Below are 57,671 nucleotides of genomic sequence, written 5' to 3' on the forward strand. Positions count from 1 at the left end.
GTCGAGGTCGACATCCGCGGTAAATGGGTGCCGGCCCTGGCCTGCAAATTGCCGTTCGTGCGTAACGGCAAAGCGGTCGAACACTCGTAAACTCGAAGCTTCGCGCGAGCCGCCGGCCCCTGGGGCGACGGCCGCCCGCGCGAGGCGCGCAACACCATTCATCTACCCGCATTCCCTCAGGAGTTCCCATGAGTCTGCCCACCGATCGCAAGTACACCGAGTCCCATGAATGGGTCAAAGCCGAAGGCGACGTGTTCGTCGTCGGCATCACCGATACCGCCCAGGACCAATTGGGCGACCTGGTTTTCGTTGGCGACGTGAAGGTCGGCGCCAAGTTGAACGCCGGTGAAACGGCTGGCGTGGTCGAATCGGTCAAGGCCGCTTCGGACATCTACGCTCCCGTGGCCGGCGAGATCGTCGCGTTCAACGAAGAGCTGGAAAACAACCCCAACCTGATCAACGAATCGGCCTTCACCGCCTGGATCTTCAAGATCAAGCCGGTCAACGCCGCCGACGCCGACAAGCTGCTCGACGCCGCCGGTTACGAGGCCGTCGCCAACGGCTAAGCCGCTGGTCCGGACCGGGCGCGCAAGCACAAGCTCCGCGCCCGGTCCGCAAGATGCAATACCGTCCGTTCTCCGACGACACCCGCTATCCCGAGATCTCTCCATGTCGCGCGCCCTAGACACCCATACCGACTTCATCCCCCGCCACATCGGCCCTTCCGACGCCGACCAGGCCGCCATGCTCGCCGTCATCGGCAGCGCCAGCCTGGACGCCTTGATCGAAGAAGTCGTGCCGCCCAAGATCCGCAGCCAGGCCCCGCTGGCGCTGCCCGCTTCGCGCAGCGAAACCGACGTGCTGGCCGAACTGAAGCAGATCGCCGGCCGCAACAAGGTCTATCGCAACTACATCGGCCAGGGGTACTACGGTACGCAGACGCCCAACGTGGTGTTGCGCAACATTCTTGAGAATCCCGCCTGGTACACGGCCTACACGCCTTACCAGCCCGAGATCTCCCAGGGCCGCCTCGAAGCGCTGCTGAACTACCAGACCATGGTCGCCGACCTGACCGGGCTGGACATCTCCAACGCCTCGCTGCTGGACGAAAGCACCGCCGCCGCCGAAGCGATGACGCTGGCGCGCCGCAGCGCCAAGTCGAAGAGCCCGGTGTTCTTCATTTCGCGCCACGTGCATCCCCAGACCATCGAAGTCGTGCGCACGCGCGCCGAAGGCCTGGACATTGAAATCACCATCGGCGACGAGGCCGAGGGCCTGCCCGAGTGCTTCGGCGTGCTGCTGCAATACCCGCACAGCACCGGCTCCGTCGCCGACTACCGCAAGCTGGCCGAGGCCGCGCACGCGCAAGGCGCCATCGTGGCCGTCGCGACCGACCTGCTGGCGCTGGCCCTGCTGGCCGCGCCGGGTGAATGGGGCGCGGACATCGCCATCGGTTCGGCCCAGCGCTTCGGCGTGCCGTTCGGCTTTGGCGGCCCGCATGCCGGCTTCATGGCCTGCAAGGACGCCTTCAAGCGCAACATGGCTGGCCGCCTGGTCGGCGTGTCCAAGGACGCGCAGGGCAACCCGGCCATGCGCCTGGCGCTGCAGACGCGCGAACAGCACATCCGCCGCGAAAAGGCCACCTCCAACATCTGCACCGCGCAAGTGCTGCTGGCCGTGATGGCCGGCATGTACGCCGTGTGGCACGGTCCGGCCGGCATCCGCCGCATCGCCGAGCGCGTGCAGCGCAGCACCGCCATCCTGCGCGCCGAACTGGTGAAGCTGGGCGTGAAGGTCGTCAACGACACCTTCTTCGATACGCTGCTGCTGGAAACCGGCGCGGCCACCCCGGCCATCCTGACCGCGGCCGATTGCGCGCAAGTCAACCTGCGCCGCGTCGACGGCGCCCGCCTGGCGGTTTCGCTGGACGAGACCGTCACCGTCGCCGACCTGCAGGCGCTGGTCAACGTCTTCGCCGCCGGCCTGGAGCGCGACGACGTCGAACTCGACATCGACGCCCTGGACGCGGCCGCCGCCAGCGGCATTCCCGCCGGCGTGGCGCGCGAAAGCGCGATCCTGACGCATCCGGTGTTCTCCAGCGTGCAGTCCGAAACCGACATGCTGCGCTATCTGCGCAAGCTGGCCGACAAGGACCTGGCGCTGGACCGCACCATGATTCCGCTGGGCTCGTGCACCATGAAGCTCAACGCCACCGCCGAGATGATCCCCATCACCTGGCCCGAGTTCGCGCTGATCCACCCGTTCGCGCCGGCTTCGCAAAGCCAGGGCTACAACGAATTGATCGACCGCCTGTCGGCCGCGCTGTGCGAGATCACCGGCTACGACAACATCAGCCTGCAGCCCAACTCGGGCGCGCAGGGCGAGTACGCGGGCCTGCTGGCCATCCGCGGCTACCATCAGGCCAACGGCCAGCATCAGCGCAACATCTGCCTGATCCCGTCTTCGGCGCACGGCACCAACCCGGCCTCGGCGCAACTGGCCGGCATGGACGTGGTGGTGGTGGCGTCGGACGCCAACGGCAACGTCGACCTGGCCGACCTGCGCGCCAAGATCGAACAAGTCGGCGACAAGCTGGCTGCCCTGATGATCACGTATCCGTCGACCCACGGCGTGTTCGAGGAAGCCGTCACCGAGATCTGCGATCTGGTGCATCAGGCCGGCGGCCAGGTCTACCTGGACGGCGCCAACATGAACGCAATGGTGGGCGTGGCCCAGCCGGGCAAGTTCGGTTCGGACGTGTCCCACCTGAACCTGCACAAGACCTTCTGCATCCCGCACGGCGGCGGCGGCCCGGGCGTGGGCCCGGTGGCGGTGCGCGCGCACCTGGCGCCGTACTTGCCTGGCGTGGTGAACGAGCAGGGCAAGCTGCCCGGCGACGCCAAGGTCGGCCCGGTGTCGGCCGCGCCGTTCGGCTCGGCCGGCATCCTGCCGATTCCGTTCGTGTACATCTCGCTGATGGGCGCCGACGGCCTGCGCCGCGCCACCGAAGTCGCCATCCTGAACGCCAACTACATCGCCACCCGTCTGCGCGACCACTATCCGGTCCTGTACGCGGGCCGCAATGGCCGCGTGGCGCACGAGTGCATCCTCGACGTGCGTCCGCTCAAGGAAACCAGCGGCATCAGCGCCGAGGACATCGCCAAGCGCCTGATGGACTACGGCTTCCATGCGCCCACCATGAGCTTCCCGGTGGCCGGCACGCTGATGGTCGAGCCGACCGAATCGGAAGGCGTCGCCGAACTGGACCGCTTCATCGACGCGATGATCTCGATCCGCGAGGAAATCGCCCAGGTCGAGCGCGGCGAGCGCGATGCCGAGGACAACGTCCTGAAGAACGCGCCGCATACCGCGCAGATGCTGCTGGCCGAGGAATGGCTGCACGCCTACCCGCGTCAGCAGGCCGCCTACCCGGTGGCTACGCTGCGCGAAGCCAAGTACTGGCCGCCGGTTGCCCGTGTGGACAACGCCTACGGCGACCGCAACCTGGTGTGCGCCTGCCTGCCGATCGAAGCCTACGCCTAAGCGCGGGCCAAGAGGCCCGGCGCAAGCCGGGTCCCAAGGCAAAAAAAATCCCCCATCCGAAAGATGGGGGATTTTTTTGTCCTGCGTCAGCCGCCGCTTACTTCGCCGGCGCGGCCTTGCTGGCCACCGAGAAGTCTTCCGCGATGCTGAAGAACGTGTTGAGCATGATCTGCAGGTTTTCCTTGCCGATGCCGCCCTCCGAGTTCATGTCCATCTGCAGCACGGCCCGGTTCTTGTCGTCCAGGTAGGCGCGGGTCCAGCGGTATTCCTGGTTCCAGGCGTTGATGGCCTTGAGCGAGACCGGCTTCTTGCTGCTGTAGGTCGCGGTCACGACGAGGTCATGGCACTTCTCGGTGAAGTCATTGCACAGGAAGTCGACACGCAGCTCGCTGGCGCCGGTGTTGCCCGGGTCCAGCGTCAGCACGGGACCTTCATCGCCGTCCTGCTTGCGGGGGCTGTAGGACATGTCGTCCAGCATGGCCGTCACGGTGTCCAGATCGAAGTCCTGCATGTAGCCGGCCGCGGACGCGGTGTCGGAGGGCGCGGCAAGTTCCGTGCCTTCGGCCGGTTCGCCTTCCTCTTCCATGCCGTCCATGTCGTCGTCCATGCCGGTCGCGCCCAGCAGGCCCGCGAACAGTTCGTCGGCGGGGATCTTCTGGCCGTTCAGGTCGCCCATGCCGTCGGCGAAGTGGAACTTGCCGATGATGTTGTCGCCGTCGTTCTTGCCGACGTTGAGCATTTCAGCCATGCCGGACATCGAGCGCATCTGGTCGTCGGCTTCCTCGCCGGCCTTCTCCGCGGTCAAGCCTTGCTTCTTGACGGCGTACTGCACGATCAGGTCGCGCACCATGGGCTTGGAGATGACCAGCGTCGCATCGATCTGCTTGATGGCCTTGACCATGATCTCCTGCGGCGTCAGGTCCTTGACGTTGGGCGGATTGGTCAGGTCCAGCGCGAAGGTCAGCTTGCTTTCGCCCTTGTCGGTCTTCCAGCTGATCGGGTCGATGCTGAACGTGGGGTTGCCGTTGAGCAGCTTGCCGGCGTTTTCCAGGACGGCGTCGAACTGCTCGTCCTTCAGGCCTTCGTCGCTGGCGCCCAGCATGTACTGGCGCACGATCTGGTTGTAGGTGTCCGACAGCTGCTTGATGGCGGCGCCGTCCAGCTTGGCGAGCTTGATCACGGCCTGGCCGTTGCCCAGCGCCACGTCGTTGAACGTGATGTTGCCGGTCTGGTAGGTGGCTTCGACGTTGACGTTCTTGTCGTCTTCGGCCAGCTTGACGCCATAGCCCAGGTTGTCCAGCGAGACCTTGACGTCGTCGCCGGGACGGGTCACGTCGATGCGCTTGAGCTTGACGCTGGAGTCGCCAATGGACAGGCCGAACTTGCCCATGCGGCTGTTGACGTCCATCGTCAGGCCAGACACCAGCATCTTGATGGGATCGTCCGATTTTTCGCCATCCACCGACAGCGTTTCCATCAGGGCGTGCGCCGTGACGGCTTGCTGCGCGCGGTCGAAGGTGCCGTTGATTGCCATGCCGCTGAAGTTGACGGCGTTGCCTTCGTGCGTGATCTGCACGGGAGCGATATTGGCCGTCGAGGTGGCGAAGCCGCCGAAATTGACCATCGTGTCCGCGCTCAGGGGCACCACGCCCTTGGTCAGCTCGAACAGTTCCTTGATGTTGTCGGTCTTGGCGAGCTCGGCGTGCGTGAATGCCAGCTTGGGCGCGATGGCGCCGCGCGCCAGGGCGCTCTTGGGGAAGGGGCCGTGTTCGATGGACGCGTCGAACTCGATCATGCCTTTGGGCAGGTCTTCGGCGACCTTGTCGCCCTTGACCAGCGACACGCCGTAACGCGCCTGCGTCGAGAAGAGGCCGCGCTCGTACTTCAGCTGATCGATGCGCAGACCGAACAGAGGCGTGATCTTGGCCAGCTTTTCGTTGGCTTCTGCCAGATGGCGCTGCGAGCTTTCCTCGATGCGCTTGCCGGTGTACCACGTGGCCCCGACCCAGCTTCCCGCTCCCACTATGACCACGCCCAGGGTGATCGCTACGCTCTTTTTCATCGTTCTGCTTGTATCGTTGATTATCGAGTCATATCCGGTGACACGCGGCTGCTTCTAGCCGCCGGACCCTGTTGTTGGCGTCCGCCATCGGAATACACGTATTCATCGGCTTGTAAGGCCCGCGGCGAGTATACCGAGGCCGATGGTCATGTGACCACGCCCAGGGTTACAGAAGATTTCAAAATGAAAGCCGGCGCGTTCGCGCCGGCTTTTCAGGACTAAATACCGTGATCGGAGATTACATCGGGTCCAGGGGATAGATCGGACGGCGCACGTGCTTGAACTCAAGCTGGCCATAGTCCGAGGTGGTAACCCCCACGCCGGTGCACTCGATGACCTGTGTCGCCATGTCGGAGAAGCCCGCGCGCCAGTGGACCCGGCTCTTGAGCACGACGTACCGCTTTTGCGGCGGATCGATGCCGGCCGACAGCAGGCAATTGATGTCGAAGGGCTCCTGGTGGCGGGACACCACCACGATTTCCACGCGGCCCGTGTCGATCACGACCGTCAGGCCGGTGTCGTTGCGCACGCCGCGGTACATGGGGCCGCGGTTCAGGTAGACGCCGTCGAACACCAGCTTGACACGTCCGGTGACTTCCAGCGGTTCGCTGGGCTCCTTGATGGCCGGCATGGCCATCTTGCCGCCGAGCTTGAGCGTGATGGTTTGCCCCACGCCCGCGGCGGCCGCCTGCTGCGCCGCCTCCGGGTCGCAGATGGCGTAGAAAACCACGTTCTCCAGTTCCTGGCGCAGCACCTCGGCCAGCACGGCGGTGGTGTCCATGGTGCCGCCGGAACCGGTATTGTCGTAGTGGTCCAGCAGCACGACCGGACCTTGTTCGATGGTCTTGGCGCGGGCAATGGTGGGCGCCAGCGGCTCCGGGTGGAACACCCAGTCGGCGCGGCCGTTCCAGGCCTGGTCCAGCAGCTCGTCGCGGTGGCGCTGCGCCTCGGCCAGGTTGCCGTCGGTACAGACCACGGCGCTCAGGCCGGCTTCGCGGATGTCGGCGTGCGGGAAGCCCACGAAGACCGAGGCGGCCAGCACGCCGGCGGCTTCCAGTTCCTTGCAGCGTTGCTGCAGCGGCTTGTTGGGCGCGGCGTGAGTGCCCTGGCACATGATGTGGGGCAGCATGGGCTTGTTGGCCCAGGACATGACGGGCTTGATCTCGCCCTTCAGGGTGCGCGCGATCACGTTCGCGGCGCGCAGGCCCGCGGCGCGGATGTCCACGTGCGGATAGGTATGGAAGCCGCTGATGACCGTGGCGTTCTTGACGATGTCGTCATAGACGTTGGCATGCATGTCCAGCGTCACCGCCACGGGCGTATGCGGATCGATCTCGCGCAGGCGGCGCAGCAGGTCGCCCTCGGCATCCTCCACGCCTTCGGCGACCATGGCGCCGTGCAGGTCGAGCAGGATGGCGTCGTAGCCGCCGCGCTGGACTTCGTCCAGGACCAGCTTGCACAGCCGTTCGTGGGTTTCGGCGCTGGCAGGGCCGCTGGGCCAGGACTCGGCCGCCACGGGCACGACGATTTCGGCGCCTTCGCGGCGCGCCACTTCGATATAGCCGCCCAGGCCGCTGTCGGTGTTTTCGTAGGCCTTGATGGCGCGTTCGCCGGCCAGGACTTCGGGATTGCCGCGGAAGAAGCGTTCAAGCGGAGTAGGCACGGGTGAAAACGTATTCGTCTCGTGCTTGATCATTGCCAAAAGCCAACGCATGGGAATTCCTGTGGGTTTGCTGTTGAGGATCGTTCAGGCCGCGCGGGGAGGCTGGGGCCAGGGGTGTTGCTCGGGCCGCATGGTTTCCCAGGCGCGCGCGATGCGCAGCACGCCCAGGTCGTCGAAGCGCGCGCCGGCGATCTGCAGGCCGATGGGCAGGCCCGCCTTGGTGTAGCCGCAATTGACGGACGCCGCCGGCTGCTCGCTCATGTTGTAGGGCAGCGTGAAGCCGATGTGGTGCATGGTGGTCGCGACTTCGTTGGTCGGAGACGGCCATTCGGCGTTGTAGGCGACCACCGGGGCCACGGGCGAGAGCACGTAATCGTAGGGCGCGCAGGCCGCGACCGTCTTGGCGCGCACGTTCATGGTCTCGTAGTAGCTGCGGAACACGTCTTCGCCGGACTGGCCGCCGCCACTTTCCGCCCAGGTGCGGATGAAGGGCAGGATCTTGTCGCGACGCTCTTGCGGCAGGGCCGCCAGGTCGATGGCCGAGCGGGTGCGCCAGAAGCGGTCCACGCCTTCCAGCATGGCGGGCGTCATCCAGGGCTGCATCGGCGTCACGATGGCGCCGGCGGCCTCGAAGGCGCGGGCAGCGGCCTCGATGGCGGCGCGGATTTCGGGATCCAGGGGCAGGCCGCAGCCCGCGTCCATCAGCAGGCCGATGCGCACGCCGCGCAGGTCGCGTTCCAGGTCCAGCCAGTCGAAATCCTGGTAGGGCAGGCTCATGTGGTCGCGCGCGTCGGGCTGCGACAGCACGCCCATCATGAGCGCCGAGTCGGCGACCGTGCGCGTCATGGGGCCGGCGCAGCGGCCCATGAACGGCGGATCGATGGGAATGCGGCCCAGGCTGGGCTTGAGCGTGGCGATGCCGCACCAGGCCGCGGGCAGGCGCACGGAGCCGCCGATGTCGGTGCCGATGTGCAGCGGGCCGTAGCCGGCCGCCGCCGCGGCGCCCGCGCCGGCGCTGGAGCCGCCGGGGTTCTTGGACAGGTCCCAGGGGTTGCGGGTCAGCTCATGGAAGCTGGACAGTCCCGAGGACAGCATGCCGAAGTCGGGCATGGTGGTCTTGCCCAGCAGCACCGCGCCGGCCTCGCGCATGCGCGCGGCCGGCGGCGCATCGGCGGCGGCAGGCTTCAATTCCGTCGCTGCCGTGCCCAGCGGCACCGGCACGCCGCGCGTGGCGATGTTTTCCTTGATGGTGGCGGGTACGCCGTCCAGCGTGTGCCCGCCGGTCGCCAGCGGTTCGCCCTTCATCCAGCGGGCCTCGGAGGCGCGGGCCTGCGCCAGCGCGCCGTCCGCATCCAGCGCGTAGGTGGCCTTGAGCTGCGGTTCCCAGCGGGCGATATGGTCCAGCACCGAGCGGGTGACCTCGACGGGCGAGAGCGTCTTGTCGCGGTAGGCCTGGAGCAGCTCCACGGCGGACAGTTCATGCGGTTGTGGCATTTCGGTTCCAGTGTGTGTACAGGCTGCGCGCGTCTCAGGGCGCGGCGGCGTGGCCCGGGCCGGCGGCGACCGGCCGGAAGTTGCGGAAGTCCCAGTCGCGTCCGGGGGCGGCGTCGATCAGGGCCCGGGTGTATTCGTGGCGCGGTTCGGTCAGCACGGTTTCGGCGGAGCCGGTCTCGACGACCTTGCCCCGCTGCATGACCATGATGGTGTCGCAGATCTGCGCGGCCACGCGCAGGTCGTGGGTGATGAACAGCACGCCCACGCCGGTGCGCTGGCGCACCTGCTCCAGCAGTTCCAGCACCTGCGCCTGCACCGACACGTCCAGGGCGGACACGGCTTCGTCGGCCACCAGGACCTCGGGGTCCATGACCAGGGCGCGCGCGATGCAGATGCGCTGGCGCTGGCCGCCGGAGAACTGGTGCGGGTAGCGGTTCATCGCGTCCGGGCTCAGGCCCACGACGCTCAGCGTTTCGCCGGCGCGCTTCAATGCCTGCTCGCGGGCCACGCCGAAGTTCAAGAGGCCCTCGATGATGGATTCGCCGACGGTGCGGCGCGGATTCAGCGAGCGGTACGGATCCTGGAACACGATCTGGATGCGGCGGCGCACCGGGCGCAGCGCCGAGCCGGACAGGGTGCTGAGGTCTTCGCCGCCCATCATCATGTGGCCCGCGGTGGGTTCGATCAGGCGCACGATGCAGCGCGCCACGGTCGACTTGCCGGAGCCGGACTCGCCCACGATGCCCAGGATCTCGCCCTTGCGCAGCGTCAGGTTGACGTCGGCGGCCGCGATCACGTTGCGCGCCGCCTGGCGCGAGAACAGCGAGCTCTTGGTGCCGTAGGTGCGGCCCAGGCCCTTGACGTGCAGCACCGGCATACCGGAGGGCGCCTCGCGGCGCGACGGCACCAGGCTGGGCACGGACGACACCAGGCGACGCGTATAGGACTGCTTGGGCTCGGCCAGGATCTCGTTGCGCGTGCCGCTTTCGATCAGGTCGCCGCGGTTCATCACCACGATGCGGTCGGAGATCTCGGCCACCACGCCGAAGTCGTGCGTGATGAACAGCACCGCGGTCTGATGCTTGACCTGCAGTTCCTTGATGAGCGCCAGGATCTGCTTCTGCGTGGTGACGTCCAGCGCCGTGGTCGGCTCGTCCGCGATCAGCAGCTTGGGCTCCAGGATCAGCGCCATGGCGATGACGATGCGCTGGCGCTGGCCGCCTGACAACTGGTGCGGATAGGCCTCGAAGATGCGTTCGACGTCGGGCAGGTGCACCGACTGGAACATGTCCAGCACCTTGGCGCGGCGTTCCGCTGCCGACATCTGCTTGCGGTGCAGGCGCAGCACTTCGTCGACCTGCTTGCCCACGGTATGCACGGGGTTCAGCGCGGTCATGGGCTCCTGGAACACCATGGCCATGCGGGTGGCGCGCATCTCGCGCAGGCGGCGCTGCGTGGCGCTGACCACGTCTTCGCCTTCCACGCGGATGGAGCCGGCGCTGACGCCCAGCACGCCGGGAGGCAGCAGGCCCATGACGGCCAGCGAGGTGACGGACTTGCCCGAGCCGGACTCGCCGACCACGCATACCGTTTCGCCGGCGTGCACGTCCAGGCTCAGGTTGCGCACGACGCGGTTGCCCGCGCCGGCAACTTCCACCGAGAGGTTGCGGATGGCCAGGATCGCGGTCGAGGTATCGCCCGCGGGGGGAGTGGGGGAATAGGTCATCGGCATCAGATCCTGCGCACCATTTTCGGGTCCAGCGCGTCGCGCAGGGCGTCGCCCAGGATGTTCACGCTGAGCACGGTCAGCGACAGGAACAGGCCGGGGAACAGGATCAGGCCGGGCAGCATGCGGAAGTACATGCGCCCTTCGGACATGATGTTGCCCCAGGAGGCGATCTCGGGCGGGATGCCCGCGCCCAGGAAACTCAGGATGGCTTCGGTGAGCATGGCGGACGCGAACACATACGTACCCTGCACCGTCAGCGGCGCGATGGTGCTGGGCACCATGTGACGCCACAGCAGCAGCGGCAGCGGCGTGCCCAGGGCCAGAGCGGCTTCGACGTAGGGTTCGCCGCGCACGGTCAGGATCTGGCCGCGCACCAGCCGTACCACGCGCGGGATTTCCGGGATGGTGATGGCGACCAGCACGGTGGTGATGCTGGCGCCGGTGACCGACACCAGGGCGATCGCCAGCAGGATGCCGGGAATCGCCATGATGGCGTCCATGGTGCGCATGATCAGCCCGTCCAGCGAGCGGAACCAGCCGGCGATCACGCCGATGACCAGCCCGATGGCGACACTGACGACCGCCGCGCCCAGGCCCGCGATCAGCGAGATGCGGGCGCCATAGGCCACGCGCGACCAGACGTCGCGGCCGAAGGCGTCGGTGCCCAGCAGGTAGTCGGAGAAGGGTGGTTTGAGGCGCGCGCCAGGGTTGATGGAAGTGGGATCGACCGTGCCCAGCAGCGGCGCGAACAGCGCGATGGCGACGACGGCCACCAGCACGATCAGCGCCAGCATCACGGGCCAGCTTTTGAGCCCCTGGCGGATCTGGCGCCAGGCGGTGGCCTGGGGCGTGCCGCCTCCGGGGAGATCGGCCGCTTGCGCGGCGTCGGTTGGCGTTTGCATGGTGTTAGTACCTGATCCGAGGGTCGAACACCGTGTAGGCGCAATCGACAACAAGATTGATGAACACGTAGACGAACGCGAAGAAGAGCGTCAGGCCCTGGATCACGGGATAATCGCGCGCCAGCACGGCTTCCACCACCAGCCGGCCCAGGCCGGGGATGTTGAACACCGATTCGGTCACGACCACGCCGCTGATCAGCAGCGCGATACCCAGGCCCACCACCGTGGCGATGGGCACGGCGGCGTTGCGCAGGGCGTGGCCCAGCAGCACGCCGGTTTCGCCCAGGCCCTTGGAGCGCGCCGTGCGGATGAAGTCCTCGCCCATGACCTCGATGACGCTGGTGCGCGTGATGCGCGCAATCAGCGCCACGTACACGGTGGACAGGGCCAGCGACGGCAGGATGAGGCGGTGCAGATAAGGCCAGAAGCCTTTGGCCAGCGGCGCGTAGCCCTGCACGTTGAACCAGCCCAGCTTGATGGCGAAGAGCCAGATCAGCAGGTAGCCCGTGACGAAGACCGGCACCGAGAACCCCAGCACCGAGAAGCCCATCACGGCGCGGTCCAGCAGCTTGCCTTGCCGCCATGCGGCCAGCACGCCCAGCGGAATGGCGACGAGCAGGGTGAAGACCAGGGTCAGCACCGCCAGGCTGAGCGACGGTTCCAGGCGCTGGCCGATCAGCTTGGTGACCGGCACGCCCGACATGAGCGAGGTGCCCAGGTCGCCTTGCAGGAGCTTGCCGCCCCAGATGAAGAACTGCTTGATGACCGGCTGGTCCAGGCCCATCGTCTGGCGTATCTGGACGATGCGCTCGGGCGTGGCGCCATCGCCCGCCATGATGATGGCCGGATCTCCCGGGCTGAAACGCAATATCGCGAAGACCACCACCGCGACCATCACCAGAACGGGGATGGTCGCGAGGAGCCGGCGTGAGACAAATGCCAGCATGTATTTCCCCCTGAACTACTTGCCCATCAAGGGGCTTTCTTGACGTTCCAGAACGCGAACACCGGCGCGTGCACCAGGCCCGAGAGCTTGGTCGAGTAGACGGTGGGCACGGACATCTGGCCCAGCGGCACGTACAGGCCTTCATCGATGCCGATGCGCTGCACTTCCTCGGCGATCTTCTTTTGCTCCGCGGGGTCGGAGGTCAGCGCCATTTTGGTGCGCAACTCTTCGATCTGCGGGAAGTCGGGCCAGCCGAACCAGGCGTTGTCGCCGTTGGCCGCGGCCGGGGCGGAACGGACCGGATCCATCACGTCCGTGGCGTACCAGTTGGTGTTGTGGATGTTCCAGCCGCCTTCCACGGGCGCAGCCTTCGAGGCGCGGCGCGTTGCGACGCTCTGCCAGTCCATCGCGGCCAGGTTGACGTTGAAGCCGGCCTTGCGCAGCGCCTGGGCCATCACCACCGGCTGGGCCGACAGGGTGCCGACGTCGGTCGCGTGCATGACCAGGATGGGCGTATTGTCGTAGCCCGCTTCCTTCAGCAGCGCCTTGGCTTTCTCGATGTTGGACGGCACCACCATGTCCTTGCCGATGTCGCTTTCCAGCGGCGTGCCGCAGCCCCACAGCGAGGCGCAGGTCTTCCAGTACTTGGGATTGCCGACCAGCGCCTTCATCACGTCTTCCTGGCCGATGGCGTACATCGCGGCCTGGCGCACCTTCTTATTGTTGAAGGGCGGGTACTTGAAGTTGAAGCGGTACATCGTGAAGTAGCCGACCGGGCTGAGTGACTCTTCCTTCAGGTCCTTGTTGCCTTCGATCATCGGCAGCAGGTCATAGGGGAACTGCTCGACGAAGTCGATCTCGCCGCCCAGCAGCGCGTTGGCGGTGGTCAGCGCATCCGGCATGACGTCCCACTCGACCTTGTCGACGTTGACGACCTTGCCGCCGGCCAGGCCGCTCGCGGGCTCCTTGCGCGGCACGTAGTCGGCGTTCTTGGCGTAGATGGTCTTCACGCCCGGCTTGAATTCGACGATCTTGAACGGACCCGAGCCGGTCATGTCGGTGATGGGCTGGCCGATGGCCTGTTCGGCGATGCGCTTGGGCATCATGAACGGCGCGGTGCCGGTGGGCTTGGACAGGGCGCGCAGCGCCAGGTCCGTGGGTTCCTTCATGACGATGCGGAAGTTCTTGTCGTCGATGACTTCGATCTTGTCGGTGAACTTCAGCAGCGTGCGGCCCATGCCGTCGCCGGCGGCCCAGCGCTTGATCGAGGCGACGCAGTCCTCCGACGTCACCGGCTTGCCGTCATGCCACTTCTGGCCGTCGCGCAAGGTCATGGTGTAGGTCTTGCCGTCGGGCGAGACTTCCCACTTTTCCAGCATCTGCGGCTGGATCTTGTTGTCGGCATCGGTGGCCAGCAGGGTGTCGTAAATCATGTAGCCGTGCCACGTCGTGATGTACGCGGTGGTGGCATGCGGGTCGGTCAGGCGCAGAGGCGAGTGCATCACCGACTTGATGACGGTCTCGGCGTAGGCGCCGTGAGCCATCATCATGGTGGCGCCGGCCAGCGCGGCCGCTCGGACGTACTTCAGCATGAATGTTCCCCTTGATGCGTAGTGAGCGGCGCCATTGCGCCGCTGCGTCGTTGGTCCGCCGCGCGGTGGCGGCGTGCGAGCTTCAGGCGGTAGCGGAGCTGCCCGAAAAGACAGGTCCGCAAGGCGCCATTCTGATGCCGGGACGCAGCCGTGTCCATGGTTGTTTTGCCGCATCCATCAGCATGGAGCCCGGGGCCGCGCACACCAGGATCTTGTGCGCAATGCCGGTGAAATCCGCGCGGAAGTGGGCGGAGCTCTTGACCACCAGGATCGCGGCGCGCTGCGGTTCCACGCCGGCGAAGCGGAACATCTCCTGGTCGGCCATCTGCACCTTGTTCGACGCGACGATGATGCGCACGCCGCCTATGCGCAGACAGGCGCTGGGGCCCAGGTCCATATGGAAGCCGCGATAGAAGGCGCCGTGCGTATCGAAGCGTCCATCCGACGTTTTTTCGACGAGGAACTCACTGTCCAGCGGTTCATCGTCGGGAATACCCGAGTGTCCACCCAATGCAATGCGTACCTTGTTTCCGGCGCCCGCGCGATGGGCCGCCAGCGCGGCCGCGGGGTCGACGATCAGGCCGATGGCGGTATCGCGCGCATCGTGCCGGATCAGGGCGCGCAAGACGCCGGTGGTGTCCGAGCTGCCGCCCGCGCCGGGGTTGTCCTGCGCGTCGGCGATGACCACGGGCTTATGCGCGTCGCGCGCCAGGCGCATGGCTTCCTGCACGGCTTCGTCGGGCGTGTAGAGCCTGCCGCCGAAGTCGCGTTCCGCGTTGAGCACGGCGCGCGCCATTTCGTCGGCGGCGGCGTCGGCTTCAGCTTGCGTTGCGCCGTAGGCCCACACCGTGGGGGCGCACTCGGGGAAGTCGGCCGCGGGAAAACCCGTGGCGAACGACAGGCTGAGCGCGCCGCGCGTTTCGATGTCGCCCACCATCTGGTACAGGCTGCGCGAGGGCTCGATATCGGTGGATTGCCAGCACAGCGAAATCAGATAGGGCAGCGCACGCAGGGCCACGCAGGGCCGCGGCGCGCCCGCCAGCCGCGCGGCCAGCAGTTCGGCTGCGCGTTGCCCGGTTTCGGCCATGTCGATATGGGGATAGGTGCGGTAGCAGACCAGCGCGTCGGCGTGGCGCACCATGGCGCGGGTGACGTTGGCGTGCAGGTCCAGGCTGGCCACGACGGGCACGTCCGGCCCCACCAGCTCGCGCACGCGACGCAGCAGTTCGCCTTCGCCGTCATCCAGGTGTTCCGTGACCATGGCGCCATGCAAATCCAGATAGACGCCGTCCAGCGGCAGCGCCAGCGACAGGCCCTGCAGGATCATTGCGCTGATGCGTTCGAACGCATCCTTGGTGACCGGCCCCGAGGGGCTGGCCGCCGCCCAGGTAGTGGGCAGCAAGGTATGTCTTCCCATGGCTTCAATAAAGCCCGCCACCGGTATGTTGGCGCCCGCCACCGCCTGGAACATCGCGGGCCCGCTGACCAGCTTGGGCCAGCCGCCGCCCTTCTCGGCAAAATCCTCCCACGCCGCGCGCGAAGGCGCGAACGTATTGGTTTCATGCTGAAAGCCGCCTATCCCGATGCGCATCAGGATTCCCCTTGTTGTTTTGATATGAGGAAGACGCGGCTACGCCGCGCCCGAGTCAGTTCTAAAGTGGCGCGTCCGCACCACCAGCCACACATAAAACAGGCACAACGAAAACAGACACAACGAAAACAGGCACGACGAAAACAGGCACAACGCCACAATCAGGCAAGGCCTTCCCCAAGCAGGGTCGCGCGGATCCGGCTCTGCCGGTCCGCAGCGACGCCCCCCTGGGGGGGAAGCGCGCAGCGCTTCGGGGGGGGACCCTCACTTAGCCACAGGCATCGTGAATTCCGCGCCCTTGGCGATGCTGTCGGGCCAGCGCTGCATCACGCTCTTGTAGCGCGAATAGAAGCGGATGCCTTCTTCGCCGTAGGCGTGGTGGTCGCCGAACAGCGAGCGCTTCCAGCCGCCGAAGGAGTGCCAGGCCATGGGCACCGGGATCGGCACGTTGATGCCGACCATGCCGACCTTGATCTGGCGCGCGAAGGCGCGCGCCACGCCGCCGTCGGACGTGAAGCAGGCCACGCCGTTGCCGAACTCATGGGCGTTGATCAGTTCCACCGCCGAGGCGAAGTCGGGCACGCGCACCACGCACAGCACAGGCCCGAAGATTTCCTCGCGGTAGATGTTCATGGCGGGCTTGACGTTGTCGAACAGCGTGCCGCCCAGGAAGAAGCCTTTTTCGTTGCCGGGCACTTTCAGGCCGCGGCCGTCGACCACCAGCGTGGCGCCCGCGGCGATGCCGTCCTCGATGTAGCCCACGACCTTGCCGCGATGCTGCGAGGTGACGAGCGGTCCCATTTCGGCGTCGCCCTGCATGCCGTCCTTGACCACCAGCGCCTTGACGCGTGGCGTCAGGCGTTCAACCACCTGGTCGGCGACGTCGCCCACCGCCACGGCCACCGAGATGGCCATGCAGCGTTCGCCGGCCGAGCCGTAGGCCGCGCCCATCAGCGCGTCGGTGACCTGGTCCAGGTCGGCGTCGGGCATGACCACCATGTGGTTCTTGGCGCCACCCAGCGCCTGCACGCGCTTGCCGCGGCGGGTGCCTTCGGCATAGATGTATTCGGCGATCGGCGTCGACCCGACGAAGGAGAGGGCCTCGACGTCCGGGTGCGCGATCAGCGCGTCGACCGCCTGCTTGTCGCCGTGCACGACGTTGAACACGCCTTCGGGCAGGCCGGCTTCGGCCAGCAGTTCGGCCAGGCGCAGCGAGGCCGAAGGGTCGCGCTCGGAAGGCTTGAGCACGAAGGTGTTGCCGCAGGCGATGGCCACCGGGAACATCCAGCACGGCACCATCATGGGGAAGTTGAACGGCGTGATGCCGGCCACCACGCCCAGGGCCTGGCGCATGCTCCAGTTGTCGATGCCGCCGCCGATCTGGTCGGAGTACTGGCCTTTCATCAGCTGCGGAATGCCGCAGGCGAATTCGACGATTTCGATGCCGCGCGTGACCTCGCCCTTGGCGTCGGAGAAGACCTTGCCGTGTTCGCGCGTGATCAGTTCGGCCAGTTCGTCCTGATGCTTGTCCAGCAGCGCCTTGAAGTTGAACAGGATGCGCGCGCGCTTGAGCGCAGGCGTTTCGGACCAGGCCGGAAAGGCAGCGCGGGCGGCGGCCACGGCCAGCGCCACTTCTTCATTCGATGCCAGCGGAATGGAGGAGGTGATTTCGCCGGTGGCGGGGTTGAAGCCGTCCGCGTAGCGGTTGCTGCGGCCGTCGTAGTGCTGGCCGTTGATGAAATGCGGGATCTTCTTCATGGGAACGCTCGAATCTGGGGCGTTGAAAAATGCCGGAGGGCGGCCAGCGGCCGCCCAGGCGAAAAACCGCCCCTCGCGGGGCGGTCGATGATCAGGCGACTTCCTTCAGGATGCGGCCGATCTGTTCGAAGATCTGGCCGATCTGAGCTTCTTCAATGATGAGCGGGGGCGAGATCGCGATGATGTCGCCGGTATAGCGCACCATCAGCCCGCTGTCGAAGCACTTCTGGAACACTTCGGCGGCGCGCGCGCCGGGAGCGCCCGCGCGTGGCGCCAGCTCGATGCCGCAGACCAGGCCCAGGTTGCGCACGTCGATGACGTGCGGCGCGCCCTTCAGGCCGTGGGCGGCTTCCTGGAAGGCGCCGGACAGCTTGCGGGCGCGGCCGAACAGGTCTTCGCGGCGGTAGATGTCCAGGGTGGCCAGGATGGCGGCGGCCGCCAGCGGGTGCGCCGAATAGGTGTAGCCGTGGAAGAACTCGATGCCGCCGGCGGGGCCGTTGACGATGGCGTCATGCACCTCGCGCTTGACCGCGACCGCGCCGGCCGGCACGGCGGCGTTGCTCACGCCCTTGGCCATGGCGATGATGTCCGGCGTGACGCCGAAGAACTCGGATGCCGTGGCGGCGCCCAGGCGGCCGTAGGCGGTAATGACTTCGTCGAAAATCAGCAGGATGCCGTGCTTGGAGGTGATTTCGCGCAGCTTTTCCAGATAGCCCTTGGGCGGGATCAGCACGCCGGTCGAGCCCGCCATGGGTTCGACGATGACCGCGGCGATGGTGGACGGATCGTGCAGGGCGACGATGCGCTCCAGTTCGTCGGCCAGGTGCGCGCCCCAGGCCGGCTGGCCCTTGGAATAGGCGTTCTGCTCGATGTTGTGGGTGTGCGGCAGATGGTCCACGGCGGGCAGCAGCGCGCCGGAGAAGGTCTTGCGGTTGGTCGAGATGCCGCCGACCGAGATGCCGCCGAAGCCCACGCCGTGGTAGCCGCGCTCGCGGCCGATCAGGCGGGTGCGCTGGCCTTCGCCGCGGGCCCGGTGATAGGCCAGGGCGATCTTCAGGCAGGTGTCGACGGATTCGGAACCGGAGTTCGTGAAGAAAACCCGGTCCAGGCCCTGGGGCATCATGCTGGCGACGGCGGTCGCGGCTTCAAAGGCCAGCGGGTGGCCCAGCTGGAAGCCCGGCGCGTAGTCCATCACGCCCGCCTGGCGGGAGATCGCGGCGACGATTTCCTCGCGGCCGTGGCCGGCGTTGACGCACCACAGGCCGGCGGTGCCGTCCAGGATCTGGCGGCCGTCGGTCGAGGTGTAGTACATGCCCTTGGCGGTCGCCAGCATGCGCGGATGGGCCTTGAACTGCTTGTTGGCAGTGAAGGGCATCCAGAGGTGGGACAGGTCGGGCAGTTTGTCGGGGGCGTTCATGGCGGCTCCAGGGGACGGACAAGCGCTGGACTTGGGCGACGGTTGTGCAGCCAGCGGGATTGAAATGATTCTGGTGCGTCCGCAGGGGAATGAAAATATACGATCCGCGCAAATGCGGCTAACTGTATAGTTATCAGCGACACAACTGTACAGCTAATGCCGTGATCGATTTTCAGCCCAACCGCGCCCGCGGCCGCGGACAGGCGCCGACCCTGGTCGAGCAACTGGTCGCCGCCATCCTGCGCGCCATCGAAGAACAGACCCTGCGTCCGGGTATGTCCCTACCCTCGGTGCGCGAGTTCGCGCGCCTGTACGAGGTCAGCACCTTCACGGTGGCCAGCGCGTACAGCCGGCTGGTATCGCTGGGCTGGCTGGCGGCGCGGCCGGGCGCGGGCTATCGGGTCGCGACGCCGGACGCTCCCGCGCGCCCAAGCCAGCCGCCGTCCTGGGAGCCGCCGCGCCTGAACGCCGGCTGGCTGCTGTCGGATATCTTCGCGGACCATTCCATCCCCATCAAATCGGGTTGCGGCTGGTTGCCGGGCGAATGGCTGAACGAAGAAGGGCTGCACATGGCCCTGCGCCACATGGGGCGGGTGCCGGCCATGCGTATCGCGAACTACGGGCATCCCTACGGCTATGCGCCGCTGCGCGAGACCATCGCGGCCAGCCTGAGCGCGCAGGGCATGGAGGTCGAGGCCTCGCAGGTCGTGCTGACCCAGGGCGTGACGCACGGGCTGGACATGGTGATACGAACCTTGCTGCGGCCGGGCGACACCGTGGTGGTGGAGCAGCCCGCCTATGCCAACCTGCTGCAGATGCTGCGCCTGGCAGGCCTGCGCGCGGTGCCCGTGCCCCGCACGCCGGACGGGCTGGACTGCGAGGCGCTGGAAGCGGTGGTGGCCCGCCATCGGCCGCGCGCCCTGGTCGTCAATACCGCCTTGCAGAATCCCTCGGGCGCCAGTATCAGCATGGCCAACGCCTTCCGCATCCTGCAGGCGGCCGAGCGGCACGGGTTGTGGGTGGTGGAAGACGACATCTCGCGCGAACTTGCGCCCGGCGTGACGCCCATGCTGGCCGCCCTGGACGGGGCGCGGCGCGTGGTCTACCTGGGCGGGTACTCCAAGGTCATCAGTCCGTCGGTGCGGGTGGGCTATGTGGTGGCGCACCGCGATCTGGCGCGCGACATCGCGCGCACCAAGATGGCGGTGGGCCTGACCTCGCCGGAGATCATGGAGCGCATCGTGCACCAGGTCATCCGCGAAGGCCGCTACCGTGCCCACATCGCCCGCACCCGCGAGCGCCTGGCAGAGGCCCATGCCGGCGTGGCCGAGCTGATGGCGCAGCATGGTTTCGAGATCTATGGAAGGCCGCAAGGCGGCCTGTTCCTGTGGGCCAAGGTGGCCGGCCAGTGGCGCGAGCGCGGCGCCAATGGCCTGGCGGAACTGGCCTTGAAGGATGGCATCTGGCTGGCGCCAGGATCCTACTTCGAGGCGGACGAGGCCGATACGCCCTGGGTGCGCTTCAACGTGGCCTATTCGGCGGCGCCCGCCCTCTGGCGCTTCATGCGCAATGCCGGGGCGGCAGCTTGAGTCATTGCCGCTCGTAGGTCACGAAATCGTATTCGTAGCCATTTTCGGCCGGCTGCGCTTCGCGCGCCGTTTCCTTCCATTGGAAGGCGGGCAGCAGGGGGAAGAAGGCGTCGCCTTCGACCTCGGCGCGGACTTCGGTGGCCAGCACGCGCCGGGCCAGCGGCAGGGCCTGCGCGTAGATTTGCGCGCCGCCGATCACATAGGCCGCGTCGATGTCGCCGCAGGCCTGGATTGCCGCTGCAAGCGACGGCACCACGATGGCGCCTTCGGCGCTGAAATCGGGGTTGCGGCTGATCACGATGTTGCTGCGGCCGGGCAGCGGCCGTCCCAGCGAGTCCCAGGTCTTGCGGCCCATGATGATGGGGTGGCCCAGGGTGCTGCGCTTGAAATGCGCCAGATCGCCCGGCAGTTTCCAGGGCAGGGCATTGTCGCGTCCGATGGCGCGATTGGTGGAATAGGCGACGATGAGGGTAAGGCTGGCGGGCATGCGGGGTCGGGACGGTAGGGGTTCGGCCGGTTGGCTACGGCAAGCGTAGCAAATTTGCGCGGCGGGCTGCGCCGCGCCGGCCGCTCAGTCGACCGCGTGTTCCAGGAATTCGGTGGCCGGCATGGGTTTGCCCAGCAGGAAGCCCTGCAGCGAATCGCAGCCCAGGCCGGTCAGGAACTTCTGCTGCGCAGGCGTTTCCACGCCCTCGGCGACGATGCGCAGGTTGAGCTGCTGGCCCAGCGCGACGATGGCCGACACGATGGCGGCATCCTCGTTGTCGTTTTCCAGCTGATTGACGAAACCGCGGTCGATCTTCAGTTCGGTGGCCGGCAGCCGCTTGAGATAAAGCAGGCTGGAATAGCCGGTGCCGAAGTCGTCGATCGAAATCGTCACGCCCAGGCTGGACAGGCGCTTGAGCACCGCCAGGCTGGCCTCGGCGTCGCGCATGGCGGTGGATTCGGTCACTTCCAGGGTCAGGCAGGCGGGCGGCACGCCATGGCGTTCGAGGGCCGAGCGTACCGTTTCCACCAGGCTGGCGTGGGCGAATTGCAGGGCCGAAATGTTGACCGCAACAGTCCAGTGGCCCTGGCCGGCGTTGATCCATTCCCGCATCTGGCGGCAGGCCTCGTTGATCACCCATTCGCCGATGGACAGGATCAGGCCGGTCTTTTCCGCCGTGGGGATGAACTGGTCCGGCCCGACCAGGCCGCGCGTCGGATGGTTCCAGCGCAGCAGGGCCTCGGCGCCAATGATGGGGCCGGCCGGCGCTTCGTACTTGGGTTGGTAATGCAGGACGAGCTGGTTGCGCTCCTGCGCCAGGCGCAGGTCGTGCAGCAGTTCGATCTGTTCGTGCGCGTCCGCGTTCATGGACGGCTCGAAGAAGCTGTAGCCGGTGCCGCCCAGGCGTTTGGCGTGGTACATCGCCGCGTCGGCGTTGGTCAGCAGGGCGTGGGTGTCCTGGCCGTCGTTGGGGTAGATGGCGATGCCCACGCTGGAGGTCACCATCACCTCATGCCCGTAGACCGTGACCGGTCGGGCGATGGCGTCGATCAGGCGGTCGGCCACGTTGGCGGCATCGGTGGGTTCGACCACTTCGCTCAAGACGATGAACTCGTCCCCGCCCAGGCGCGCCACGGTGTCCTGGGTGCGCAGGGTTTGGCGGATGCGCTGTGCGAGGTCGATCAGCAGGGCGTCGCCGGTGTGGTGTCCGTAGGCGTCGTTGACCGCCTTGAAACCGTCCAGATCGAAGAACAGCACGGCGAAGTAACCCTTGCGCCGGGTGGCGCTTTCGATCGCCTGCTCCAGCCGGTCTTCCAGCAGGATGCGGTTGGGAAGTTTGGTCAGGGTGTCGTGCAGCGCCAGCTGCACCAGTTCCTCATTGGCTTCGGCCAGCGAGGATGCCAGCGCCGAGGTGCGGGCCTCCAGCCGGTTGTCCAGCACCGCGACCAGCAGGGCGATGGCCAGCACGCTCAGGGTCACCGCGGTGACGGCGATGGCCAGCCAGCCCGCAGAGATGCCGCTGTTGGCCGCCATGCAGATGCTGCCGGCGGGGAACCCGGCGGCGGCCATGCCGGTGTAGTGCATGCCGACGATGGCGATGCCCATGATCACCGCTGCCAGCGGCCGCGACCAGGCCACGCGGGGCCCGCCATGGCGCAGGCGGTAGGTGATCCATAGCGCCGCGCCGGACGCGGCCACGGCAATCACGATGGATAGCGCGAACCACTTGGGGTCGTAGACGATGCCGGGTTCCATGAGCATGGCAGCCATGCCGAGGTAGTGCATCGCCGCGATGCCGGCGCCCATGAGCAGGGCGCCGATCAACAGCCGCCGCCGCGGCAGCTCGTCCTTGCTTACGGTCCACAGGGCGAAGGCGGAGCAGCCGATGGCGATGACCAGCGACAAGACGGTCAGGGGCAAGTCGTAGCCCATGGCGATGGGCAGGCTGAAGGCCAGCATGCCGACGAAATGCATGGACCAGATGCCCACGCCCATCGCGAAAGCGCCGCCCGCCAGCCAGTAGCGCGCGCTGGGCAACCCGTTCGAGGCCCTGACGCGGTTAGCCATGCCCAACGCCGTGTACGACGCCAGGATGGCGACTCCTAGGGATACGAGGACGAGCGAAGGGTTATAAGTTCCGACGAGCATTTGTGGGGTCCTGTCCTTGGCGCATGCTGCCGCCGCGCGGGCTTCATATCAAATCAATTGGTAGTCTATGGTTGCATGTCGGTCGCAAGACAGAATTCCGCGGTCGACGCTGGTGACGCTCGTGCTCTCTCTTGGGGAAGGGGGGCGGCTGAGCAACGCCGGCGGACGGCGCTGCCGGGCGGATTGCCCGGTTTCGCGGCGAGCGGCTGGCACGGCGCGGCAGGTGCCGGTTGGAAGCAATGGCGCGCACGCATTTCTGGACGCGCGTCCATGGCTAAGGGATGGGTTATACCGAAAACGCGCTTTCAGATGCTCACCAATCTTCACCTGCGGCCGTGGGAGCCCAGGCCGCGGCGGTCTATACCGCCATGGCGGCGGTGAGGGGGGCGTGATGGGTGTAGCCCGACAGCGAGAAGTCGCTCGGCTCCACCTTTTCCAGCCATTCGGGCTCGTAGCGCCCGGTGGCGGCGAAATCCGGAATGCGGTCCGACAGCACCAGCCTGGGCGCCTCGTAGGGTTCGCGCGTGAGCTGCTCGCGCAGCATCGGCAGGTGGTTTTCGTAGATGTGCGCGTCGCCGATGAAATACGTGAACCAGCGCGGCGTGTAGCCGGTCAGCCGGCCGACCAGATGCAGCAGGGCCGCGCCTTCGGTGAGGTTGAACGGCGTGCCCAGGCCGACATCGTTGGAGCGGATGTACAGGCAGAGCGATATTTCGCGGGTCGTCGCGTTCGGCAGGAATTGATAGAGCAGGTGGCAGGGCGGCAGCGCCATTTCCTCGATCTGCGCCCAGTTCCAGCCATGGAACAGGATGCGGCGGTCGCCGGGGCGCTCATGGATGGTGTCCAGGCATTGCCGCAACTGGTCCACCGCCTTGTAGAGCAGCACCTTCGGCACGCCGCCTTCCTCAAGCTCGCCCACCTGGGCGTAGCCGCGCGACAGGGCGTCGGCGATCTGCGCCGAGCGGCTGGCGTCCAGCATCTTGTAGGCCGGCCACTGGCGCCATTGCACGCCGTAGACCGGGCCCAGGTCATCGGGTCCTTCGCGGTACGGGTTGGCCAGCCATTGGCTGTTCTCGTTGGCGTTCTGGTCCCAGACCTTGCAGCCAAGCTCGCGGAATTCCGCCGCGTTGCGCGAGGCGCGCAGGAAACCCACCATTTCGCCGATGGCGGATTTGAACGCGAGCTTCTTCGTGGTCACCGCGGGAAAGCCCTTCTGAAGGTCGAAGCGCAAAGATGCGCCCGGCATGCTCAGGGTACGTATGCCCGTGCGGTTTTCCTGCCACGCGCCGGTGTCCAGGATGGATTGAACGAGGTCCAGGTATTGTTTCATGGCGGTCCTTGCGCACGCTCGCCCGGCGGGTGACGCAGACAGCCGCCGCGAACGGATCGCGGCGGCTCTTATAAGTTACGGATAGACGGATTACACCACGCGGGCGCGTTTCAGGCGGCCGCGGGCGTTTCCTGCGTATCGACGATCTCGACCGAGAAGGTGAGTGCCGCGGTCTTTTCCAACATGGCAGAGGCCGAGCAGTATTTCTCGTGCGACAACTGCACCGCGCGCTCGACAGCGGCGCGCGGCAGGTTGCGGCCGGTAACGGTGAAGGCGAAATGGATGCGGGTGAAGACCTTGGGGTCGGCATCGGCGCGGTCGGCCTGGAGCTTGACGCTGCAGCCGCTGACGGCGTGGCGTCCGCGCTTCAGGATCAGCACGACGTCGTAGGCGGTGCAGCCGCCGGTGCCGGCCAGCAGCATTTCCATGGGCCGGGGGGCGAGGTTGTGTCCGCCGCCGTCCACGGCGCCGTCCATGACGGCCACGTGTCCGCTGCCGGTGCTGGCGGTAAAGAGCATGCCGTTCGGGCCGCCCCAGTCGATCGTGCATTCCATGTTGTCGTGTCCTTGAGCTTGAGCGCTGTCAATGGCTGATGATACCTGTTGCGTACAATTCCGGGCATGAGAGCCCCGCCCCGCATCAGGGGTGTGCGCGCCAGCCTTGCCCGAGGAGTTGCCCCATGTCCACCGCTCTGTCCCGCCCCAGCCCTGTTTCCTTTCTGCGCCGCATCAGCCCCATCGATGCCCTGTTGGCCGAGGCCGATCGCGCGCTGCGGGTGCTGTCCGGCAGCGCCACGGCCGGCCGCCCCTATCCGGCCACGGCCGAAGAGGCGCCCCAAGCCCTCTCGGCCCAGGAAAAGCGCCACGCGGCTGGGTTGATGCGCGTGAATCACGTGGGCGAGGTCTGCGCCCAGGCCCTATACCGGGGGCAGGCATCGGTATGCCGCGAACCCGCACCCCGGGCACTGTTGCTGAATGCGGCCTCCGAGGAAGTGGATCACCTGGCCTGGTGCAATCAGCGGCTGACCGAACTGGGCAGCCGCCCCAGCCTGCTGAATCCGGTCTGGTATGCGGGCTCGTTTGCGCTTGGCGTGCTGGCCAGCTACGCCGGCGTGCCGCGCAACCTGGGTTTCATGGCGGAAACCGAGAAGCAGGTCGAAGCGCATCTGGAAGAACATCTGCGCACCTTGCCGGTGCAGGACGAGCGCTCGCGCCAGATCGTCCAGAAGATGAAAGAGGACGAGGCGCAGCATCGCGCCAGCGCGGAAGCGGCGGGCGGCGTGCCTTTGCCGGCGCCCGTGAAAGCGGCGATGCGAGCCATGTCCAAGGTCATGACGAGCACGGCCTACTGGGTCTGAAACGCCTGGCAAGCGAAATGTTGCAATGCGCAAAAATAGCTGCAGATTGGTGCTGAGCGCACCCTTTTGGTGCGAAATCCAGAGCGGGATTACCCGGTAAGGGCTAGGGTAAGCCCCGGTCGGGTTTACCCATTCGGCAAAAACCCGGTTTTTGAAACAGTCGTTGATTGACGCGGGTCTCCAGGGTGGGAGGCGGCGGTTTGCGGCAAAAACGCAACGCAAAAAATCTCTTGTGCGGCAGGCTAAAAAAATTCTTGCATCGCACAAAAAACCTCGGTACTATTCAGTCATCGGATGTTGAAACGCAGTCGGCGCGGTGCAAAACCCCGAAAGCGTAGCGAGCGGAAGGCCAGCTCCCAACATGCCACGGTTGTCTCCTCCACCCTCCTCCTTTGGTGGATTTAGCCCGAGATCTCACGATCTCGGGCTTTTTTTTCGATATTTTAAATGTGTCCCCATTTAAGCCCGGTGGGGCGCAATCGGCGGCCTTTCGCGGCCCTTGCGCCATAGGGCGTTCTTCGCGTTTTCCCTTGGATATTTCGCGTGCGCACGGGCGGAAAGTTCTACAATCGTTTCATGAAACCCCTATTTCCGCGCCCGCGCGGTTTTGCCGTGCCGGCCTCGCCAGATGGCCGTCCCAGCCATGGAATGGCGGTATCGCGCAAGGCGTTACGTTCTGTGCCGGTGAATTGCACTTCCTTATCCCTCCCATATATGGGCGTTACACCTGCCTCCGATAATGGCGGGCCTGTCTCGATAGACCAACCAGAGGTGACTCGGTGACCTGGCTGTACATTTGCGTGGTCGCATTCATGGTGGGGGGACTCATCGTGGCGTCGGAGCGTTGGCATGGCGCCTTCACCGGCGACAGCGACCTCAACAAGCCCCAAGCCAACCATTCCCGCGCCACGCCTCGCGTCGGCGGGCTGGCCGTGCTGGCGGGCACGCTGGCGGGACTCTTGGTCCTCGGACCCAGCAACATGACGCTGACCTGGCTGTGGCCCGCGCTGTTTGTCGCGGCGCTGCCCGTATTCGTGGCCGGCCTGCTCGAAGACATCACCAAGGACATCGGCGCCAGCAAGCGCCTGCTGGCAGCGTTTCTGTCGGCGGCGATCGCCTGGTGGCTGCTGGGCGGCGTCAGCCGCGTCGGCATGGCGCCTGTGGATTACGTGCTGTCTTTCTGGCCCGTGTCGCTGCTGTTCACCATGTTCGCGGTGGGTGGCTGTACGCATGCGCTGAATATCGTTGATGGCATGAACGGCCTGGCCGGCATGGTGGCCACGTTGATGGCGGTATCGATCAGCCTGGTGGCGCTGCAAGTGGGCGACGTGCCGATTTTCCTGGTGGCGGCAGCCCTGGCCTCGGCCACGCTGGGTTTCCTGGTCTGGAACTTTCCGTTCGGGCGCGTGTTCCTGGGCGATGGCGGCGCGTACTTCCTCGGCTTCATGCTGGCCGAGCTGGCCGTGCTGCTGGTGGTGCGCAATCCGTCGGTATCGCCGTTCTACGCCCTGGCGGTGCTGTTCTACCCCGTCTTCGAAACCGGGTTTTCGATCTGGCGCCGGCGCTTCAAGCGCGGCGTGCCGGTGGATCAGCCGGATGCCCTGCACTTGCACCAGCTGGTGTTCCGTCGCTTGGTCCGGGTTACGTTCAGCCGGGGCCGGCGGCATGCGGTGCCGGCGCTGTGCAACGCGCTGGCCTCGCCTTACATGTGGGTGCTGGCCCTGATCGGCCTGGTGCCCGCCACTATCTGGTGGGACAACGCCTGGGCGTTGTGCGCCAGCCTGGCGGTGTTCGCCGCCGTCTATATCTGGCTGTATTCGCGGCTCGTGTCCTGGCGCCGGCCGGGTTGGCTGCTGCTGCCTTCCGTTTTGCGGACTTCCGATTAGTTTAGGGCGCCCCGGCGATTGCCGCCGGGGGCTCGGTAATCTTCTTTTAATTACCCGACCATATTTTGAAATGCCGTAATCGTTCTACGGTGAAGGGAGAGTTATGTTGCGAATTCAGGATGTGAAACTCGCTGTTGTCGGCCTGGGCTATGTCGGCCTGCCCCTGGCGGTGGAGTTCGGCAAGAAGCGTTCGGTCATCGGCTTTGATATCAATACGCGCCGCATCGACGCGCTCAAGGCCGGCCACGACCACACGCTGGAAGTCAGCGACGAAGAGCTGAAGGAAGCAACCCAGCTGAGCTACACGGCCGATCGCGCCGTGCTGGGCCAGGCCAACGTGTTCATCGTGACGGTGCCGACCCCCATCGACGAGTACAAGCAGCCGGACCTGACTCCGCTGGTCAAGGCCAGCGAAACCATCGGCGCCGTGCTCAAGCGTGGCGACATCGTCATCTACGAATCCACCGTTTATCCTGGCGCCACGGAAGAAGACTGCGTGCCGGTGCTGGAGCGCGTGTCGGGCCTGAAGTTCAACGTGGACTTCTACGCCGGCTACAGCCCCGAGCGCATCAACCCGGGCGACAAGGATCACCGCGTCAGCACGATCAAGAAGGTCACGTCCGGCTCCACGCCTGAAGTGGCCGAGCTGGTTGACCAGCTGTACAAGCAGATCATCACCGCAGGCACGCACAAGGCGTCCAGCATCCGCGTGGCCGAAGCCGCCAAGGTGATCGAGAACACGCAGCGCGACGTGAACATCGCGCTGATCAATGAACTGGCCCTGATCTTCAACAAGATGGGCATCGACACCGAAGCCGTGTTGCAGGCAGCCGGCACCAAGTGGAACTTCCTGCCGTTCCGTCCGGGCCTGGTGGGCGGCCACTGCATCGGCGTGGATCCGTACTACCTGACCCACAAGGCGCAATCCATCGGCTACCACCCCGAGATCATCCTGGCGGGCCGCCGCCTGAACGACTCGATGGGCAGCTACGTGGTGTCGCAGCTGGTCAAGGCCATGACCAAGCGCCGCATCCACGTGCAGGGCGCCCGCGTGCTGGTCATGGGCCTGGCGTTCAAGGAAAACTGCCCCGACCTGCGCAACACGCGCATCGTGGACATCGTGAAGGAGCTGGGCGACTACAACGTCGACGTCGATGTGTACGACCCGTGGGTCGATCCCGAGGAGGCCATGCACGAATATGGCCTGACCCCGGTGGCCAAGCCCGAGGAAGGCAAGTACGACGCCGTGATCCTGGGCGTGGCGCACCATCAATTCAAGGCGATGGGCGCGGAAGGCATCCGCAAGCTCGGCAAGCCGCAGCACATCCTGTACGACCTGAAGTACGTGCTCTCGCCTTCCGAATCCGACCTGCGACTGTAAGGATTGCCCATGACCACACGCTTTGAGACCACCAAGAAGGAACTGTCGGCCGCGCCGCGCAAATGGCTGGTGACCGGCTGCGCCGGCTTCATCGGTTCAAACTTGCTGGAAACCCTGCTGAAGCTGGGCCAGACCGTGACCGGCCTGGACAACTTCGCGACGGGTTTTCAGCACAACCTGGACGAAGTGCGCAATTCCGTCACGCCCGAGCAGTGGGCCCGATTCACCTTCATCGAAGGCGATATCCGCGACCTGGAAGCCTGCCGCCGCGCGATGCAAGGCGTGGAGCTGGTGCTGCACCAGGCCGCGCTGGGCTCCGTGCCGCGCTCGCTGAAGGATCCGATCACCTCCAACGAGGTGAACATCGGCGGCTTCCTGAATATGCTGGTGGCGGCGCGCGACGCGGAGGTCAAATCCTTCGTCTACGCAGCCTCCAGTTCGACCTACGGCGACCATCCGGCGTTGCCCAAGGTCGAGGAGAACATCGGCAAGCCCCTGTCGCCCTACGCGGTCACCAAGTACGTCAACGAGCTTTATGCCGACGTGTTTGCGCGCTGCTATGGCTTCGAAACGGTGGGTCTGCGCTACTTCAACGTATTCGGCAAGCGTCAGAACCCCAATGGCGCTTACGCGGCCGTGATCCCCAAGTGGACGGCCGCGATGATCCAGAACGAGGACGTCACCATCAACGGCGACGGCGAGACCAGCCGCGATTTCTGCTTCGTGGAAAATGCCGTGCAGGCCAACATCCTCGCGGCCGTGGCCGCGCCGGAAGGCCGCAACCAGGTCTACAACGTTGCAGTCAGCGGCCGCAGCACCCTGAATCAGCTCTTCGGTTTCCTGGTGAAGACGCTGGGCACTCAGGGCGTGGACTATGGCAAGCAGCCGGTGTACGCCGATTTCCGCGCGGGCGACGTGCGCCACTCGCAGGCGGATGTCAGCAAGGCTGGCCGGCTGCTGGGCTACGAGCCGACGCACACCGTGCTGCAAGGCCTGGAAGTGGCCATGCCTTGGTACACGCAATTCCTGCGTTGATTTGAAAGCACTCGTCAGAAAACTCGGCAGCATCCACCCGGACCACCAGCGCATCTTCAAGGGCGCCTTCCGGGTGGCGGTGTTCCTGCTGCTGGGCAAGGCCGCCGGCGCCATCAAGGAGATGGCGGTGGCGTACCGCTACGGCGTCAGCGACGCCGTGGACGCCTACCAGTTCACGATGACCATGGCCACCTGGCTGCCGGTGACTATCGTGGGCGTGCTGTCGGTGGTCCTGATCCCGGTGCTGGTGCGGCTGCGCCGCGCCGATGCCGCCGAAAGGAATCTGTTCATCGGCGAGCTGCAGGGCTGGGTGGCCGCGGCGGGCATTGCGCTGGCGCTGCTGACCTGGTTCGCCTGGCCGCATGTGCTGGGCCTGCTGGGGCAGGGCTTGTCGGCCCGCGTGGGCGACATGACCGGCCAACTGCTTATCGCTTTTGCGCCGGTGTCGACGCTGCTGCTCATCGCCGGCATCAGCGCCGCGCGGCTGCGGGCGCAGGAACGGCACGTCAATACCTTGCTGGACAGCGTGCCCGCCGTGGCGACGCTGGCCTGGGTGATGCTGGCGGCCAGCGCCGACGGCGTGGGACCGCTGCTGTGGGGCACGCTGGTGGGCTACGCGATCCAGACCGTCTGGCTTGCCTGGTTGGCAGCGCGCGCCGATGGCGGCTTCTGGGGCGCGCCACGGTTGACCTTGCAATCGCCGCATTGGCCCGAGCTGCTGAGCGCGGCGGGGGTCATGCTGATCGGCCAGGTCGCCATGAGCTTCGTCGGCCCGCTGGACCAGTACGCCGCCGCCAACCTCGGCGCGAATGCCAACGCCACGCTGGGCTACGCCAGCCGGCTGCTGTCGCTGGTGCTGGGGATAGGCGCCGTGTCGGTGGGGCGCGCGGCCTTGCCGGTGCTGGCCGATGTGCAAGCGCGCGGCGATACCGCGCGCGCACGCGCCATGGCCCTTAAATGGTCGGTGCTGATGGTGGCCGCGGGCGCTGTCGCCGTCGCCATCGGTTGGATGCTGGCGCCGTGGGGCGTGTCGGTGCTTTTTCAGCGCGGCGCCTTCACCGCCGAGAATACCCAGGCCGTGGCGCACGTGTTTCGCTGGGGGCTGCTGCAATTGCCGTTCTACTTCGGCGTGCTGATTTTGGTGCAATTGCTGGCCAGCCAGAACCGCTACCGCGTGATGGCCGCCATCGCCGTCGCCAATTTCGCGCTGAAGGCGGTGCTGAATACCGCGCTGGCGCCCAGGATGGGCGCGGCCGGCATCATGCTGGCCACCAGCCTCATGTATCTGCTGTCCTATGCTTGCTACCTGGTGGTGGCGCTGCGTAAGGTCGAACCCAAAGAGGCCAATTGAATGCCCGTGACCGATACCGGCCCGGCGCCGCGCATATTGCTGTTCATCCATTCGCTGCATGGCGGCGGCGCGGAGCGCGTGGCCGCCGACCTGAGCGCGCATTGGGCCGACATGGGCCGCGAGGTCATGGTGGTGACGCAGGCGGGCGCCGAAGGCGACGTCTACGCGCTGCATCCCAGGGTGCGCCGCGAGGTGCTGGGCACAGCGGGCGAGGGCGGGGGGCTGCGCGGCATCTGGAGCAACGTGCAGCGCGTGCGCGCGCTGCGCCGGGTGGTCAAATCGTTTCGTCCCGACATTGTGCTCGGCATGATGACGACGGCCTCGGTACTGTCGGTCCTGGCCTGCGCGGGCCTGTCCTGCAAGGTGATTGCGACCGAACATGCGCATCCGCCGTCGCAGACCTTATCGGGCTTCTGGCAACGCCTGCGGCGCGTGACGTATCCGCGCGCGGCAAGCGTGGTCGCGCTGACTCGCGGCACCGCAGACTGGCTGGCGCAGCATGTCCCGGGTTGCCGGCTGGCCGTCATCCCCAATGCGGTCCGCTTCCCCCTGCCGCGCACCGAACCTGTCTTGACCCCCATGGCGGGCGATGACCGCAAGCGTCTGCTGGCAGTGGGCCGGTTGCATGCCGACAAGGGTTTCGACCTGCTGATCCAGGCCTACGCGCCCTTGGCGGCTTCGCATCCCGACTGGGATCTGGTTATCCTGGGCGAGGGCGACGAGAGGCGCTCCCTGGAGGCGCAAGTGCGCGAGGCCGGTCTGGAGTCGCGCATTTCCATGCCCGGGCGCGCGGGCAACGTCGGCGACTGGTACGAAAACGCCGATCTGTACGTGCTGACTTCGCGCTTCGAAGGGCTGTCCAACACCTTGCAGGAATCCATGGCAAGCGGGCTTGCCGCCGTATCGTTCGATTGCGACACGGGACCGCGCGAGATTGTGCGCGAAGGCGTGGACGGAGTGCTGGTGCGCCCCAACGGCGACGTGCCCGCGCTGAGCAAGGCGCTGGACGCCGTCATGAGCAATGACGCGTATCGCCAGCGCATGGCGCAGGCGGCGACCGACGTGCGCGACCGTTTCTCGGCCGCGCGCGTGCTGCAGAAATGGCAAGAACTTTTTGACGGCGTGCGCGTTACGGGCCGTTGAGGCCGCGCGTCGCGCTGTTGCTACAGTGACAACGAGAACTTCATCATGTGCGGAATAGTCGGGATTTGGGGCCCTGTCGGGAACAAGGCGCAGGTGTTGGCGGAAAGCTGCCGCCGCATCCGCCATCGTGGGCCGGACAGCAACGGTTTCTGGGAAGATCCCGAGGCCGAACTGGCGCTGGCGCACGTGCGCCTGGCGATCCTCGACCTGACCGAGGCGGGCCATCAGCCCATGACGTCGGCTTGCGGCCGCTATGTCATGGTGTTCAACGGCGAAATCTACAACCATCTGGACATCCGCAAGCAGCTCGAGCAATCGGCGCTGGCGCCGTCCTGGCGCGGCCATTCCGATACGGAAACGCTGTTGGCGGGCTTTACCGCCCTGGGCATCGAGGCCACCCTGCAGGCCGCGGTGGGCATGTTCGCCATCGCGCTGTGGGACCGCGCCTCGCGCAAGCTTGTGCTCGCGCGCGACCGCATGGGCGAAAAGCCGCTGTACTACGGCTACTCGGGGGCCGAGCTGGTGTTCGCCTCCGAACTCAAGGGCCTGATGCCGATTCCGGGCTTCGGCCGCGAGCTCAACCGCAACGCGCTGGCGTCGTTCATGCGGCACAACTACATTCCGGCGCCGCAGTCCATTTACCAGGGCATCGCCAAGCTGCCCCCGGGTACCTGGGTCGAATTCACGGCCGACGACACCCGCAGCCGCCGCATGCCCGAGCCGCGCGTGTACTGGTCGGCCCGCGAAGCCGCGGACAATTCGGCGCAATCGCTGTTGTCGTTCGAGTCCGACGCGCAGGCCGCCGACGCGTTGGAGGGCGTGCTGTCCAAGGCGGTGGGCGGCCAGATGCTGTCCGACGTGAGCCTGGGCGCCTTCCTGTCCGGCGGCATCGATTCGTCCACCATCGTGGCCCTGATGCAGGCGCAGAGTTCGCAGCCCGTGCGCACTTTCGCCATCGGTTTTCACGAGAAGGGCTACGACGAGGCGCAGCACGCCAAGGCCGTGGCCACGCACCTCGGCACCGACCATACCGAACTGTACGTGACAGCGGAGGACGCGCTGGCCGTGGTGCCCACGCTGGCCGACATGTACGACGAACCGTTCGCGGATTCGTCGCAGATTCCGACCTCGCTGGTCACGCGCATGGCGCGCCAGCACGTTACCGTGGCGCTGTCCGGCGACGGCGGCGACGAGCTTTTCGGCGGCTATTCGCGCTATTTCCGTGTGAACAACTGGTGGCAGCAATGTGAGCGCGTCCCCGCGTTGCTGCGCAAGCCCGCCGGAGCGCTGTTGAGCGCGTCCACCCATCTGCCCGGACGCGGCGCCTGGCGCGGCAAGGTCGGCAAGCTGGGCGAACTGCTGCGCACCGACACGAGCGGAGAGTTCTACCGCCATTTCGTTTCGTACTGGGCCGACCCTTCGCGCGTGGTGAAGGGCGGCGTGGAGCCTGTGTCTGAATTCGCCCGGGCGATGCAGGGCTCTACTTTCGAAGCCATGATGAAGCTGGATACGGTGACCTACCTGCCGGACGACATCCTGGTCAAGGTGGACCGCGCCGCCATGGCGGTCAGCCTGGAAACGCGCGTGCCGCTGATCGACCACCGCGTGTATGAGTTCGCGTGGAGCCTGCCGCATCAATACAAGGTGCGTGGCAATACCGGCAAGTGGCTGCTGCGCCAGGTGCTGCACCGCCATGTGCCGCAGGCGTTGGTGGACCGTCCCAAGCGCGGTTTCGCCGTGCCGCTGGCCGCATGGCTGCGCGGCCCGCTGCGCGAATGGGCCGATGCGCTGCTGGACCCGGCGCGCCTGCGCCAGGAGGGCTGGTTCGAACCCGAGCCCATTTTGCGCAAATGGCGCGAGCACACGTCGGGCCATCGCAATTGGGACAGCCATCTGTGGGGCGTGTTGATGATGCAGGCCTGGCTTGACCGCTATCGCGGCGGCAAGGAGCAGGGAGGATCGGTTGGGAGTCTTTGACGCATGAAAATCTTGATGCTGGTCAGTTCCATGCATGCAGGCGGCGCCGAACGGGTCGCCGCCACGCTGGTCAACGCGTGGGCCGAACGCGGGGATTCCGTCATCCTGACGCCCACCTACTCGTCCAAGGGCAGCTGCTTCTATCCGCTGTCGGACAAGGTCGAACTGGCATGGCTGGCGGATCTGGCGGGCACGCGCGCGTCGGGTGGCATGGCCGCATTCAAGCGTCTGCTCGCGTTGCGCAGGCACATCCGCGATTCGAAGCCGGACGTGGTGGTGTCTTTCCTGACCAACGTCAACGTGGCCGCCATCCTGGCTTCCCTGGGACTGGGCGTGCCGCTCATCGTCTGCGAGCGCACCAATCCGGTGGCGGAAACCACGACCGGAACGGTATGGCGCAAGCTGCGCCGTATTCTGTATCCCCGCGCCGACATGGTGACGGTGCAGGCGGAGGACACCGCCGGCCCGTTCGCGCGGCAGGTGCCTGGCATCAAGCGTCTGGCCGTGATTCCCAATCCTCTGCCCGCGCCCTTGCTGGATGCGCCGCTGGTGCCGCTGCGCGAAGATGGCGGCTCCCGCGAGCTGCTGGCGATGGGACGCCTGGTCACCGACAAGCAGTTCGACCTGCTGATCGACGTATTCGCGCAATTGGCGCCCGATTTTCCGGACTGGAACCTGCGCATCTGGGGCGAAGGCCCCGAGCGCGGCGCGCTGGAGCAGCAGGTCGCGCGCCTGGGTCTGCAGTCGCGCATCAGCCTGCCCGGCCGTACCGAGGCGCCCTGGGATGAGCTCGCACGCGGCCAGGCTTTCGTGCTGAGTTCGTTGGTGGAAGGTTTTCCCAATGTGTTGCTGGAAGCCATGTCGCTGGGCCTGCCCTGCGTGGCGTTCGATTGCCCGAGCGGGCCGCGCGAGATGACGCGCAACGGCGAGGACGCCCTGCTGGTGCCTGCGGGCGATCGCGATGCCTTGCGCGAGGCCTTGCGCCGCCTGCTGGGAGATGCCTCCCTGCGCCGGCAGTTGGGCTTGCGGGGCGCGGCCGCGGTGCGGCAGCGCTACGCGCTGGACAGCGTGCTGGCGGAATGGGATGAATTGTTCGATGCCGTGCGGGAGGGACGATGAACGCCCGGCGGCTGCGTGTCCTGCACGTCATCACCGGCCTGGGGCAGGGGGGCGCGGAGTCCGTGCTGTTCCGCCTGGCCACCTACCCGGGGGCGGATGTCGAGCATGTCGTCGTGTCGCTGACCGACGAGGGCATTTATGGCGAGCGCCTGCGCGCGACCGGCGTCGCCGTGCATGCGCTGGGCATGAAGCGCGGACGCGTCAGCCTGGGAGGCTTCATGGCGTTGCGCTCGCTGATCGCCGCGGCGCGTCCCGACGCGGTGCAGACCTGGATGTACCACGCCGATCTGATCGGCGGCCTGGCGGCGCGCCTGACGGGCGTGCGCTCCATTGCCTGGGGCATCCGCAATTCCGGCGAACACCTGGAGCGCAGCAGCCGTTCGGCGCGCCTGGTGTTGCGTGCGTGCGCGCTGCTGTCGGGCCGCGTACCCAAGGCCATCGTGTGCGCCGCCCAGAAGTCGGCCGAACGCCATGCCGACAAAGGCTATGACCGCGAACGCATGGTGGTGATCGCCAATGGCTATGATCTGTCGCGTTTTGCGCCGAACGACGAGGCCCGGCAGCGCGTGCGCGCGCAATGGGGGCTGCCGCAGGATGTTCCTGCCATCGGCTGCGTGGCCCGCTGGGATCCGCTGAAGGACCATGCCAACCTGTTGCGCGCCGTCGCCGCGCTGGTGCGCGATGGACGCGACGCTGGACTGCGTTGCGTGCTGATAGGCCGCGGCATGGATACGGCAAATGCGGAGCTGGCAGCGCTGATCGACCGGCTGGGCCTGCGTGACCGGCTGGTGCTGGCGGGTCCCAGCGACGATGTGCCCGCCGCGATGAACGGACTGGACCTGCACGTCCTGTCCAGCTGCGCGGAGGGCTTCCCCAATGTGGTGGCCGAGGCCATGGCCTGCGGCGTCTATTGCGTCGTGACGGATGTGGGCGACGCCGCCTATATCGTCGGCAATGCCGGCGTGGTGGTGCCGCCCGAGCAGTCCGAGGCGCTGGCGCGCGGCATTGAGATGGCCTTGCGCGAGGTCGCGTCGCGCGGCCGTGCGCGCGCGGGCGAGGCAGGCCGCGCCCGCGTGCTGGAAAATTTCGACCTTGCGCGCATGGTGCAAAGTTACATCGCGGTATGGCGCCGCATCTCTGGAGTGCAAGCATGAGCGCAGGGCGCCGTCTGCTGTTTGTCGTCAACAATCCGGCCTTCTTCATGTCGCACCGCGTGCCCGTGGCACTGGCCGCGCAACGGGCAGGCTACGAGGTGCATGTGGCGACGATGGACGGTCCGGCCGTGGCCGACATCGAGGCGCTGGGCATGACGCATCACGCCATACCCATGACGCGCAGCGGCAAGCATCCCTTGCAGGAGTTGGGCACGCTGCTGGCCCTGATACGGCTGTTCCGCCGGCTGCGTCCGCAAGTCGTGCATCTGGTCACGATCAAGCCCGTGCTATACGGCGGCATCGCGGCGCGCCTGACGCGCGTGCCCGGGATGGTCGCGGCGATTTCCGGACTGGGCTTCGTGTTCCTGTCCAATTCGTTGAAGATGAAACTGGTGCGCGCCGTGGTGGCGCGGCTATACCGGCTGGCGCTGGGCCATCCCAACAGCCGCGTGATCTTCCAGAACGCCAGCGACCGCGATCTGCTCAAGTCGCTGGGCGCGGTGCGCGACGCCCAGGTCGTCATGATCCGAGGCGCGGGCGTGGACCTGAACGAGTATCGGGCCGAGCCCGAACCGCCGGCGCCGCCAGTCGTGGCGACCATGGTGGCGCGGCTATTGCGAGACAAGGGCGTGCAGGAATTCGTGCAGGCGGCAAGGCTGCTGCGCGAGCGCGGCCTGCCCATCACGATGCAGCTGGTCGGGGGCGTGGACGATGGCAATCCCGCATCGGCGACGCAGGACGACGTGGATGCCTGGCAGCGGGAAGGATGCGTGCGCGCGCTGGGCGAACGCGGCGACGTGGCCGCGCTATATGCGGCGTCGCATATCGCGGTGCTGCCTTCCTACCGCGAAGGCCTGCCCAAGTCGCTGATCGAGGCCGCGGCGTGCGCGCGCGCGGTCGTGACCACCGATGTGCCTGGTTGCCGCGATGCGATCGAACCCGGCGAGACCGGGTTGCTGGTGCCGGTGCGCGATGCGCAGGCGCTGGCGGACGCCATCGCCCGTCTGGCCGAGGATCCGGCCTTGCGGCAGTCCATGGGCGCCGCGGGCAGGGTGTTGGCTGAGCGCGAGTTCAACATCGAGCGCGTGGCGCGGATCCAAGTGGAAATCTACGACGCGCTCGGCGCCTGAACCGACGTGCCGGCGCCGGACGGGCGCCGGCCAGACCTCAAGGACGGCGCGTGATCGCGTCGATCCAGTAGCGGGTAGAGGGGTCCTGCCGGCTGGCCTGCTGCGAATTCAGCTCGTGCATGATGCCCTTGGCCAGCGCCTTGCCGAATTCCACGCCCCATTGGTCAAAGGGGTTGATACCCCACACCACGCCCTGGGTGAACACCTTGTGCTCGTACAGCGCCAGCAGCGCGCCCAGGGTGTAGGCTTCCAGGTGCGGCAGCACGATGAGCGAGGACGGCCGGCCGCCGGGGTGGACGCGGTGCCGCGCCAACAGCCGCGCGCGGTCTGGATCGCTTTCGATGGCGGAGGTCTCGGCCAGCGCTTCCTCGAAGGACTTGCCGCGCAGCAGCGCGGAACGCTGCGCCAGGCAGTTGGCGATCAGCAGCTCGTGATGCCGCGCGTAGGCGTGATCGGGTTTTTCGCAGAGGATGAAATCGACGGGAGCGCCCCGGGTGTCCTGGTGCAGCCACTGGAAGAAGGTGTGCTGGCAGTCGGTGCCCGACATGCCCCAGACGGCCGGGCCGGTGGGCACGCCGGCCGGGCTGCCGTCGGCGGTCGCGACCTTGCCCAGCGATTCCATTTCCAGCTGCTGGGCCCAAGGCACGATGTGATAGAGCCGCGAATCATAGGGCGCGATCACCAGGGAGTCGTAGCCCAGCACGCTGCGGTTCACGACGCCGGCCAGCGCTAGCTGGACGGGCGCGTTTTCCTCGATCGGGGCGGTGCGGAAATGCTCGTCCATGGCGGCGGCGCCCGCCAGCAACTGGTCGAACGCGTCGGTGCCCAGCGCCAGCGCGACCGGCAGGCTGATCGCGGACCAGAGCGAATAGCGTCCGCCCACCCAGTCCCAGATCTGGAAGATGTGGTCGGGCAGGATGCCCAGATTCAGGGCCGCCTCGACGTTGGCGGTGACCGCCACGACCTGCTTGATCGGATCGGCCACGCCGGCATCGCGCAGCCAGTTCATGGCGACCTCGGCATTGGCCAGCGGCTCGGTCGTGGTGAACGACTTGGAGGCGACGATGACCAGGGTGTCGTGCGGATCCAGCCGGCTCATCGCGTCAGCAACCGAATGCGAATCCACGTTGGACGCGAAACGCACTTCGCGCCGCGCGCCGCCGTGGCGCAGGGCGCGCGTCACCAGCCGCGGGCCCCAGTCGCTGCCGCCTATGCCCAGGTGCAACACGCTGCCATAGCGTCCGGCCGCGTCGGCCTGGCGCACGAATTCGCGCATGCGTTCGCGTTCGGCGAGCACGGACTGGGCTACCCGGGCGGGTGGTTGGGGGGCGCGCAGGGCCGTATGCCAGGCGGCGCGCTGCTCGGTCCAGTTGGCGTTGCCGCCATCGAACAGGCAAGCCCGGGCAGCATCGAAGCCCTGCTGTTCGAGCAGCGCGGCCTCGGCTTTTTGCAGGTCCGGCGAATAGGCCTGCGCGCTCAGGTCCAGGCGCAGCCCGGGAGCATTGAGGACGCGCAATTGCTCGCCGCGCCGCGGAGCGGCGCGCGTGGCTGCGATGAACTGTTGCCAGGCAGGGCTGTTCGATAAGGACATAGGCAAAACTAGAAAGGCAGATCGGCTTGCGGCGCGAGCTTGCTCAGCTCGCGACGGAAGTCGGCTTGTATGCGTTGCAGCGCCGCCGGCGTCTGCGCCTCGAAGCGCAGCACGACGACGGGAGTGGTGTTCGAGGGGCGGGCCAGGCCGAAGCCGTCAGGGTATTCCGCGCGCACGCCATCGATCGTGATCACGCGGTCCGCGCCGGGGAACTGCCCCTGGTCTTGCAGGGCCTGGACCAGGGTGAAGGGCTGGCCTTCTTCCATTTCCAGCTTCAGTTCGGGGGTGGAAACGTCTTGCGGCAGGGCTTCCAGCACCGCGCAGGGGTCGGCGTCGCGCGACACGATCTCCAGCAAGCGGGCGCCCGTGTAGAGTCCATCGTCGAAGCCGTACCAGCGTTCCTTGAAGAAGATATGGCCGCTCATCTCGCCGGCCAGCGGCGCGCCGGTTTCGGCCAGCTTGGCCTTCACCAGCGAATGGCCGGTCTTCCACATCAGCGGCACGCCGCCGGCGGCTTCGACCGACAGGCCGACGTGGCGGCTGCACTTCACGTCATAGATGATGGTGGCGCCCGGGTTGCGGTCCAGCACGTCGCGGGCGAACAGCACCAGTTGGCGGTCCGGCCAGACGATCTGGCCCGATTTCGTCACCACGCCCAGGCGATCGCCGTCGCCGTCGAAGGCCAGGCCCAGTTCGCAGTCGGTCTCGGCCACGCACTTGATCAGGTCCTGCAGGTTCTTGGGTTCGGCGGGGTCGGGGTGATGGTTGGGGAAGGTGCCGTCGACTTCGCAGAACAGTTCGGTGACTTCGCAGCCCAGGGCGCGGAACAGCGCCGGGGCGACTGCGCCGGCCACGCCGTTGCCGCAATCGATGGCGATCTTCATGGGCCGGGCCAGCTTGACGCCCGATGCCACGCGCGCGATATAGGCGGCCACCAGATCCAGCTGGCGGCGCGCGCCGGGCCGCGCCGCCGGGGCGCTGGCGGGGCCGTTCATGCTGGCGGCCAGCGCCTGCACGTCCTCGCCGTAGAGCGCGCGGCCGCCCATCATCATCTTGAAGCCGTTGTACTTGGGCGGGTTGTGGCTGCCGGTGATGGCGACGCCAGAGCCCGTCTGCATGACGTTGGCGGCGAAATAGACCAGGGGCGTGGGCACCATGCCGATGTCCAGGGTGTCGACGCCGCCTTCCAACATGCCTTCCTGCAGCGCCACGGACAGCATTTCGCTGCTCAGGCGGCCGTCGCGGCCGACGACCAGGGTCTGTACGCCGTGTTCGCGCGCGCGGGCAGCCAGCGCCACGCCCAGGGCGCGGGCGAAGCGCGCGTCGATCAGGTCGGGCACGGTGCCGCGGATGTCATAGGCCTTGAAGACCGAGCCCGGGAATTGCGTGTTGTCGCCCACGGCGGTTCCTTGGATGTTGGGTTGCAGCTCGGGTCTTGGCGCGGATTCTGGTAAACCCGCGTATCAAAACGCGCCTGGCTGGGGTTAAACCGGAATTATCCCCCATTGGCGCTCCCCCTTCATCCGACAGACGGCGTAGGGCTTTTTCCGTCTTTGCACCGGGGCAGGCGATCCGCCCCGATCTGGTGCGCGCGCGGGCGCTGGCGCCTTGTTCCGGTGCGTCGCGCCGCCTTCCGCCGGGGGCTTGCCCAGGGGGCGGCGCATGGCATAAAACTTGCTCGTCGTCCGAAGGTGATACGCTTGCTATGCAAGCAGAAAGACCGGGAGGGGCCATGGGCGCCAAAGTTTCTACTGTCATGTCATCCAGGGGCGCCTCAAACCGGCGGGGTCCGCCCACGGATCACGCCGGACCGGCCGCAGGCCGTGAGCGCCGGCTCGACATCCACGTGTTCGTTTCCGAAGCGGGCGGCCTGGCCACGGGCCGGGCCTGGGAGCGCTGCGTATGGCGCGATGCCCGCGTCCTGATCGCCGAATCCCCGGCGCCGCATCTGCCGGTCTCCGTGGAAAGCGCGCTGCGCACCGTCGCCGCCGACGTGGCGCGGGATCGCGGCTGGCAGGGCATGGGCACCGTTGCTTTCGCGCTGGACGACCGCAGCGGCGTGTTCCGCGTGATCGACGCCCAGGCGCAGGCCCATTCGGGCGCGGCCGTGCATGACTGCGAGCCCGTCGCCGCCCATGCGCTGGAAGTGCGCATCGACGGCTGCGTGGACCGCCGCCTGCCATGCACGCGGTTGCTGGTGTGCGGCGCGACCCGGGGCGAGGTTCTGCGGCGTGCCTATCGCGCCCTGTCGGAAATGCCCGGACCCGCGGGCGTCGACCGCGCCTTCCTCATGAACCGCATTGCCTCGCGAGCCTATTGTTCGGGCCTGACGGGCACGCGGCTCGACCAGGCGGTGGGCTGAACCGCTTTGCCGGCGGGCTGCGCAAGCCCGCCGCGCCGCGACCAGGGGCGTTTCAACCCCTACAATAGACCGCACATCCCTAGCCTGGGCGCGCCCAGGCGCTACTTGTGCCGCGCTATGACCTTGCTGAGCGATCTACAGTCCCTTCTGGGCGCTTCCCACGTGCTGACGGGCACGGATGCCGACACCTACGTGCTGGATTGGCGCCGCCGCTATCGAGGGGCGGCGCTGGCGGTGATCCGTCCCGGCTCGACTGCGGAAGTGGCGGCGGCCGTGAGGCTGTGCGCCGGGCACGGCGTGCCGGTGGTGCCGCAGGGCGGCAATACCGGCCTGTGCGGCGGGGCCACGCCCGACCCGTCGGGCAGCGCCGTGATCCTGTCCACCACCCGGCTGACCGCGGTGCGCGCGCTGGATACCGACAACGACACGATCACCGTGGAGGCCGGCTGCGTGCTGCAAGCGGTGCAGGAGGCCGCGGCAGCCGCCGGCAGGCTGTTTCCGCTGAGCCTGGCCGCCGAAGGCAGCTGCACCATAGGCGGTAACCTAGCCACCAATGCCGGCGGCACGCAGGTGCTGCGCTACGGCAACACGCGCGACCTGACGCTGGGCCTGGAGGTCGTGACCGCCGAAGGCGAGATCTGGAACGGCCTGCGCGGCCTGCGCAAGGACAACACCGGTTACGACCTGCGCGACCTGTACATCGGCAGCGAAGGCACGCTGGGCATCATCACCGCCGCGACGCTGAAACTGTTTCCGAGGCCGGTGGCCTCGTGCACGGCGCTGCTGACGCTGGACGGCATCGACCAGGCCGTCGAGCTGCTGTCGCGCGCGAGAGCGGGCTTTGGCGCGGCGCTGACCGGCTTCGAACTGATGAGCGGCGCCTGCCTGCAGGCCGTTGTGCGCCTGTTCCCGCAGCAGCGCCTGCCTTTCGAGGGAGATTCCGCCGCATCGCCGTGGTTCGCCCTGCTGGAACTGTCCGACAGCGAAAGCGAGGCGCACGCGCGCGAACGATTCGAAACCGTGTTGGGTGAGGCCATCGAAAGCGGCCTGGTGAACGATGCCGCCATTGCCGCGAACGTGGCGCAAAGCAAGGCGCTGTGGCATCTGCGTGAGAGCATTCCGCTGGCGGAGGCGGAGTTGGGCAAATCGGTCAAGCATGACGTGTCGATTCCGATTTCCGCCATCGCCGGTTTCGTGCACAAGACCAACGCCTTGCTGCAGGCGCGCTTTCCCGGCGTGCGCCACGTGATCTTCGGCCACCTGGGCGACGGCAACCTGCATTACAACGTGGCCCATGCGCCGGGGCAGACCGAGGCCGAACTGCTGGCGCTGCAAGGCGATATCTACGGCGTGGTCCACGACAGCGTGCACGCGCACCATGGTTCGATCAGCGCGGAACATGGCGTGGGCCAGCTCAAGCTCGACGAGCTGCCGCGTTACAAGAGCGCGGTCGAACTGGATCTGATGCGCAGAATAAAGCGAGCGCTGGACCCGCAAGGGCTGATGAATCCGGGCAAGGTGCTGCGGGCCTGAGGCGCCGCGCACGACAGGAACCCCAATCATGACAACCAGTCCCGCAGCGGGCGCGAACTACCGGGTGCTGATCGTCGAGGATGATCCCGTCATCTCCGGCAATCTGTACACCTTCCTGGAGGCCCGAGGCTTCCTGCCCGATGCCGCCTACTCGGGTCCGGCCGCGCTGCAGCGGCTGAAGGAACAGCGCTTCGATGCCCTGATCCTGGACATCGGCCTGCCGGGCATGGACGGCAACGCGGTGCTGCACACGCTGCGCAACGACATGCGCGCGGACGTGCCGGTGCTGATGCTGACGGCGCGCGACAGCCTGGAAGACAAGCTGGCCGGGTTCTCGCATGGCGCGGACGACTACCTGACCAAGCCCTTCGCGCTGCTGGAGGTGGAAGCGCGCCTGATTGCGCTGATCCAGCGCGCCAAGGGCGCGACAGTGGACTCGGTGCGGGCCTTTGGCCCCCTGTCCTACGACACCCGCAACCGTGCGGTGTCGGTCAACGGCAACCCCGTGCATCTCACGCGCAAGGCCGGCCTCATCATCGAAGCGCTGTTGCGCGATCCGGGCAGGGTGGTGTCGCGCGAGGAGCTGGAGTCCACCTTGTGGGGCAACGAGCCGCCTTCGTCCGACGCCTTGCGCAGCCAGGTCCACCTGTTGCGGCGCGCATTGGCCGATGCCGGTTTCGACGGCATCGAAACCATCCACGGGACCGGCTGGCGCCTGACGCTGGAAGCCGGGGCGGCGAGATGAGCAGCGTTTCCGCGGCGTCTGCCGGGGGCACGCTGACCCAGCGCGTGGTATGGGCGCTGACCGGAACCGTGGCGCTGTTCGTGACGGCGCTGGCCCTGCTGGCCTACCTGACCTTCGACCAGATGGAAGACGATCTGGTCAATGACATCCTGAACACCGAAATGGACCGGCTGGTGCAGCATGCGCGCACCAGCGACGGCTTCCTGCCGCGCGATGGCGTGCGCGAACTGGGCGGCTCCATGCGCGCCTGGGTCAGTGTGGACGGCAAGCGGCCCGCTGGCATGCCCCAGGAAATCGAATCCCTGGATAGCGGCCTGCACCTGGTCGAGCCTGGCGCCTACACTTGGCACGTGATGGTGGCGGACACGGCGCGGGGCAAGGTGTACCTGCTGTACGACGCCACCGAGAACGAAGGGCGGGTGCATGACTTCGGCTTGATCGTGCTGGGCGTGGGCGCGATTTGCGTGGTGGGCGCCTATGCGCTGTCGCGGCGCGTGGCCGCCATCGCGGTCAGTCCGCTGCTGGACCTGACCGACCGGCTGGCGACCTGGGCGCCCGGATCGCCCGATATGGCGGTGACGCGCGATGACGAAGCCGGCCGGCTGATAGAGGCCTTCAACCGGGTGCAGAACCAGGTGGACAGATCGATTGCGCGCGAGCGCGAATTCGCGGGCAATCTCAGCCACGAGGTGCGCACGCCCTTGGCCGCGATCCGCTCGGATAGCGAATTGATGCTGTTGACCCAGGCGCTGACCCCGGACCAGCGCCAGCGCCTGACCCGCGTGGTGGACAACGTGGACGATGTGATCGTGTCGCTGGAGAGCGCGCGCTCCATGGCGCGCGATGAACTGCGCCCGGCAGAGTCCGTCAATCTCGCCGAATGCATGGACAACGCCTGGCGCGGCTACGAAGCCCAGGCGGGGTTGGCCGGGCTCGGTTTCGAAAACCGGATCGCCGCCAGCCAGGTTCGCACGCTGGATCGCTATGCCTTGCTGACCGTGTTGCGCAATCTGGTCCGCAACGCGGTGGAGCACGCCGCGCCGGCGACGCTGACGGCGAGCCTCGCCGCCGACGGCGGACTGGAGCTGCGCGACGACGGCAAGGGCATCGCCGCCGACGACCTGCCTTTCCTGTTTCGCCGCTATTACAGCGGCCGCATGCGGGATTCGGGCGCGGGAAGTCCCGACGAGACGGCGCGCGGCCTCGGGCTGGCGATCGCCAAGCGCGTCTGCGACATGCAAGGCTGGTCGCTGACGGTCGATTCCTCGCGGCAGGGCGAGCAACGCGGCACCCGCTTCACGCTGCGTTTCGAGGCCGACGCGGGCCAGGCGACGGAGGCGGCCCGCGGCGTGCAAGGTCAAATTTGACGAAAGTTCGACTGTCGGCGGCCTAAGCTGCCCGTTTGCCTGACGGACTCCTGTCGCCGACCATGCCGCCCTTATCGCCGCCCGCGCTGCGCAAGCCGACGCCGGCCTCGTATCTGTTCAGCCATGTCTTTGCGATCACGCTGGTGCTGGCCTGTCTGGCGTGGTGGGCCAAGGTCTCGGGCTTGGATTTGCGCATCGCCCGCGCGCTGTTCGATCCTGCGCTGGATGATTTTCCGCTGCGCCTGAACCGCTGGCTGGACCTGATTGGCCATCGCATGGTGCTGGCCTTGCCCATCGGGATAGGACTGGCCGCCGTGGGCGTGGCGGCGGCCAGCTATCGCATTCCGGCCTGGCGGCCGTGGCGCGGGCCCGCACTGGCGCTGGCGGCAACCTGCCTGACCGGGCAGGTGGTGGTGAACCAGCTGAAGCACTACACCACGCTGCCCCGTCCCTACGATCTGGACTCCTTGGGCGGCTATACGCCCTATCCCTTGCACTGGTGGACCTGGGTGCGGGCCGGGGCGGGCGGCGCCTTGCCCAGCGGTCATGCCGGCGCGGGCTATTCGATGCTGACCCTATATTTCTTGGGCTGGGCGCTGGGGCGTCCGGCCTGGCGCTGGTGGGGGCTGGCCGTGGGCGTTGCGGCCGGAGTGGGTTTTTCCGTGGTGCGCATCCTGCAGGGCGCCCATTTCCTCAGCCAGACGCTCTGGTCCGCGGCTCTGCTGTGGCTCCTGGCGACCCTGTTTTTCTATCCTCTCATCGTGGCCCGGCCCCCCGCGGAGAACCTGAACCGCTAGTCGCGGAATTTTCCGGCCCGCACCTGTGCCAATCCCGGGTGCGCGCATCGGCATGCCGCGCGTCGCTGGCGCCATGCTGATGCGCGGGCGCGCGGCCGGCCCAAAGTACAATGGGCGCCGATGCTCGGCCCAGGGCCGTGCTCAACTGCTTTCGGATAATTCCCAATGAACGTTCCCGCCGATACTCCCGTCGCGCCGCGACGCCGTCCCCGGAACCTGGCCCAGGGGCTGGTCGAGAACATCACGGAACGCATCCGCGCCGGGGACATCCGGCCCGGCGACAAGTTGCCGACGGAATCCGAGATCATGCGCCAGTTTGGCGTCAGCCGTACGGTGGTGCGCGAGGCCTTGTCCCGGCTGCAGGCATCGGGCCTGGTCGAGACGCATCATGGCGTGGGCACGTACGCGCTTGAACCCAGCGGCGGCGGGGATTTTCGCGTGGATCCGGCCGACATCGGCACGGTGCGCGACATACTGGTCCTGCTTGAACTGCGCATCTGCCTGGAAAGCGAGGCTGCCGGCCTGGCCGCGGCCCGGCGCAGCCCGGAGCAGCTGCTTGAGATGAGGCGCGCGCTGGATGCCTTCAAGGGCGCGCTGGACAGCGGCGGGGACACCGTCACGCCGGATTTCAAGTTCCATCTGCTGGTGGCGCAATCCACGGACAATCGCTACTTCGCGGACCTGATGTCGCATCTGGGTTCGGCCATCATTCCTCGCACCCGGATCAATTCAGCGAAGTTCGCGCACCAGGACCGCGCCGCCTATCTGGCGCGCGTGAATCTCGAACACGAGGACATCTACGGCGCGATTCAGCGCCAGGATGCGGAGGCCGCGCGCGCGGCCATGCGCACGCATCTGAGCAACAGCCGCGAGCGGCTGCGGCGCGCCCAGTAGGGGCGGCCGCGGGCTCGCGCAAAACCGCGTTAATCTTTGCGCGTTTTCAAATTTCGGACCACGAGGCGGCATGGCTCTGCTCGGCATACACGGCGGTATTTCATCATCTGAGCAGGCGTTCCTGCGCCAGCGGGGGGCCGTCGCATGCGCCGCCTGACGCTACGGTTCATCATCGCCATCCTGGCGCTATTGACGCTTTCGCGTCTGGGCCTGGCCTTCTGGATGTGGGATCGGGTCGAGGCCGCCGGCGGGCTGGGACCGTTGCTGCTGGGGGGGCTGCGCATCGACGTCTGCCTGATGTCGATGGTGATCGCGCTGCCGGCGGTGCTGTCGCCCTGGTTCGGGCACCGGCCGCTGGCGATCCGCATCACTGCCTGGTGGTTCCGCGTCTGGTGGATGCTGTATGTGCTGCTGGAAGTTTCCACGCCGCAGTTCATCGCGGAGTACGACACGCGGCCCAACCGTCTCTATTTCATCTACCTGCTGAATCCGAAGGAAGTCGGCTCGATGCTGTGGCAGGGCTACAAGGGCGTGCTGCTGGCGGCCTTCGTGGTGCTGGTGCTGGCCGCCTGGTTGTCGGTCCGCTTGTTTCCCACTCGGGTGCGCGATCCGTTCATGGCGTGGTGGAAGCGGCCGGTGGCTTCATTCGTGATTCTCGCCCTGGTGTTCCTGGGCGCGCGCGGCACGCTGGAGCATCGTCCGATCAATCCGGCCAAGGTCGCCTACAGTTCGGACGCAATGGTCAATGCGCTGGCGTTGAATTCGCTGTATAGCGTGTTTGACGCCGCCTACCGCATGCGCGATGAGCGATCGTCGGCCGCCATGTATCCCAAGATGGCAGTGGATGAGATGAACGCCATCGTGCGCGAGAAGGCCGGACTGACGGGCGCGCCGCTGGATGCGCGCTATCCCAGCCTGCACGAGCAGAAGGCGGCGGTGCGCCGGGACAAGCCGCTGAACCTGGTGATCATCCTGCAGGAGAGCCTGGGGGCGCAATATGTGGGCAGCCTGGGCGGACGGGATCTGACGCCCAACATCGACCGCTTGGGGCAGGAAGGCTGGATGTTCCATCGGGCCTATGCAACGGGCACGCGTTCGGTGCGGGGCATCGAGGCGGTCACGGCGGGCTTCCTGCCCAGCGTGGCCGATGCCGTGGTGAAGCTGCCGCGGTCGCAGACGGGCTTTTTCACGCTGGCGCAGGTGTTGGGCAAGCATGGCTACCATTCGCGCTTCGTGTACGGGGGCGAGTCGCACTTCGACAATATGCGGGCCTTTTTCCTGGGCAATGGTTTCGACGAGATCGTGGATCGTCCGAAGTTCGTGAATCCGGTGTTCGAGGGATCCTGGGGGGCCTCGGACGAGGACATGTTCAACCAGGTGGATCGCTTGCTGCGTGCGGATGGCGACAAGCCGGTGTTCACGCTGGCGTTCTCGGTGTCCAACCATTCGCCTTGGGAGTATCCGGAAGGTCGCATCAAGCCGGTGGGCGATCCGGCCACGGTGGACAACACGGTGCGCTATGCGGATTGGGCGCTGGGGCAGTTTTTCGATAAGGCGCGCAAGGCGCCATATTGGGACAACACGGTGTTCCTGGTGATCGCGGATCACGATTCGCGGGTTTACGGTTCCATTCCGGTGCCGGTGCGGCATTTCCAAATTCCTGCGCTGATTCTGGGGGCGGGGATTGCGCCTCGGCAGGATGAGCGGTTGGTCAGCCAGATCGACATGGCGCCTACCATGCTGTCCTTGATGGGCCTGGACAACGTGAATCCCATGCTGGGCGTGGATCTGACGCAGCGGGATCCGAATCGGGCGATGATGCAGTACGCGGATAATTTCGGGTATCTGCGGGGGGATCAGTTGCTGGTGCTGGAGCCTTCGAAGCCGCCGCGGCAGTTCCGATACGAGGCTGCGCCTGTGGGGCGGGATGAGGTTTATGCGCCAGTGGAGCCTTTGGATCCTCAGCTCTCGGAAGAGGCTTTGGCGCATGCTTTGTGGGCTAGTTGGGCTTATCGGGAAGAGCGGTATCGGTTGCCTTGAGTTCTTTTGTGGCGCTATTGGTTCTTAAGACGCTTGGGGCGTTGGGGGCCTGGGGCGCGCGGGGCAACGATTGCGGTCCGGAGCCTTCGCTCCGGACTGCCCTGTCGTCATCTTCGTCAAGGCCTTCGGCCTTTCCTTCAGATTCCCTCGGGCTTATCGACGCCCCGCGCGCCCCAGGCCCCCAACGCCCCAAGCTCCAATGATCAATTATCGGAGGCCGCTGGGGATAACATTGTTCTTGGGATTCTTGGCTGGGGCGTCTTGTGGCGAAAAAAAAAAGCCCGGGCGGCCTCATCGGGCATACGCGGTGTCTCGTGGTGGGTGCTGGCGCTGCGCGCTGGTGGTGGCTTGATTCTGCGCAAGTCGAGTTTTTGCTGAAGGTAGGAAACTGGCGCATGACTTTTCCTGAATCGTCTTCCGGGGCTGGCCGCGCTGCGGCTGCCCAATCAAACAAATCTAGTAATCGCGTGCCCGCGCGCCGTCGCGTGCTGCCGTTGCCGCGTGGGCGTTTCGCCTGGGTGACGGGTGTGATCAGTACCGTCTGGCTGGCGCTCAACACGGTGTTCTGGTGCCTGCTGCTGTTTCCACTGGCCTTGCTGAAGCTGCTGTTGCCGTTCGCAGCGGTCAGGCGAGGCGTCGATCCCGTGCTTAATGGCATCGCCACGGCTTGGGTGTCCTGCAATGCTGGGTGGCTGGCGCGGATCCAGGATGTGTCCTGGGATGTGCAGGGCCATGACGGGTTGCGCTACGCGGACTGGTATCTCGTGAACTGCAATCACCAGTCCTGGGTCGATATCTTCGTGTTGCAGCAGTCGCTGAATCGGCGCATTCCGCTGCTGAAGTTCTTCCTGAAGCAGCAGCTGATCTATGTGCCGGTGATCGGGCTGGCGTGGTGGGCGCTGGATTTTCCGTTCATGAAGCGCCACGGCAAGGCGGCGCTGCGCCGCAATCCGGATCTGGGGCGGCAGGATCAGGAGACCGCGCGGCGGGCCTGCGCGAAGTTTTCGCTGGTGCCGACCAGCGTGATGGTGTTTGCGGAGGGGACGCGTTTCAGCCCGGCCAAGCGCGATGCGCAGGGATCGCCGTACCGGCATCTGCTCAAACCCAAGGCGGGCGGGCTGGCGGTGGCGTTGAATGCGATGGGCAAGCGGTTTCGTTCGATGATAGACGTGACGATCGTCTATCCGCAGGGGGCGCCCAGCTTCTGGGATCTGGCCTGCGGCCGCGCGGGGCAGGTGCTGGTGCGCATGCGGCAGTTGCCGGTGCCGCCGGAGTTCTGCGAGGGCAACTACTCCGGCGACAAGGCTTTCCGCACGACCTTCCACCACTGGTTGGGCCAGCAGTGGCAGGCCAAGGACGATGAGATCGAGGCCTTGACGGCGCCCGCCAGGACGGGCGCCGGCTCGGATTAGGTGCGGATCAGGCGCGGGCGGGCAGCACCACGCCCGAGCACTCGCCAAAGCCGATGCGGGGATAGCCGGCTTTGACGCATTCGGCGCGGATGATGATCTGGTCGCCATCCTGCAGGAAGGTGCGCTTTTCGCCCCAGGGCAGGTCGATCGGGCTCTTGCCGCCGTTGCTCAGTTCGAGCAGGGAGCCTGCTTCCGAGGGCTGCGGACCGGACAGGGTGCCGGTGCCCAGCATGTCGCCCGCTTGCAGGTTGCAGCCGTTGACGGTGTGGTGGGTGATCAGCTGCGCCACGTTCCAGTAGGCATCGCGGAAGTTGCTGCGCGACAGGAAGGCGGGCGGCTGCTTGTCGGCGCGCGACTTTTCGGTGGTCAGCAGGACTTCCATCTGCACGTCGAAGGCGCCCTTGGCGCGGTTCGCGTCGGAGGCCAGGTAGGGCATGGGTTGCGGTTCGGACGGGCCGCGCAGCCACTGCGTGCGGAACGGCTCCAGCGCTTCCATGGTGACGATCCAGGGCGAGATCGTGGAGGCGAAGTTCTTGGACAGGAAGGGGCCCAGGGGCTGGTATTCCCAGGCCTGGATGTCGCGCGCCGACCAGTCGTTCAGGATGCACAGGCCGAACACGTGCGATTCGGCGTCGGCCAGGGGGATGCGCTCGCCCTGGGCGTTGCCGGTGCCGACGAAGATGCCCAGTTCCAGTTCGTAGTCCAGGCGGGCGCAGGGGCCGAATTGCGGCGCTTCGCCTTCATTGGCGGGGCGGGTCTGGCCGACGGGCCGGGGGAATTTCTGGTCCACGCCGATGCTGGAGGCGCGGCCGTGGTAGCCGATGGGCACCCATTTGTAGTTCGGCAGCAGGGGGTTGTCGGGACGGAACTGCTTGCCCACGGCGGTGGCGTGGTGCACCGAGATGTAGAAGTCGGTGTAGTCGCCGATGCGGGCGGGCGTGGTGTATTCGGCATTGGCCTGGGCGACCAGCAGGGGCTCGACCGTGCCGCGCAGGGCGGCGCCTTCGCGCAGCGCGCGGGACAGCGCCAGGCGCAGGGCGCTCCAGTGGGCCTGGCCCAGGGCCATCAGGGCGTTCAGGCTGTCCGTGGCGCAGGCGGCCAGGGCTTCGGCCGCCAGGCCTTCGAAGGGCTGTTTGGCGGCCAGCGCGGCCAGGTCCAGGATCTGGTCGCCGATGGCCACGCCTGGGCGGAACGATTCCGTCGTGCCCTGGCGGCGGAAGGCGGCGTAGGGCAGGTTCTGCACCGGGAAGTCGGACTTGCCGGTGTTGGCGCTGGCGATCCAGCTCTTCAGGGACGGGTCGTGGGTTTCGTTGATGGTGGTCATGGCTGCGTGTCTCTTTCAGTGTGGTTGTGCGGTGGCCGGGCGCCAGGCGCCGGAAAATACAAATGCCAAACGGCGATGAGCTTGCGCTCATCGCCGCGGGCGTGGAAAGCAGGAGGCCTGCGCGTCACGCCTTGCTGGGGTCGAAATGCTTGGCGATGCCCTGCCAGCACCGGTAGTAGTCGCCCTGCAATTCTACCGAGGCCAGCGCCTGTTCCGTGGGGCGGATGACGCGCCGCGTCTCGAACATGAACGCCATCGTGTCGCGGATGTAGTGGGCCTTGCTGGTGTCGGCGTGGGAGGCCTTTTCGAAGGTCTCGGCGTCGGGGCCGTGGCCGCTCATGCAGTTGTGCAGGCTGGCGCCGCCCGGCGCGAAGCCGTCGGCCTTGGCATCGTAGACGCCCTGGATCAGGCCCATGAACTCGCTGGCGATGTTGCGGTGGAACCAGGGCGGACGGAAGGTGTTCTCCATGGCCAGGATGCGCGGCGGGAAGATCGCGAAGTCCATGTTGGCCGTTCCCGGAGTATCCGACGGCGCGGTCAGCACGGTGAAGATCGAGGGGTCCGGATGGTCGTAGCTGATGGAGCCGACGGTGTTGAAGTTGCGCAGGTCGTACTTGTACGGCGCGTGCGTGCCATGCCAGGCCACCACGTTCAGCGGCGAATGGTCGATCGAGGCGCGCCAGAAGCCGCCCGTGAACTTGGCGATGAGTTCGAAGTCGCCTTCGAGGTCTTCGTACCAGGCCACCGGCGTCTTGAAGTCGCGGGCGTTGGCCAGGCAGTTCGAGCCGATGGGGCCCAGTTCGGGCAGGCGCATGGCCGCGCCGAAGTTCTCCAGCATGTAGCCGCGCGCGCTGCCGTCCAGCAGTTCGACGCGAAAGCGCACGCCGCGCGGGATGACGGCAATTTCCAGCGGCTCCAGGTCGATCAGGCCCAGTTCCGTGGCCAGGCGCAGGCGGCCTTCCTGCGGTACCAGCAGCAGTTCGCCGTCGGCGTTGTAGAAATAGCGCCCTTGCATCGAACGGTTGGCCGCGTACAGGTGGATGCCCACGCCGCTCAGTTCGTCGGGGCCGCCATTGCCGCCCCAGGTCTTCACGCCTTCCAGGAAGTCGGTGGGGGCGGCGGGAATGGGCAGCGGGCTCCAGCGCAGCTGATTGGGCGTGACAGGACCTTGGCCGAAGGTGCTTTGCCAGCCGGCGGCGCCGTCAAAGGCTTCGAACGGCTTGTGCTGCGCGCCGGGACGGATGCGGTAGAGCCAGGAGCGGCGGTTTTCGCTGCGCGGCGCGGTGAAGGCGGTGCCGGACAGCTGTTCGGCGTACAGGCCGTAGGGGCATTGCTGCGGCGAATTGCGGCCCAGCGGCAGCGCGCCGGGCAGGGCCTCGGTGGCACAACTGTTGCCGAAGCCGGTCTGGTATTGCAGTTCCATGGAATCCTCCTGAGTGGCGGCGCGGTGCTTGGCCGCGCGGCCTGCTGCGGTTGGCCGGTACGGAAGGTGTCCGGGAGGCCGATATGCCATTGTCGGAAAAAACTCCCGCTGCGGCTACGGGAATGCAAAAATAGAGACTATAAATTTTGTGAATAGTAGGGGGGTGCGCATGGCCGAGTTGCGCGATGTCGATCTGAATCTGCTGCTGCTGTTCCAGCACCTGCTGGAGGACCGCAATCTGTCGGCCGTGGCGCGGCGCATGGACTTGTCGCAACCCGCGGTCAGCAACGCGCTGCGGCGCTTGCGGGAAGCATTTGGCGACGACCTGTTCGTGCGCACGGCGCAGGGCATGCTGCCCACGCCGCGCGCGCAGCGCCTGGCGGGCCCGGTCAGCGAGGCGCTGACCATGCTGTCGCAGGCCCTGAAGGACCAGGATGTGTTCGACGCCGCGACCAGCACGCGCCGCTTCCGGGTGGCGATGACGGACGTGGGCGAGATCCACTTCATGCCGCGGCTGATGGAAGTGTGCGTGCAGGTGGCGCCGCTGGTGCGCATCGATTCGGTGCGGGTGCAAGGGCCGGATCTGCCGCGGGAAATGGAAACCGGGCGGGTGGATCTGGCGATCGGCGCATTCGATGAAATGGGGGCGGGCTCGCTGCAGCGCATGCTGTTCCGCCAGGGCTACGCGACCCTGTTCCGGCAGGCGCATCCGACGGCGCACGCCGGCATGGGCCTGAAGGCGTTCCGGGCCGAGCGTCATCTCATCGTGTCGCGCGCCGCGCCCTACGGGCAGGTGAATCAGTCCATGGAGCGCGCGGGCGTGGATCTGGCCGAGCATTTCAGCGTGCCGCACTTTTCGGCCGTGCCGTACATCGTCAGCGCGACCGATCTGCTGGCCACTGTGCCCGAGAAACTCGCCGCCAGCGCCGCGCCGCCGTTCGGCCTGCGCTACATGACGCCGCCGATACGAGTGCCGGCGCTGCAGACCAATATGTACTGGCAGCGCCGGGTGGACCGGGATAGCGGCAACCAATGGCTGCGCGCGTTGATCGTGAATACGTTCGCGGTGGGGGCGTGAACAGGTTTACGGCGCCACGGAAGCGCGCGCCTGGAGCAGGGCCTCGCGCAGCACCTCCATGTCGCCCAGGTGGTTGGCCAGCAGCAGGATCAGCGCCGCGTTGAGTTCCTGGCTTTGTTCGTTGGTGAGGTCGCGGTGGGTCTCGATCAGGGCTTCGTAGAAGTCGTCCGGCGAGACCAGGTTGGTTTCGGTAATCAGCATGATGGAGTGATCTCGAAGTTCAGGCGCGGCCCGTGGCGCGGCCGACTGCTGCGGCGACGGCGGCGGCGTTGAAGGCGCGCCAGCGGCCGCAGACGTGCTGGTCGGGGCGGATGAGGTAGGCGGTGCCGGCCTGCGCGTCGTAGCGCTTGCCCAGGCAGCCTTCGCGGTCCGTGACAGAAGCGAGCTCCTTGGGCAGCGCGGACAGATCGCACTGCAGGCTGGCCACCAGTACGGCCTTGACCGGCACCGGCGCCGTGCGCAGGGCCTGCAGGGCAAGCAGCGTGTCGCGGTCGGGCAGGGCGTCGCCGCAGAACAGGGCCAGCACGAATTCGCCGTCCAGCTGCGCCAGCCACCAATCCTGCGCGTTCACGGGAGCATCCAGCGCTACCGCGCCCGGCACCATGCGGCCGCTGAAGGCGTCCGTGTCCGGCGTGTTCAGCGGCGAGCCGGCGTAGGTCGCGGGCAGCGACAGGCGGCCGCTGTTGACCAGCGAGCGCGCAAAGGGATGGGTCTTGGCCAGGTTCAGCACCGCGTTGCGGAAGCTGCGGCTGATGTCGCTCTTGGGCGTGATGAAGTCGGTCGCGCGCGACGAATTCAGGATGTTCTCGTCGGCGGCGTACTCGCGTTCGGCGGCGTAGCTGTCGATCAGCGTCTCGGGCGCGTGGCCGGCCAGCACCAGTTTCAGCTTCCAGGCCAGGTTTTCCGCGTCCTGCACGCCGCTGTTGGCGCCGCGGGCGCCGAACGGCGACACGCGGTGGGCGGAGTCTCCCGCGAACACGACGCGGCCATGGCGGAACTTGTCCATGCGTTCGCACGCAAAGGTGTAGACGCTGACCCATTCCAGCTCGAAGCGCGCGTCGGGGCCCAGCAGGGCGCGGATGCGCGGCAGCACGTTTTCGGGCTTGACGGCCTCGACCGGGTCGGCGTTCCAGCCCAATTGGAAATCGATGCGCCAGACGTTGTCGGGCTGGCGGTGCAGCAGCACGGACTGGTTGGGATGGAAGGGCGGGTCGAACCAGAACCAGCGCTCCGTCGGGAAGTCCGCCTGCATCTTGACGTCGGCGATCAGGAAGCGGTCGCGGAAGATGCGGCCATGGCTTTCCTGGCCGATCAGCTTGCGTACCGGCGAACGCGCGCCGTCGCAGGCGATGAGCCAGTCGGCATGCAGCGCATAGGCGCCGTCGGGCGTTTCCACGTTCAGGACCACGCCGTCGTCGCGCTGTTCCACGCCCGCGACTTTGTTCTTCCAGCGCAGGTCGATATTGGGTTCCTGGCGCGCCTGCTCGTACAGATAGCCTTCGGCGTAGTACTGCTGCAGGTTGATGAAGGCCGGGCGGCGATGGCCGGGCTCGGGCAGCAGATCAAAGCGCCAGACTTCCTGCTCGCGGAAGAAGACCTTGCCCACGTTCCACGACACGCCCTTGTCTATCATGCGCTGGCCCACGCCCAGGCGGTCCCAGATTTCCAGCGTGCGCTTGGAGAAACAGATGGCGCGGGAGCCGGTCGACAGGCGGAAGTCGTCGTCCAGCACCACCACGCGCACGCCCTGGCGGGCCAGATCCAGCGCGGTGGTCAGGCCGACCGGGCCCGCGCCCACCACCACCACCTGATGGCGCGCCAGCTCGCTGGCGGCCTGGTCGGCGTGCTTTTCATAGGCGAACTCCATCGCCTGAAAGTCGATGTCTCCCACGGTTGTCTCCTGTGTGGGTCATATTGTTTTTATGTCACGAAGCCGCGCGCCGCCTGGCGGCGCGCGATTCCGGTTGGTGCTTGGATGGGCCGTTGGCGGCCCGCCGGGGATCAGCCTTCCAGCTGCGCCCACATCTCCAGGTCGCGCTTGTCGGTCCAGATGCGCGGGTGGGTGTAGCCGGTGGCCTCGTCATAGGCGCGCGACACGTCGAACGGCATGCAGTGGTCGAAGATCACCCAGTCGCTGTAGCGCGGCTTCATGAAGTCGTAGACCTCGCGGTAGATGGTCTTCAGGTCCTTGCCTTCGGCCACGCCCCGGTTCACCGCGCCGTACAGGTCGGTCAGGAAAGCGCGCGTGCCGGCCAGGCCTTGGCGGACTTCGGTGGCGTTCTTCAGCGCGGGGCCGCGGCCCGGGACCATTTTTTCCGCTTCGAAGCTGGACAGCGCGTCCAGCGTGCTGGGCCAGTCGCGGAAATAGGCGTCGCCGCAATAGGGGGTGGACTGGTATTCGACCAGGTCGCCGGCGAACAGGATCTTCTGCTCGGGCAGCCAGGCGATGGTGTCGCCCTTGGTGTGGCCGCGGCCCACTTGCAGCAGCTTGACTTCCAGGTTGCCCAGGTTGACGGTCATTTCGCCCTTGAACGTCATCGTCGGCCAGACCAGGCCAGGCGGAATCGATTCGGCGTTGCGGAACAAGCGGGGGAAGCGGCCGATTTCGCTGGCCTTGTCCTGTTCGCCGCGTTCGGCGATCAGGTCGTAGGTATCCCGGCTGGCCAGGATTTCCTGGGCGTCGTAGGCGGACGCGCCGAACACGCGCACGGCGTGGTAGTGCGACAGCAGGATGTACTTGATGGGCTTGTCCGTGACTTCGCGGATGCGGCGGATCACGTCTTGCGCCATGACCGGGGTGGCCTGGGTGTCGACCACCATGACGGCCTCGTCGCCGATGATCACGCCCGTATTGGGATCGCCCTCGGCCGTGTAGGCATAGGCGTTGTCGGACAGTTTTTCGAACGAGACGACCTTGTCGTCCAGATCGGCGTGCGAGGCGAATTGCTTGCTCATGGAGGCTCCTTCCACTTTTATAGGAATAGGGTGTGTGGAAGAAATATAGCCCGGCGTTAGTTTTCGTGCAATACGTTTGCTATAAACAAATGGCCTTGTTTTTACAGGGATTTCCCGCGGATTTTCGGGGCGGCAGCGGTCAATTCCTTTGGCATTTCGGGCAGTAGTAGGTGGCGCGCTGCCCCTGGACGAGGCGCCGTATCGGGGTGGCGCAGACCCGGCAGGGCTGGCCCTCGCGTTCGTAGACGGCGGCATGGATCTCGAAGTAGGCGCCCGGTTCGCCGGTGGCCCCGACGTAGTCGCGCAGGGTGCTGCCGCCCGAGGTCAGGGCGTCGGCCAGGGTGGCGCGCACCATGTCGGCCAGGC

At 66.7% G+C, this 57,671-nt stretch carries 45 protein-coding genes (2 of these 45 cut by a window edge); 23 read left to right on the forward strand and 22 right to left on the reverse strand.

Annotated elements, in window-relative coordinates:
• The 3 genes from gcvT to gcvP all read left to right on the forward strand — a co-directional run.
• A protein-coding gene (gene gcvT, locus BRO63_RS26090) for a glycine cleavage system aminomethyltransferase GcvT (RefSeq protein ID WP_088142575.1) crosses the window boundary here: on the forward strand, positions 1-90 show its final stretch. The gene continues 1,011 nt to the left of window position 1, outside the view; only the last 90 of its 1,101 coding nucleotides appear in the window; the start codon falls outside the window, past its left edge; its stop codon occupies positions 88-90.
• Positions 91-188: 98 nt separating this feature from the next.
• Positions 189-566 (forward strand): glycine cleavage system protein GcvH, encoded by a 378-nt coding sequence (gene gcvH, locus BRO63_RS26095; RefSeq protein ID WP_042795177.1) that lies wholly within the window; start codon positions 189-191, stop codon positions 564-566.
• A 103-nt stretch (positions 567-669) separates the two neighbouring features.
• The gene (gene gcvP / locus BRO63_RS26100) at positions 670-3,543 is read left to right on the forward strand and encodes an aminomethyl-transferring glycine dehydrogenase (RefSeq protein ID WP_088142576.1); all 2,874 of its coding nucleotides are present in this window, start codon (positions 670-672) and stop codon (positions 3,541-3,543) included.
• A 97-nt stretch (positions 3,544-3,640) separates the two neighbouring features.
• Here the strand turns inward: gcvP and BRO63_RS26105 are convergent, their stop codons facing one another.
• From BRO63_RS26105 to BRO63_RS26150, 10 genes are all read right to left on the reverse strand, one after another.
• Positions 3,641-5,605 carry a DUF945 family protein gene (locus BRO63_RS26105; RefSeq protein WP_088142577.1) on the reverse strand — a complete coding sequence of 655 codons (1,965 nt, stop codon included), beginning with the start codon at positions 5,603-5,605 and terminating at the stop codon, positions 3,641-3,643.
• 238 nt (positions 5,606-5,843) lie between these two features.
• Complete coding sequence (locus tag BRO63_RS26110; protein ID WP_088142578.1) at positions 5,844-7,319, reverse strand: M81 family metallopeptidase; 1,476 nt, start codon at positions 7,317-7,319, stop codon at positions 5,844-5,846.
• Between the two features lie 33 nt (positions 7,320-7,352).
• The gene (locus BRO63_RS26115; RefSeq protein ID WP_088142579.1) at positions 7,353-8,762 is read right to left on the reverse strand and encodes an amidase; all 1,410 of its coding nucleotides are present in this window, start codon (positions 8,760-8,762) and stop codon (positions 7,353-7,355) included.
• 34 nt (positions 8,763-8,796) lie between these two features.
• Positions 8,797-10,488: an ABC transporter ATP-binding protein gene (locus tag BRO63_RS26120; protein WP_088142580.1), complete on the reverse strand. Its 1,692-nt coding sequence runs from the start codon at positions 10,486-10,488 to the stop codon at positions 8,797-8,799.
• A 5-nt stretch (positions 10,489-10,493) separates the two neighbouring features.
• Positions 10,494-11,393 (reverse strand): ABC transporter permease, encoded by a 900-nt coding sequence (locus BRO63_RS26125; protein ID WP_088142581.1) that lies wholly within the window; start codon positions 11,391-11,393, stop codon positions 10,494-10,496.
• 4 nt (positions 11,394-11,397) lie between these two features.
• Positions 11,398-12,339 carry an ABC transporter permease gene (locus BRO63_RS26130; RefSeq protein ID WP_054451986.1) on the reverse strand — a complete coding sequence of 314 codons (942 nt, stop codon included), beginning with the start codon at positions 12,337-12,339 and terminating at the stop codon, positions 11,398-11,400.
• Positions 12,340-12,365: 26 nt separating this feature from the next.
• Entirely contained in the window at positions 12,366-13,931 is a 1,566-nt protein-coding gene (locus BRO63_RS26135) for an ABC transporter substrate-binding protein (RefSeq protein ID WP_088142582.1), read from the reverse strand.
• An 82-nt stretch (positions 13,932-14,013) separates the two neighbouring features.
• A complete protein-coding gene (locus BRO63_RS26140) occupies positions 14,014-15,522 on the reverse strand; it encodes a M81 family metallopeptidase (protein WP_088142583.1) in 1,509 nt (502 codons plus the stop codon).
• Positions 15,523-15,786: 264 nt separating this feature from the next.
• On the reverse strand, positions 15,787-17,280 hold the full coding sequence (locus BRO63_RS26145; RefSeq protein WP_088142584.1) for a CoA-acylating methylmalonate-semialdehyde dehydrogenase: 1,494 nt from the start codon (positions 17,278-17,280) through the stop codon (positions 15,787-15,789).
• Positions 17,281-17,371: 91 nt separating this feature from the next.
• On the reverse strand, positions 17,372-18,697 hold the full coding sequence (locus BRO63_RS26150) for an aspartate aminotransferase family protein (protein ID WP_179215219.1): 1,326 nt from the start codon (positions 18,695-18,697) through the stop codon (positions 17,372-17,374).
• A 161-nt stretch (positions 18,698-18,858) separates the two neighbouring features.
• On the opposite strand from BRO63_RS26150, the gene BRO63_RS26155 reads away from it, so the two are divergent.
• Entirely contained in the window at positions 18,859-20,286 is a 1,428-nt protein-coding gene (locus tag BRO63_RS26155; RefSeq protein WP_088142585.1) for an aminotransferase-like domain-containing protein, read from the forward strand.
• 1 nt (position 20,287) lies between these two features.
• Here BRO63_RS26155 and BRO63_RS26160 read toward each other — a convergent pair whose 3' ends face one another.
• From BRO63_RS26160 to BRO63_RS26175, 4 genes are all read right to left on the reverse strand, one after another.
• On the reverse strand, positions 20,288-20,773 hold the full coding sequence (locus BRO63_RS26160) for a dihydrofolate reductase (RefSeq protein WP_088142586.1): 486 nt from the start codon (positions 20,771-20,773) through the stop codon (positions 20,288-20,290).
• Between the two features lie 84 nt (positions 20,774-20,857).
• Positions 20,858-22,921, reverse strand: a complete 2,064-nt coding sequence (locus tag BRO63_RS26165) for a putative bifunctional diguanylate cyclase/phosphodiesterase (protein ID WP_088142587.1) — start codon at positions 22,919-22,921, stop codon at positions 20,858-20,860.
• A 358-nt stretch (positions 22,922-23,279) separates the two neighbouring features.
• Positions 23,280-24,251, reverse strand: coding sequence for a thymidylate synthase (locus tag BRO63_RS26170; RefSeq protein WP_088142588.1), 972 nt, complete (start codon positions 24,249-24,251; stop codon positions 23,280-23,282).
• A gap of 110 nt (positions 24,252-24,361) precedes the next feature.
• A complete protein-coding gene (locus tag BRO63_RS26175) occupies positions 24,362-24,805 on the reverse strand; it encodes an OsmC family protein (protein ID WP_088142589.1) in 444 nt (147 codons plus the stop codon).
• Between the two features lie 125 nt (positions 24,806-24,930).
• Here BRO63_RS26175 and coq7 point away from each other — a divergent pair, with 125 nt between their 5' ends.
• From coq7 to BRO63_RS26225, 10 genes are all read left to right on the forward strand, one after another.
• A complete protein-coding gene (gene coq7 / locus BRO63_RS26180; RefSeq protein ID WP_088142590.1) occupies positions 24,931-25,608 on the forward strand; it encodes a 2-polyprenyl-3-methyl-6-methoxy-1,4-benzoquinone monooxygenase in 678 nt (225 codons plus the stop codon).
• Between the two features lie 779 nt (positions 25,609-26,387).
• On the forward strand, positions 26,388-27,494 hold the full coding sequence (locus BRO63_RS26185; protein WP_088142591.1) for an MraY family glycosyltransferase: 1,107 nt from the start codon (positions 26,388-26,390) through the stop codon (positions 27,492-27,494).
• Between the two features lie 103 nt (positions 27,495-27,597).
• Positions 27,598-28,875, forward strand: a complete 1,278-nt coding sequence (tviB, locus tag BRO63_RS26190) for a Vi polysaccharide biosynthesis UDP-N-acetylglucosamine C-6 dehydrogenase TviB (RefSeq protein ID WP_088142592.1) — start codon at positions 27,598-27,600, stop codon at positions 28,873-28,875.
• Between the two features lie 9 nt (positions 28,876-28,884).
• The gene (locus BRO63_RS26195) at positions 28,885-29,910 is read left to right on the forward strand and encodes an SDR family oxidoreductase (protein ID WP_088142593.1); all 1,026 of its coding nucleotides are present in this window, start codon (positions 28,885-28,887) and stop codon (positions 29,908-29,910) included.
• 1 nt (position 29,911) lies between these two features.
• Positions 29,912-31,261 (forward strand): murein biosynthesis integral membrane protein MurJ, encoded by a 1,350-nt coding sequence (gene murJ / locus BRO63_RS26200; protein ID WP_088142594.1) that lies wholly within the window; start codon positions 29,912-29,914, stop codon positions 31,259-31,261.
• Positions 31,262-32,404: a glycosyltransferase family 4 protein gene (locus BRO63_RS26205; RefSeq protein ID WP_088142595.1), complete on the forward strand. Its 1,143-nt coding sequence runs from the start codon at positions 31,262-31,264 to the stop codon at positions 32,402-32,404. It abuts the gene before it with no gap.
• Positions 32,405-32,449: 45 nt separating this feature from the next.
• Positions 32,450-34,381 (forward strand): asparagine synthase (glutamine-hydrolyzing), encoded by a 1,932-nt coding sequence (gene asnB / locus BRO63_RS26210; RefSeq protein WP_088142596.1) that lies wholly within the window; start codon positions 32,450-32,452, stop codon positions 34,379-34,381.
• 3 nt (positions 34,382-34,384) lie between these two features.
• Positions 34,385-35,500 (forward strand): glycosyltransferase family 4 protein, encoded by a 1,116-nt coding sequence (locus BRO63_RS26215; protein ID WP_088142597.1) that lies wholly within the window; start codon positions 34,385-34,387, stop codon positions 35,498-35,500.
• Positions 35,497-36,654 carry a glycosyltransferase family 4 protein gene (locus BRO63_RS26220; protein WP_179215220.1) on the forward strand — a complete coding sequence of 386 codons (1,158 nt, stop codon included), beginning with the start codon at positions 35,497-35,499 and terminating at the stop codon, positions 36,652-36,654. Before BRO63_RS26215 ends, BRO63_RS26220 begins: the two co-directional genes overlap by 4 nt.
• Positions 36,651-37,784 carry a glycosyltransferase family 4 protein gene (locus tag BRO63_RS26225; RefSeq protein WP_088142598.1) on the forward strand — a complete coding sequence of 378 codons (1,134 nt, stop codon included), beginning with the start codon at positions 36,651-36,653 and terminating at the stop codon, positions 37,782-37,784. Before BRO63_RS26220 ends, BRO63_RS26225 begins: the two co-directional genes overlap by 4 nt.
• 37 nt (positions 37,785-37,821) lie before the next feature.
• On the opposite strand, the gene pgi is transcribed toward BRO63_RS26225, so the two are convergent.
• Entirely contained in the window at positions 37,822-39,375 is a 1,554-nt protein-coding gene (gene pgi, locus BRO63_RS26230; RefSeq protein ID WP_088142599.1) for a glucose-6-phosphate isomerase, read from the reverse strand.
• An 8-nt stretch (positions 39,376-39,383) separates the two neighbouring features.
• Positions 39,384-40,775, reverse strand: a complete 1,392-nt coding sequence (locus BRO63_RS26235) for a phosphomannomutase/phosphoglucomutase (RefSeq protein ID WP_088142600.1) — start codon at positions 40,773-40,775, stop codon at positions 39,384-39,386.
• Positions 40,776-41,107: 332 nt separating this feature from the next.
• Between BRO63_RS26235 and BRO63_RS26240 the strand changes: the two genes are divergently transcribed.
• From BRO63_RS26240 to BRO63_RS26275, 8 genes are all read left to right on the forward strand, one after another.
• A complete protein-coding gene (locus BRO63_RS26240) occupies positions 41,108-41,737 on the forward strand; it encodes a BPTD_3102 family carboxylase-like protein (RefSeq protein WP_088142601.1) in 630 nt (209 codons plus the stop codon).
• Between the two features lie 117 nt (positions 41,738-41,854).
• On the forward strand, positions 41,855-43,270 hold the full coding sequence (locus tag BRO63_RS26245; RefSeq protein ID WP_088142602.1) for an FAD-binding oxidoreductase: 1,416 nt from the start codon (positions 41,855-41,857) through the stop codon (positions 43,268-43,270).
• A gap of 28 nt (positions 43,271-43,298) precedes the next feature.
• Entirely contained in the window at positions 43,299-44,015 is a 717-nt protein-coding gene (locus BRO63_RS26250) for a response regulator transcription factor (protein ID WP_088142603.1), read from the forward strand.
• On the forward strand, positions 44,012-45,382 hold the full coding sequence (locus BRO63_RS26255; protein ID WP_088142604.1) for a sensor histidine kinase: 1,371 nt from the start codon (positions 44,012-44,014) through the stop codon (positions 45,380-45,382). Before BRO63_RS26250 ends, BRO63_RS26255 begins: the two co-directional genes overlap by 4 nt.
• A gap of 62 nt (positions 45,383-45,444) precedes the next feature.
• Positions 45,445-46,179, forward strand: coding sequence for a phosphatase PAP2 family protein (locus BRO63_RS26260; RefSeq protein WP_088142605.1), 735 nt, complete (start codon positions 45,445-45,447; stop codon positions 46,177-46,179).
• A 165-nt stretch (positions 46,180-46,344) separates the two neighbouring features.
• Positions 46,345-47,073 (forward strand): FadR/GntR family transcriptional regulator, encoded by a 729-nt coding sequence (locus BRO63_RS26265; RefSeq protein WP_088142606.1) that lies wholly within the window; start codon positions 46,345-46,347, stop codon positions 47,071-47,073.
• A gap of 144 nt (positions 47,074-47,217) precedes the next feature.
• Positions 47,218-49,113, forward strand: a complete 1,896-nt coding sequence (locus tag BRO63_RS26270; protein WP_088142607.1) for an LTA synthase family protein — start codon at positions 47,218-47,220, stop codon at positions 49,111-49,113.
• A 494-nt stretch (positions 49,114-49,607) separates the two neighbouring features.
• Positions 49,608-50,525, forward strand: coding sequence for an acyltransferase (locus BRO63_RS26275; RefSeq protein WP_088142794.1), 918 nt, complete (start codon positions 49,608-49,610; stop codon positions 50,523-50,525).
• 7 nt (positions 50,526-50,532) lie between these two features.
• Here BRO63_RS26275 and fahA read toward each other — a convergent pair whose 3' ends face one another.
• Positions 50,533-51,849 (reverse strand): fumarylacetoacetase, encoded by a 1,317-nt coding sequence (gene fahA / locus BRO63_RS26280; protein ID WP_088142608.1) that lies wholly within the window; start codon positions 51,847-51,849, stop codon positions 50,533-50,535.
• Between the two features lie 124 nt (positions 51,850-51,973).
• Positions 51,974-53,272, reverse strand: coding sequence for a homogentisate 1,2-dioxygenase (hmgA, locus tag BRO63_RS26285; RefSeq protein WP_088142609.1), 1,299 nt, complete (start codon positions 53,270-53,272; stop codon positions 51,974-51,976).
• 169 nt (positions 53,273-53,441) lie between these two features.
• On the opposite strand from hmgA, the gene BRO63_RS26290 reads away from it, so the two are divergent.
• Positions 53,442-54,350 carry a LysR family transcriptional regulator gene (locus tag BRO63_RS26290; protein WP_088142795.1) on the forward strand — a complete coding sequence of 303 codons (909 nt, stop codon included), beginning with the start codon at positions 53,442-53,444 and terminating at the stop codon, positions 54,348-54,350.
• A gap of 6 nt (positions 54,351-54,356) precedes the next feature.
• Here the strand turns inward: BRO63_RS26290 and BRO63_RS26295 are convergent, their stop codons facing one another.
• From BRO63_RS26295 to mutM, 4 genes are all read right to left on the reverse strand, one after another.
• Positions 54,357-54,551, reverse strand: a complete 195-nt coding sequence (locus BRO63_RS26295) for a DUF2783 domain-containing protein (RefSeq protein ID WP_088142610.1) — start codon at positions 54,549-54,551, stop codon at positions 54,357-54,359.
• Between the two features lie 19 nt (positions 54,552-54,570).
• The gene (locus BRO63_RS26300) at positions 54,571-56,241 is read right to left on the reverse strand and encodes an FAD-dependent oxidoreductase (protein WP_088142611.1); all 1,671 of its coding nucleotides are present in this window, start codon (positions 56,239-56,241) and stop codon (positions 54,571-54,573) included.
• A 110-nt stretch (positions 56,242-56,351) separates the two neighbouring features.
• Positions 56,352-57,305 carry an MBL fold metallo-hydrolase gene (locus tag BRO63_RS26305; RefSeq protein ID WP_088142612.1) on the reverse strand — a complete coding sequence of 318 codons (954 nt, stop codon included), beginning with the start codon at positions 57,303-57,305 and terminating at the stop codon, positions 56,352-56,354.
• Between the two features lie 139 nt (positions 57,306-57,444).
• Positions 57,445-57,671 carry the end of a bifunctional DNA-formamidopyrimidine glycosylase/DNA-(apurinic or apyrimidinic site) lyase gene (mutM, locus tag BRO63_RS26310; protein ID WP_088142613.1) on the reverse strand. It continues 601 nt past the right edge of the window, so only the last 227 of its 828 coding nucleotides appear in the window; its start codon lies beyond the right edge, outside the window; the stop codon is at positions 57,445-57,447.

Origin of the sequence: Achromobacter xylosoxidans, from assembly GCF_002192695.1 — a bacterium.
In the GTDB taxonomy this organism is placed as follows: Bacteria; Pseudomonadota; Gammaproteobacteria; order Burkholderiales; family Burkholderiaceae_B; genus Achromobacter; species Achromobacter xylosoxidans_C.

Bases quoted from the DNA above. Each gene is read 5' to 3' on its own strand.
- BRO63_RS26170 (WP_088142588.1), bottom strand. From the start codon at position 24,251: ATGAAACAATACCTGGACCTCGTTCAATCCATCCTGGACACCGGCGCG.
- BRO63_RS26165 (WP_088142587.1), bottom strand. From the start codon at position 22,921: ATGCTCGTCGGAACTTATAACCCTTCGCTCGTCCTCGTATCCCTAGGA.
- BRO63_RS26305 (WP_088142612.1), bottom strand. From the start codon at position 57,305: ATGAGCAAGCAATTCGCCTCGCACGCCGATCTGGACGACAAGGTCGTC.
- BRO63_RS26205 (WP_088142595.1), top strand. From the start codon at position 31,262: ATGCCCGTGACCGATACCGGCCCGGCGCCGCGCATATTGCTGTTCATC.
- hmgA (WP_088142609.1), bottom strand. From the start codon at position 53,272: ATGGAACTGCAATACCAGACCGGCTTCGGCAACAGTTGTGCCACCGAG.
- BRO63_RS26130 (WP_054451986.1), bottom strand. From the start codon at position 12,339: ATGCTGGCATTTGTCTCACGCCGGCTCCTCGCGACCATCCCCGTTCTG.
- BRO63_RS26295 (WP_088142610.1), bottom strand. From the start codon at position 54,551: ATGCTGATTACCGAAACCAACCTGGTCTCGCCGGACGACTTCTACGAA.
- BRO63_RS26225 (WP_088142598.1), top strand. From the start codon at position 36,651: ATGAGCGCAGGGCGCCGTCTGCTGTTTGTCGTCAACAATCCGGCCTTC.
- BRO63_RS26175 (WP_088142589.1), bottom strand. From the start codon at position 24,805: ATGGAATGCACGATCGACTGGGGCGGCCCGAACGGCATGCTCTTTACC.
- BRO63_RS26260 (WP_088142605.1), top strand. From the start codon at position 45,445: ATGCCGCCCTTATCGCCGCCCGCGCTGCGCAAGCCGACGCCGGCCTCG.
- tviB (WP_088142592.1), top strand. From the start codon at position 27,598: ATGTTGCGAATTCAGGATGTGAAACTCGCTGTTGTCGGCCTGGGCTAT.
- BRO63_RS26240 (WP_088142601.1), top strand. From the start codon at position 41,108: ATGGGCGCCAAAGTTTCTACTGTCATGTCATCCAGGGGCGCCTCAAAC.
- coq7 (WP_088142590.1), top strand. From the start codon at position 24,931: ATGTCCACCGCTCTGTCCCGCCCCAGCCCTGTTTCCTTTCTGCGCCGC.
- BRO63_RS26270 (WP_088142607.1), top strand. From the start codon at position 47,218: ATGCGCCGCCTGACGCTACGGTTCATCATCGCCATCCTGGCGCTATTG.
- BRO63_RS26125 (WP_088142581.1), bottom strand. From the start codon at position 11,393: ATGCAAACGCCAACCGACGCCGCGCAAGCGGCCGATCTCCCCGGAGGC.
- BRO63_RS26140 (WP_088142583.1), bottom strand. From the start codon at position 15,522: ATGCGCATCGGGATAGGCGGCTTTCAGCATGAAACCAATACGTTCGCG.
- gcvH (WP_042795177.1), top strand. From the start codon at position 189: ATGAGTCTGCCCACCGATCGCAAGTACACCGAGTCCCATGAATGGGTC.
- BRO63_RS26105 (WP_088142577.1), bottom strand. From the start codon at position 5,605: ATGAAAAAGAGCGTAGCGATCACCCTGGGCGTGGTCATAGTGGGAGCG.
- BRO63_RS26195 (WP_088142593.1), top strand. From the start codon at position 28,885: ATGACCACACGCTTTGAGACCACCAAGAAGGAACTGTCGGCCGCGCCG.
- BRO63_RS26215 (WP_088142597.1), top strand. From the start codon at position 34,385: ATGAAAATCTTGATGCTGGTCAGTTCCATGCATGCAGGCGGCGCCGAA.
- BRO63_RS26135 (WP_088142582.1), bottom strand. From the start codon at position 13,931: ATGCTGAAGTACGTCCGAGCGGCCGCGCTGGCCGGCGCCACCATGATG.
- BRO63_RS26220 (WP_179215220.1), top strand. From the start codon at position 35,497: ATGAACGCCCGGCGGCTGCGTGTCCTGCACGTCATCACCGGCCTGGGG.
- BRO63_RS26110 (WP_088142578.1), bottom strand. From the start codon at position 7,319: ATGCGTTGGCTTTTGGCAATGATCAAGCACGAGACGAATACGTTTTCA.
- fahA (WP_088142608.1), bottom strand. From the start codon at position 51,849: ATGACCACCATCAACGAAACCCACGACCCGTCCCTGAAGAGCTGGATC.
- BRO63_RS26255 (WP_088142604.1), top strand. From the start codon at position 44,012: ATGAGCAGCGTTTCCGCGGCGTCTGCCGGGGGCACGCTGACCCAGCGC.
- BRO63_RS26245 (WP_088142602.1), top strand. From the start codon at position 41,855: ATGACCTTGCTGAGCGATCTACAGTCCCTTCTGGGCGCTTCCCACGTG.
- BRO63_RS26120 (WP_088142580.1), bottom strand. From the start codon at position 10,488: ATGACCTATTCCCCCACTCCCCCCGCGGGCGATACCTCGACCGCGATC.
- BRO63_RS26290 (WP_088142795.1), top strand. From the start codon at position 53,442: ATGGCCGAGTTGCGCGATGTCGATCTGAATCTGCTGCTGCTGTTCCAG.
- BRO63_RS26115 (WP_088142579.1), bottom strand. From the start codon at position 8,762: ATGCCACAACCGCATGAACTGTCCGCCGTGGAGCTGCTCCAGGCCTAC.
- BRO63_RS26250 (WP_088142603.1), top strand. From the start codon at position 43,299: ATGACAACCAGTCCCGCAGCGGGCGCGAACTACCGGGTGCTGATCGTC.
- BRO63_RS26145 (WP_088142584.1), bottom strand. From the start codon at position 17,280: ATGAAGAAGATCCCGCATTTCATCAACGGCCAGCACTACGACGGCCGC.
- BRO63_RS26150 (WP_179215219.1), bottom strand. From the start codon at position 18,697: ATGAACGCCCCCGACAAACTGCCCGACCTGTCCCACCTCTGGATGCCC.
- BRO63_RS26160 (WP_088142586.1), bottom strand. From the start codon at position 20,773: ATGCCCGCCAGCCTTACCCTCATCGTCGCCTATTCCACCAATCGCGCC.
- pgi (WP_088142599.1), bottom strand. From the start codon at position 39,375: ATGTCCTTATCGAACAGCCCTGCCTGGCAACAGTTCATCGCAGCCACG.
- gcvP (WP_088142576.1), top strand. From the start codon at position 670: ATGTCGCGCGCCCTAGACACCCATACCGACTTCATCCCCCGCCACATC.
- BRO63_RS26265 (WP_088142606.1), top strand. From the start codon at position 46,345: ATGAACGTTCCCGCCGATACTCCCGTCGCGCCGCGACGCCGTCCCCGG.
- asnB (WP_088142596.1), top strand. From the start codon at position 32,450: ATGTGCGGAATAGTCGGGATTTGGGGCCCTGTCGGGAACAAGGCGCAG.